We start from the raw sequence: 56,599 nt of genomic DNA on the forward strand, positions 1-56,599 counted from the left end.
CGTTCCCGGGTGCCGTCGGCGGGTCCGGGAGCCGAGCGAGACCCATGGCGCCTACATGTATTTTGCTCATCCGTAACGCGGCAACGGGACTGCGGTGGCGCCCTGTTGGTGTTTACGTGGTGTTGGACCGTTCCGTTCCGGGATCCGTTCACCACGGAGGTGTGCGCCATGCAGGACGCCGCACTGCGGCTGAAGAACCTCGCCGAGCAGCTGTTGGGAGGACCGCTTCCCCTGCGCATCCGCGCCTGGGACGGCTCCGAGGAGGGCCCGCCCGGAGCCCCCGTACTGGTGGTGCGTCACCGCCGCGCCCTGCGCCGCCTCCTGTGGAAGCCGGGCGAACTGGGGCTCGCCCGCGCCTGGGTGGCAGGGGACATCGATGTCGACGGGGACCTGTACCGGGCGCTCGACGCGCTGGCCGGGTTCATCTGGGAGCGGGCGCCGCGGCAGGAAGGGGAGGCGAAGAGCCTCGCCCAGTCGCTGCGCGACCCGGAGGTCCGGGCCGCGGCCCGCTCGCTGCTCGCCCTCTCCGCGCCGTTCCTGCCGCCCGCCCCGCCCCGCGAGGAGATGCGCCGGCGCGGCCGCCTCCACCTGCACACCAAGGGCAGCGACCGGCAGGCCATCAGCCACCACTACGACGTCGGCAACGACTTCTACGAGCTGGTGCTCGGCCCGTCGATGGTCTACTCGTGCGCCTACTGGGAGTCGCCGGACGCCACCCTTGAGGACGCGCAGCGCGACAAGCTCGGACTCATCGCCCGCAAGCTCGACCTGAAGCCCGGCATGCGGCTCCTGGACGTCGGCTGCGGCTGGGGCTCCATGGCCATCCACGCGGCCCGCGAGTACGGCGTGAGCGTCGTCGGTGTGACCCTCTCCCAGGAGCAGGCCGCCTACGCCCGCAAGCGGGTCGCCGACGAGGGGCTCACCGACCGGGTGGAGATCCGCGTCCAGGACTACCGCGACGTGCGGGACGGCCCGTACGACGCGATCTCCTCCATCGGCATGGCCGAACACGTCGGCGCCGAGCGGTACTTGGAGTACGCACAGGACCTGTACGCCCTCCTGAAACCCGGCGGGCGGCTCCTGAACCACCAGATCGCGCGGCGCCCGCAGGCCGACGAATCGGCGTACTCGGTGGACGAGTTCATCGACGCATACGTGTTCCCGGACGGCGAGCTCGCCCCGGTCGGCACCACCGTGTCCCTGCTCGAACGCGCCGGGTTCGAGGTGCGCGACCTGGAGGCCATCCGCGAGCACTACGCCCTCACGCTGCGCCGCTGGGTCGCGAACCTGGAGGCCCGCTGGAAGGAGGGCCAGCGCCTCACCTCGCCGGGCCGGGCGCGCGTCTGGCGCCTCTACATGGCGGCGTCGGCCCTCGCCTTCGAGCGCAACCGGATCGGGGTCAACCAGGTCCTCGCGGTGAAGACGGAGGAGAGCGGGGCGGCCCACCTGCCGCTGCGGGCGCGTAGCTGGCGCTGAGGCGCCACCTCGCGGTGCGTACGAAGAAGGGCCCCGTGCGAGAGCGCACGGGGCCCGACTCTCGTATGGCTACTCGGACTTGATCGCCTGCAGCGGGTTCAGCCGTGCCGCGGACCGGGCCGGCCAGACGGCCGCCAGGACGCCCACGAGCGCCGCGATCCCCAGGAAGACCGCGATGCGGCCGACGGGGACCTCCATCGCGTACGTCTTCACGGTGTTGCCGATCGTGCCGCCCGCGATCCAGCCGAGGAAGAGGCCGAGGCCGATGCCGAGCACCGCGCCGAACAGGGAGATGACGACCGACTCCAGGCGCACCATCTGCTTGACCTTCGCGCGGTCGAGGCCGATCGCGCGGAGCATCCCGATCTCGTGCTTCCGCTCGAAGACCGACATGGCCAGGGTGTTGATGACGCCGAGCACCGCGATCAGGATCGCCATGGCGAGCAGCCCGTACAGCATGTTCAGGAGCATGTTGATGGCGCCGCCGATCTCGTTGCTGATCGCCTGCTTGTCCTGGATCTTGATGGCGGGGTTGTCGCCGAGGGCCTTGACGACGGTGTTCTCGGCCGTGTCGGAAGCGCCGTCCTTCATCTTCAGCAGGACCTGCTGATCGGCGATCTTGTCGAGGTGCGGGTCGACGACGGAGGTCGGCGTGAACAGGCCGTCGATCATCTCGTTCTGCTCGTAGACGCCCGCGACCTTCAGGTTCACGGTCTTCTTGTCGTCGAACCTCACGGGGATCGTGTCGCCCGCCTTGAGGCCCTTCTCGTCGGCGGTCGCCTTGTCGACGAGCGCCGCGTTGCCCTTGAGGCCGGCGAGGGAGCCGCTGGTGAAGTCGAGGCTGACCAGCTTGCCGAAGTCCTTCGCGTCGACGCCGGAGATCTTGCTGTAGCTGCCGTCGGCCTCGCCGTAGGCGGCGCGCAGCGGGGAGCTCGCCTCGACGTCGGGCAGCGCGGCCAGCTTCTTGTGGACCGTGGGGGCCAGCGGCTGGTAGTTCGCCATGGAGACGGTGTAGTCGGCCTTCAGGGAGCCGGCGGCCATCTTGTTGATGGCGCTGCTCATGGAGGTCGCGACGACCGTCATCGCGGTGATGAGGGTCAGGCCGATCATCAGGGCCGAGGCCGTGGAGGCCGTACGGCGCGGGTTGCGCACCGAGTTGAGCCGGGACAGCTTGCCGGTGACGCCGAAGGGCTTCAGGAGCGGGGCCGACGCGGCGATGAAGGGCCGGGACAGCAGCGGGGTCAGGACGATGACGCCGACGAGCACGATGCCCGCGCCGCCCGACTTCACGTAGTTGTCGTCCATGAAGAGCATGAGCACGCCGAGGGCGACGATCAGCGAGCCGATGGTGTTGCGGACCACCAGGCCGCGGACGGTCGGCGTCGCGTGCACGCTGTTCATCGCGGCGACCGGCGGGATCTTCGCGGCGCGGCGGCCCGGCAGCCAGGCGGCCAGCATGGTCACGACCACGCCGATGAGCAGCGCGACGAGGATCGTCGTCGGGGCGATGACGAGCGGCCCGTCGGGCAGCGAGGCACCGGCGGAGTTCATCAGGGACTCCAGGCCCACGGCCACGCCGATGCCGAGCGCGAAGCCGGTGACGGCGGCGACCAGGCCGACGATGCCCGCCTCGATGAGCACGGAGCGCGTCACCTGGCGGCGCGAGGCACCGACGGCGCGCATCAGGGCGAGCTCCTTGGTGCGCTGGGCGACCAGCATGGTGAAGGTATTGGCGATGATGAAGATGCCGACGAAGAGCGCGATCCCGGCGAAGATCAGCAGGACCTGGCTCATCGAGCTGGTCTGCTGCTCGATCATGGAGTCCTGGTCGGCGGAGAGTTGTGAGCCGGTCTTGGCCTCGGTGTCCTTCGGCAGGATCTTCTCGACGGAGCCCTTGAGCGCGCTCTCGCCCGTCCCGGCGGCGGCCTTGACGTCGATCTCGTCGTACTCGCTCTTGCCGAGGGCCTTGCGGGCGGTGTCGTTGTCGAAGACGACGAGGGAGCCGCCCGCGAGGACGCTGCCGTCGTCGGTGTCGAAGATGCCGCTGACCTTGGCGGTCTTCACGGGCCCGTCGGTGGAGTAGCGGACGGTGTCGCCCACCTTGTAGCCGGTGCGCTCGGCGGTACGGGAGTCCAGGGCGATGCCCGCCGCGGACGTCGGGGCGGCGCCCTCGGTGAAGGTGTACCGGGGGTCCTTGCCGTCCTTGCCCGGGTAGTAGTTGGCGCCGGTGGTGCCCCAGTCGCCGCCGACGAGCTTGCCGTCCTTGTCGGCGAGCGCGGTGAAGCCGGAGACGCCGCCGATCGCGGAGTCCGCGCCGGGCAGGGCGGCGGCCTTCTTCAGGAGGCCGTCGGTGAGCCGGGGCGTCGTCTTGGCGTCCTGGCCGTCGTTGTCCGGGGCGGCGCCGCCGTCCGGCTGGATGGCGACGGAGACGTGGTCGAAGCTCTTCGCCGACTTGTTCTTGTAGGCGTTGCCGAAGGTGTCGGTGAAGACCAGGGTGCCGGAGACGAAGGCGACGCCGAGCATGACGGCGAGCACGGTCATCAACAGCCTGGCCTTGTGCGCGAGCACATTGCGCAGGGCGGTACGGAACATGGGTGTGAAGTCCTGTGAGGGGCGAGCCGGAGTGGGAGGGCGCTGAACGGGCTTAGCTGGTGCGGCCCTTGGCGTCGAAGTGCTTCATGCGGTCGAGCACGCTGTCGGCGGTCGGGTGCGGCATCTCGTCGACGACGCGGCCGTCCGCGAGGAAGATCACGCGGTCCGCGTACGCGGCGGCCACCGGGTCGTGGGTGACCATGACGACGGTCTGGCCCAGCTCCCGCACGGAGTTGCGCAGGAAGCCGAGGACCTCGGCGCCCGAGCGCGAGTCCAGGTTTCCGGTCGGCTCGTCACCGAAGATGATCTCGGGCTGCGAGGCGAGCGCGCGGGCCACGGCGACGCGCTGCTGCTGGCCGCCGGAGAGCTCGGTGGGCCGGTGGCTGAGCCGCCCGGAGAGGCCGACCATGGAGATCACCTGCTCCAGCCACTGCTTGTCGGGCTTGCGGCCCGCGATGTCCATCGGGAGCGTGATGTTCTCCAGCGCGGTCAGGGTCGGCAGCAGGTTGAACGCCTGGAAGATGAAGCCGATCTTGTCCCGGCGGAGCTTGGTGAGCTGCTTGTCCTTCAGGGACCCGAGCTCGGTCTCGCCGATGCGCACCGACCCGCTGCTGAAGCTGTCGAGCCCGGCCACGCAGTGCATCAGCGTCGACTTGCCGGACCCCGAGGGGCCCATGATCGCGGTGAACTCGCCCTTCCCGAAGTCGACGGAGACCCGGTCCAGGGCGACCACCTGGGTCTCGCCCTGTCCGTAGACCTTGGACAGATCCGTGGCGCGCGCGGCCACGGCGGTGGCGCGGTGGGCGAGGGGTGTGGTGGTCACGGGCGGGTGCTCCTGTCGTGCGGCTGCTGGGGAGGCGTCCCGGCTGGGGACGTGATCCCATCCTCGGTGCCGATTTCCCCGGTGTAGTCAGCCGCTGTTCCCGTTCCCGGGGCCCTCTGCAGTCGGACCCGGGGCGCCCGTGTCATACCTGGGGATGACGGCCTCCCCTGAGAAGGGGAACCGCTCCCGGAGTCGCTCACGGCGGCTAAATTCCGTCATTCCCGACTGGAGCCGCTGTCCGGGCCCGCGGCCGTGGAAGCGCCTCCGGCAAGTACCGATGGCTCATCACCTCGGCTGATGCACCCTCAGACGTCAATAAAATAAGACAACGTTGCGCTGTCGTTCCGCTGTTTGGGGGATAGGTCCCGATAGGGTCAAAGCCCTGATGCGGAGCCCCACGGCCTGCCCGGATGGTGGAATGCAGACACGGCGAGCTTAAACCTCGCTGCCCCTCGGGGGCGTGCCGGTTCGAGTCCGGCTCCGGGCACCTCCGTGACGCTGGTCGTCTCCCCCTGTATATGGCGGATATGCCTGAGGGAGCATCAGTTCACGCGTGGGGCAAGGGAGTTGAATCGGGCCGCCGTGTGCAGATCCGCCTCGATCGCCGCCGCCGTCTCGCGCAGGGCGGGCAGCAGGGCGTCGCGGGCGGCGTCCAGGGGTGTGACCCCGGGGTGCTGGGCGACGTTCAGGGCCGCGATCACCCGGCCGTCCGCGTCCCGCAGCGGCACCGCGACCGAGCGCAGCCCCTCCTCCAGCTCCTCGTCCGCCGTCGCGTACCCGTCCTCGGCCGCGCGGTCCAGCAGGGCGAGCAGGGCGGCGCCGTCCGTGACCGTGCGCCGGGTGAGGGGCCGGGGCGCGGCGGCGGCGAGGGCGCGCTCGCGGTCGGGGCGGGGGAGCCCGGACAGCAGGACGCGGCCCATCGCGGTGGCGTACGCCGGGAAGCGGGTGCCGAGCGTGATGTGGACGCTCATGATGCGCACCGTCGCCGCCCGCGCCACGTACAGGATGTCGGTGCCGTCGAGGACGGTCACCGACGCCGACTCGTGCACCCGGTCGGTGAGCCGGCGCAGATGCGGCTCGGCGAGCTCGGCGAGGCCCAGGCGGGAGAGGCGGGCGTAGCCGAGCTCGAGAACGCGGGGGAGGGGGCGGTAGTGGCGGCCGTCGTGGGCCGCGTAGCCCTCGGCCTGCAGGGTGTGCAGCAGCCGGCGGGCGGTGGCGCGGGGCAGGCCGGTGGCGTCGGCGAGCGCCGTCAGGGGCAGTCCGTCGCCGCCCGCCCGGCCGAGGGCGCGCAGGACGGTGAGGCCGCGGGCCAGGGACTGGAGGTAGGCCGCGCCCAGTTCGCTCCTGGGGTCCGCCGTCACAGGATGATGGTCCGTCAGCAGGGGTGAGGGCGGCGGGGGTTGAGTGGGGAGCAGCGGGGTGAGGGCCTCCGCCTCCGCGCGCAGGCGGGGCAGGACCGCCGCCGCCAGGCCCGCCGCCGTGTGCCTGCTCGTGTGGCTCACCGCGGACAGGGCGCAGCGGGTGCGGCCCGTCGCGTCCCGGACCGGGACGGCCACCGCGATCAGGCCCGGCTCGATCAGCTGGTCGTCGAGGGCGTGGCCCGCGGCGGTCGCGGCGGCGACGCGGGCGGCGAGGTCCGGGGGGTCGGCGGTGGGGTGCGGCGGGAGCGCGGGGAAGGCGCGGCCGCCGGGGTCGGTGGCGCGGCGCTCGCGCCAGGAGGCCCAGCGGTCCTCGTCCCAGTCGGCGGCGAACAGGGCGCCGGGCGCGCACCGTTCGGGGGGCAGCAGGTCGCCGATGCGGAAGGCGACGGAGAGGGCGCGGCGGCGGGCGGCCTGGGCGGTGAAGCGGACGCCGTCGCCGTCCGGCACGGCCAGGGACACCGACTCGTCCAGCTCGTCGGCGAGCGCGGCGGTGCGGGCGGCGATCGCGCCCTGTGGGTCGCCCGCGGCCAGGTAGGCGTTGCCGAGCTCCATGAGGCGGGGCGTGGGGTGCAGGTCCTGGCGGTGCTCGCGGACATAGCCGAGGTGGACCAGGGTCGCCACGACGCGGTCGACCGTGGAGCGGGCCAGGCCCGTCGCCCGGACCAGGTCGCTCGCCCGCGCCTGCCCGGCGTCCGTGAGGGCGCGCAGGACGGCGAGGCCGCGCTCCAGGGGGCGTACCGACTCTTCGGGCCTGGCGGGTGTGGCGGGCCTGGCGGGCATGGGGCTCCTTCGTGTCGTACGGAAGGTGCGGAAGCGCGGAAGTTCCTTGGTGTTCCTTGGTGCACGACCGTTGACAGCGCCCCGCCACGGTCCGAGACTCCCGTCCGCACAGTATGAACGAAAGTTCACCAGGCGAACAGGCCGGGTGGCCACGCGGGAGGGGAACGGCACATGCGCACCACCGTCGGGATCATCGGAGCCGGGCCCGCCGGGCTCCTCCTCGCCCGCCTCCTGCACGAAGCGGGCATCGACGCGGTCGTCCTGGAGAGCCGCGACCGCGCGTACGTGGAGCGGCGGCAGCGGGCCGGGATCCTGGAGCAGGGCACCGTCGACGTGCTGCGCGCGGCCGGGGCCGGGGCGCGCATGGACCGCGAGGGGCTGCCGCACGACGGGATCGAGCTGCGCTTCGACCGGCGCAGGCACCGCGTCGACTTCCCGGCGCTCACCGGCGGCAAGTCGGTGATGGTGTACGCGCAGACCGAGGTGTGCAAGGACCTCATCGCGCTCCAACTCGCCGACGGCGGCCCCCTGTTGTTCGAGGCGGAGGCGCTCGCGGTGGAAGGTCTGGAGGAGGGCGAGAGCGAGCGGCCGCGGATCCGCTACCGGCACGAGGGCCGCGAGGAGGTCCTCGACTGCGACTACGTGGTGGGCTGCGACGGCTTCTGGGGGGTGTCCAGGAAGGCGGTCCCGCAGGGCGTCTCGCGCACGTACGAGCGCACGTACCCCTTCGGCTGGCTCGGCATCCTCGCCGATGTGCCGCCCTCCCACGACGAGTTGGTCTACGCCCGCCACGACCGCGGCTTCGCGCTCCTGAGCATGCGGTCGCCGACCGTGACCCGCGCCTACCTCCAGGTCCCCGAGGGCACCGACGCGCACGACTGGAGCGACACCGAGGTCTGGGACGAGCTGGACCGGCGCCTGGAGACCGACGACGCCTGGAAGCTGGAGCGCGGGCCCGTCACCGCCAAGTCCGTGACCCCGATGCGCAGTTACGTGCACGAGCCGATGCGGCACGGGCGGCTCTTCCTCGCCGGGGACGCCGCGCACATCGTGCCGCCGACCGGGGCCAAGGGCCTCAACCTCGCGGTCGGGGACGTCGTCACGTTCGCCCGCGCGCTGATCCACCGGCGGGAGACGGGGGAGGCGGCGCGCCTGGACGCGTACTCCGCGACCTGTCTGCGCCGCGTCTGGCAGGCCGAGCGCTTCTCGTACGCCATGACGACCCTTCTGCACCGCGGCCCCGACGCCACCCCCTTCGACGACCGCATCCAGCTGGCCCGGCTCGACCGCATCACGACGTCCCGCGCGGCCGAGACGGACCTCGCCACCGCCTACACCGGTTTCCCCCTCGACTGAGAGCTGGCCATGCAGCAGCACACCTCGCAGCGCACCCCGCAGCACACCTTCAGATCCGTCGCCCCCGTCATCGCCCTGTGCTGGCTCGTCGTCTTCTTCGACGGGATGGACGTCAACATCTACGGGGCCGTCCTGCCCCACCTCATCGACGACCCGGACCTCGGCTTCAGCCCCGGCACCGCGGGCACCATCGGGAGCTGGACCACCTTCGGGATGCTGCTCGGCGCGCTCGCCGCCGGGACGCTCACCGACTGGGCCGGGCGCAAGCCGATGGTCACCGGGAGCGTGGTGCTGTTCTCGGCGGGCTCCGCGCTGTGCGCGCTGGCGCCGAGCGCCGAGGTGTTCGGGGGCGGGCGGTTCCTCGCCGGGCTCGGGCTCGGCGGGCTCATGCCGATCGGCCTTGCGATCGTCGCCGAGTTCGCGCCGCCGGGGCGGGCCGCCCTCGCCACCGGCCTGATGATGACCTCGTACCACGCGGGCGGCATGGCGGCCACGGGCATCGGCCTCGCCGTCGCGCCCGACCACGGCTGGCGGTGGGTGTTCTGGGCGGGCGTCATCCCGGCCGTGGTCGCCGTCCCCCTCGTCCTGAAGTGGCTGCCCGAGTCGCCCGCCGTGCTGCTCGCCAAGGGGCACGCGGACCGGGCCGGGGCCGTCGCCGCCCGCTACGGGCTGCCCGCGCCGACGCCCGCCGACGCCCCCGAGGCGGGCGCGCGCGGCCGGTTCGCCGCTGTCCTCTCCCTCTTCGCGCCGGGCTCGCGCCTCGCGACTCCGCTCCTGTGGATCGCCTCCTTCGCGGGCCTGCTCCTCGTCTACGGGGTCTCCACCTGGCTGCCCGAGCTGATGCGTGCCTCCGGGTACTCGCTCTCCTCCTCCGTCACCTTCCTGATGGTGATCAACGCGGGCGGCATCGTCGGCATGCTGGTCGCCGGGCGCGCGGCCGACCGCTTCGGGGCCGTGAAGGTCTCGGCGCTCTGGTTCCTGCTCACCGCCTGCGGGGCCTTCCTGCTCAGGGCGGAGCTGCCGCTGGGCGTCGCCTACGCGGTCGTCTTCGTGACCGGCGTCTGGCTCTTCTCGGCGCAGGTCATGGTCTACGCGACCGCTCCCTCCGTCTACACACCCGCACAGCGCGCCACCGGGCTCGGCTGGGTGACCGGGGTGGGGCGGACCGGGGCGGTCGTGGGCCCGTGGCTCGGCGGCGCCGTGATCGAGGACGGAAACGCCTCCCTGGGCTTCACCACGTTCGCGGTGGCCGCGATACTCGGCGCCGTGGCGATCTCGTTGGTGCCGCTGGTGCGCCGGGCAGTGGGACGCGGACACGGCATCACGGCCAGTGATGCCCGTAACGCGAGCGGGCTGCTCGAGCAGCAGGCAGTGGACTTCCGGCGCACCCGTCGGGCCGAGTAGGGGGCCGGTGTCTTTCCGGCTGGGGGTCCGGGGGTCGTCCCCCGGGAGAATGCAGTCTCGGCGCCGTGGCGATCTCGTTGGTGCCGCTGGTGCGCAGGAAGAGCCGTACGGACCGTACGGGCGGCCGGAACACCGGGGCCTCGGCGAGCGTTCCCCGTAGCAGATGGGGAAAGATCCTCCCTGAGCAGTAGGGCCAGATCTTTGCCAGCCCATTACCCTTGAGCCAAGGCCCACACACCGTTGGCCATGGAGGAGTGAAATGAGGAGCAGTAACCCGGTCTTCTCGCGACGGGGGTTCAGCCGCGACAACGGCTACGCCGGCTTCGGCGCGCAGCCGCAGGCCGGGGGACCCGCCGTAGGGACGCAGGGCAACCCGTACGCCCAGGGCAACCCGTATGCCCAGGGCACGCAGGCGAACCCGTACGCGAACAACCCGTACGCCCAGCAGGACCTCCAGCACGGCGCGCCGCAGGCGCCCGTCACCACCGCGGGCCGCATGACGATGGACGACGTCGTCATGCGCACGGCCACCACACTCGGCATCCTCGTCGTGACGGCGGCGCTCGCCTGGGCGCTCCTGCCGGTAGACGACGCCAACATCAGCAAGTCGTACGGCATCGCGATCGGCGCCGGCCTCGTCGCGATGGTGCTCGGCCTGGTCCAGGCGTTCAAGCGCAAGGCGTCCCCCGCGCTGATCGTTTCGTACGCGGCGCTCGAGGGCGTCTTCCTCGGCGTCGTCTCCAGCGTCGTCGACAACCGCATCGCGAGCGGCGCGGCCATGCAGGCCGTGCTCGGCACGATGGCGGTCTTCATCGCCGTCCTGGTGGCGTACAAGGCGGGCTGGATCCGCGTCAACCGCCGCTTCTACGGCTTCGTGATGGCGGCCGCGCTCGGCTTCCTGCTGCTCACGGCGGTGAACCTGCTGTTCATGGCCTTCGGCGGCGGTGACGGCCTCGGCTTCCGCAGCGGCGGCCTCGGCATCGTGTTCGGCATCGTCGGCGTGCTGCTCGGCGCCTGCTTCCTGGCGCTCGACTTCAAGCAGGTCGAGGACGGCATCGCGTACGGCGCCCCGAAGGAGGAAGCCTGGCTGGCGGCCTTCGGCCTGACGATGACGCTGGTCTGGATCTACATGGAGTTCCTGCGGCTCATCGCGATCCTGCAGGGCAACGACTGACGGCTCTGACGGCCCCGTTCGGGGCGTGAGACGCCCGAAGGGCCCGCGGACCTCCCGGTCCGCGGGCCCTTCGTCGTAGGTGCGTATCAGTGAGGGGACTTCAGGGGGAGTCAGAGCAGTCGCCGCGATGCTCGCCGCAGGTCGTACTCGTGAATGATCGCTTTTGCGTGGCCGTACGCGAGGTTGTGCTCGGCGCGGAGCCAGCTGACCTTCTCCTCGAACCGGAAGAGAGCGGGGCCTTCGTCAACTGCGCGCAGCCAGTCGGAGACTTCACGGCCGGTGCAGTGGGGGATGCGGGCGAGCAGGTTGCGGTGGGTCTCCTCAGAGAAGACTTGGGACATCGGCGCCTCCGGACGCGTCGCGATGTGTTCCGTCCTTCACGCCACCGTGCCTGAGCGTTGGGGCATTGGCAACAGTCCCGGCTTGGCGCATAGGGTCGCGGAGTGCTTGATACGACGCCTTTGACGAGTGCCGTGGACCATTTCGCCGACCGGCTCAGGGCGGCGCCGCAGAGCCGCCTGCAGCGCGGGGCCGCGGCCGAGGCGCTGGCTCTGGCCAGGGAGTTGGCGGTGCGGGCGCAGCGCATCGAGTCGCCGGACGCGGAGCCGCGCGAGATGCCGGACGCCGGGATGTTCGCCGCCGCCGACCAAATCGTCGTCGCGGGGCGGGATCTGGCCGTCGTACTGGACGATCCGGCCGATCTCGCGGACGCGGTCACGCTGGTCGAGGAGTCGGTGCGCAGGGCGGGGGTCTGAGGGAGCCCCGCTCTGGCGTACGCAGTCGTACGGGCCCGTCCGGCCTCAGACCGAGGCGATGACGCGGTCGGCCAGGATGTAGACGTTCTCGGAGCCGCACTCGAAGGTGAGGGCGTAGGCGCCGGAGACGCCGGAGCCGCCGAGCAGGAACGGGGTCCGGCCGTCGCGCAGGGCGGCGGCGAGCAGCTCCGCCGTCTCGCGGTGGCCCGGGGTCATGCAGAGCGTCGTGCCGTCGGCGAAGACGTACACGTCGAGGGTGCCGAGCGGGCCAGGGCGGACGTCGGCCAGCGCGGTGCGGGCGTCGGCGAGCTCCTCCAGACAGGCCACGGTGCGCTCGTGGTCGCCGGGGCCGTCCGAGACGGGCGACTGGACCGGGACGAAGTCCGGGTGCGAGGGGTGGCGGCGGCGGGCCGCGGCCAACTCCGGGGACTCTCCGGTGAATTCGTCGGTCGACTGCTCCGGGAAGGGCTCGACGACCGGCTCCAGGCTGTCCGACTCCAGGCCCGCGAGGTCCGCCTGGCGGGGCAGGAACAGCTCGTCGGTGATGCCGGGCAGGCCGCTCAGCAGGGAGGGGGCGTCCGAGACGTCACGCGCCTCCTGGGCGGCCCAGAACGCCCGGGCCTCGGCCAGCTCGCGCTCCCGCTCCTCGGCGAGGGCCTCGGCGACGGCCGCGCGTATCTCGTCGGTGTCCGGCGTGGTGCGGGCGGCGGGCACCGAGGGGTGCTGCTGCCCGGTGCCGACGGCCGAGCGGTACTCGGCCAGCTCGGCACGGAGAACTGTGATCTCCGCGAGCTGCTTCCGCAGGCCGCGCACGGTGAGCAGGGCGGCAGCGCCCACGGCCGTGGCAGCGGCCGTGGAGAGCAGCAGGGCAAGAGGCATGGCGCTCACTGACGTACTCCCGGTTTCAAGTCGACCCCCGACTTCCTACATCAGCTTGAAGCCTGCACGATCCACCTGTCAGTGCATTACGTCACGAATTGGACAGGTCTTTCGGCCCGGGGTTTAGCTACAGAACGCTCTGACCTGCACATATATGTCTCCCCCAGGAGATTGGTCACATCCTGGGGGAGATTGGATCACGAACAGGTGGAGGGCGACGGTCCGCTCACGACCGCCTGCTTCCCGTTGTCAGCTGAGGCGCTCGATGACCATGGCCATGCCCTGGCCGCCGCCGACGCACATGGTCTCCAGGCCGAACTGCTTGTCGTGGAACTGGAGGGAGTTGATGAGCGTGCCGGTGATGCGGGCGCCCGTCATGCCGAAGGGGTGGCCGACGGCGATCGCTCCGCCGTTGACGTTGAGCTTGTCGATGTCGACGCCGAGGTCCCGGTAGCTCGGGATCACCTGGGCGGCGAACGCCTCGTTGATCTCGACCAGGTCGATGTCGTCGATGGTGAGCCCGGCGCGCTTCAGGGCCTGCTTGCTGGCCTCGACCGGGCCGAGGCCCATGATCTCGGGGGAGAGGCCGGTGACGCCGGTGGAGACGATGCGGGCGAGCGGGGTGAGGCCGAGCTCGCGGGCCTTGGTGTCGCTCATGATCACGAGGGCGGCGGCGCCGTCGTTCAGCGGGCAGCAGTTGCCGGCGGTGACCAGGCCGTCGGGGCGGAAGACGGGCTTGAGGCCCTGGACGCCCTCCAGGGTCACGCCCGCGCGCGGCCCGTCGTCCTTGCTGACGACCGTGCCGTCGGGGGTGGTGACCGGGGTGATCTCGCGCTCCCAGAAGCCGTTCTTGATGGCTTCCTCGGCGAGGTTCTGCGAGCGGACGCCGAACTCGTCCATGTCCTGGCGGGTGACGCCCTTGACGCGGGCCAGGTTCTCGGCGGTCTGGCCCATCGCGATGTACGCGTCCGGGATCAGGCCGTCCTCGCGCGGGTCGTGCCAGCTGGAGCCCGTGGACTCGGCGACGGCCTTGGTGCGGGCCTCGGCGTCGGCGAAGAGCGGGTTGTGGGTGTCCGGGAGCCCGTCGCTCGATCCCTTGGCGAACCGGGACACCGTCTCCACGCCCGCGGAGATGAAGACGTCACCCTCGCCCGCCTTGATGGCGTGCAGGGCCATGCGGGAGGTCTGCAGGGAGCTGGAGCAGTAGCGGGTGACGGTGCAGCCCGGCAGGTGGTCCATGCCCATCTGTACGGCGACGATGCGGCCGAGGTTGTGCCCCTGCTCGCCGCCGGGCAGACCGCAGCCGAGCATCAGGTCGTCGATGTCGCGCGGGTCGAGCTCGGGCACCTTGGCGAGCGCGGCCTGGATGATCGTGGCGGTCAGGTCGTCGGGGCGGAGCTCCTTGAGGGACCCCTTTCCGGCGCGGCCGATCGGGGAGCGGGCGGCAGAAACGATCACGGCTTCGGGCATCACGGCTCCAGGAGGGGTTGCATGTTGCTTGCAGCAGGCAGGACCGTGAGGGAAGTTACCCGTACGTACCGCAAAGGTCACGGTCGTGGGCGTGTGACCCCGGACGCATTTCTAAGCGGGCGCTCAGGCCGCTTGGGCGCGGCGGGAGCTCTGGGGCGCCCTACGGGGGTGCCGCTCTTCTCCGGCGCTCCGCGCCGGGGATGGTCTCTGCCGCTCCGCGGCGGGGTGGGGCGGCAGGGAAGGGCCGGCGTGGGGCGGCGTAGAGGGGCCGGTGCGGATCGGTGGGGAAGGGTGCCCCCTCGGGGGAGTTACTCCGCTGCGAGGGGGACCGCCGGTTCCGGTGCTGTGATGCGACGGCGGCGGCGCCGCTTCAGCAGGGCCCAGGGGCCGCGCGGACCCGTGGGCATCGCCGCCGCGACCTCCGTGCCGCCCTCCGCCGCCGCCTGTGCCGCGGCCCGTGCCACCGGCAGGAAGCCCTCGTGGCGGGAGGCGTCGGGGCGCTCCTCCTCGGGCCAGAGGCCGAGGGCCGCGCAGAGGGTGGGCAGGACCGCCATCGCCGCCGTCGCATAGCCCTCCGCCGAGGGGTGGTAGTTGTCCGGTCCGAACAACTCCCTTGGGTTCGCGGCGAATTCGGGGCCCAGGAGGTCGCCGAGCGAGACCGTGCGGCCGCCCTGCTCCACCACGCCGATCGTCTGCGCGGCCGCGAGCTGCCGGGAGACGCGGCGGGCCAGCCAGCGCAGGGGCTGGTAGACGTTCTCCACCGTGCCCAGGTCGGGGCAGGTGCCGACGACCACCTCCGCCCCGGCGGTACGGAGCCTGCGGACCGCCGCCGACAGATGACGCACCGACCGCGTGGGCGGCATCCGGTGCGTCACGTCGTTCGCGCCGATCATCACGACGCAGACGTCCGGCACCCACCCCCCGTCCGCGAGGATCAGCGTCACCTGCCGGTCCAGGTCGTCCGACTGGGCCCCCGGCAGCGCCACGTTGCGCAGCTCCACGGGCCGCTCGGCCACCGCCGCGAGCCCCGAGGCGAGCAGCGCCGCCGGGGTCTGCCGGGCCCGGTGCACGCCCTGGCCCGCGGCCGTCGAGTCGCCGAGCATGGCGAACCGTACGGGTTCGATGGGCTCCAGGACGGGGCCGTAGTGGTCCGTGCGCGCGAACGCGCCGCCGTAGCGGCCGTCGGCGCGGGGCGGATCGGTCCGTTCGCCGTTGCCCACGCTCCGCTTCGCCAGCTGCACCTCGGCGAGCACCACGCCGACCGCCGCCGCCCCGACCAGCCCGATGCCGCCACCGCCATACGCCGCACCCGCGGCGATCCGCCGTGCCACCCTCGCCCTCGACATGCCCCGCAGCCACCTCCGCGAAAATCGTGCGCAGCCGTTCACCCAACCATTGCCCAGTCGAGGCGGTCGGCCAATCGCAATCGAAGGTGAACTGAAAGCGGTCCCTTTAGGCTGACCGCACCAATCCGTCGCACTACATCGCAGCCCGGAGACAACGGTGCAATTCCACGACTCGATGATCAGCCTCGTCGGCAACACCCCGCTGGTGAAGCTCAACAACGTGACCGCGACAGCGGGCATCCAGGCGACCGTCCTCGCCAAGGTCGAGTACTTCAACCCCGGCGGCTCCGTGAAGGACCGCATCGCGCTGCGCATGATCGAGGCGGCCGAGCAGAGCGGTGACCTCAAGCCAGGCGGCACCATCGTCGAGCCGACCTCCGGCAACACGGGTGTCGGTCTGGCCATCGTGGCCCAGCAGAAGGGCTACAAGTGCATCTTCGTCTGCCCCGACAAGGTGAGCACCGACAAGATCAACGTCCTGCGCGCATACGGCGCCGAGGTCGTCGTCTGCCCGACCGCCGTCGACCCCGACCACCCGGACTCGTACTACAACGTCTCCGACCGCCTCGTCCGCGAGACGCCGGACGCCTGGAAGCCGGACCAGTACTCCAACCCCAACAACCCCCTCTCCCACTACCACTCCACCGGCCCCGAGCTGTGGGAGCAGACGGAGGGGAAGATCACCCACTTCGTGGCGGGCATCGGGACGGGCGGCACCATCTCCGGGACCGGGCGCTACCTGAAGGAGATCTCCGACGGGAAGGTGACGATCGTCGGGGCCGACCCCGAGGGGTCTGTCTACAGCGGCGGCTCCGGGCGGCCGTACCTCGTCGAGGGCGTCGGTGAGGACTTCTGGCCGACCGCGTACGACCGGGGCGTGACCGACGAGATCGTCGCCGTCTCCGACAAGGACTCCTTCCAGATGACGCGGCGCCTCGCCAAGGAGGAGGGGCTGCTCGTCGGCGGCTCCTGCGGCATGGCCGTCGTCGCGGCGCTGCGGGTCGCGGAGCGGCTCGGGCCCGACGACGTCGTGGTCGTGCTGCTCCCGGACAGCGGGCGCGGCTACATGAGCAAGATCTTCAGCGACGAGTGGATGAACGACTACGGCTTCCTGGAGGAGGCCGGCGACCAGCCGCGCGTCGGCGATGTGATGGGCCGCAAGGAGGGCGGCGTGCTGCCCTCGCTGGTCCACATGCACCCGGAGGAGACCGTCGGCGAGGCCATCGACGTGCTCCGCGAGTACGGCGTCTCGCAGATGCCGATCGTGAAGCCGGGCGCCGGGCACCCGGACGTGATGGCGGCCGAGGTCATCGGCTCGGTCGTGGAACGGGAGCTGCTCGACGCGCTGTTCGCCCAGCGCGCCTCGCTCTCCGACCCGCTGGAGAAGCACATGTCGGCGCCGCTGCCGCAGGTCGGCTCGGGCGAGCCGGTGGCGGACCTGATGTCGGTGCTCGGCGCGGCGGACGCGGCCATCGTGCTGGTGGAGGGCAAGCCGACCGGGGTCGTCAGCCGTCAGGACCTGCTGACGTTCCTCGCGGCTCAGCAGGGCCAGTAGGCACGGCCGTTGACCCGGTGACGGGGAACTTCGCGGAAGTGGTACGCACGTGTCACGTCCGCGCAGCACCCGCTTAACACGGCATCGGCAGAGTTCTCGGTGTCGGCGTCAAGGACCTCCGGAGCGGCTCCCGGACCTCCACGGACGCCGGATGCGAGGCCCGGCCCTGACCCGGCCCGCGTCCCTCGCGGGGACCGCCGTCGTCCCGCCCCCTGGTCATCCCGGGGGTGCGGCGGTCCCCGCGCTCAGGCCCTGAGCCTCAGCCCTCGGTACCCGCGGCGCCCGCGGGCGTGGCCGCCCAACTCGCCGGCAGCCCGAGCCGCTCCGCCGTCGCGCTCCCCGGCTCCGGCGTGTAGACCACCAGCAGCTGCTCCGGTTCGCCGGGCATGCGGAGCGTCTCGTACGGGAGCGTGAGCTCGCCCGCGAGCGGGTGGCTGATCCGCTTCACGCCGTGTGTCTTCTCCTGGACCTGGTGGTCGGCCCAGAGCCGGCGGAAGTCCTCGCTGCGCACCGACAACTCGCCGACCAGCGCGCACAGTTGCTTGTCCGGCGCGCGGAGCGCCTCACGGAGCTGGCCGGGAAGATCGGGGCGGACGGGGGCACGGCGCTGGCCGTCGCCGCCGACGTGACCGACCAGGCGTCCGTGGACGCCGCGGCCGAGCAGGTGCACGCGGCCTTCGGCCCGGTCGACCTGGTGGTGAACTCGGCGGGCGTCATGCTGCCCAACCCGATCGCGGCGGGCCGCACCGACGAGTGGCAGCGCATGCTGGACACCAATGTGGCGGGCGCCCTGCGGATCATCCGGGCCTTCACGCCCGACCTCATCGCGTACGCGACGAGCCGCCCCCGCCATGTGAACCTGCGTCGGCTGATCGTCCTGCCGACCCGGCAGGCGTGAGCCCCGGGGGAGCCACGGGGTGGGTCAGTCGTCCCACTCCGACTTCTTCTCGCGGCGGCGGCCGCCGAACAGCGGCAGCGCGCCCGACGCGTGCACCGCGTTCACCCCCACGATGCCGACCCAGGTCACCAGGAGGCCCGGCAGATGGGCGTTGACCGCGGCGATCGCGGAGAGCGGGATGGCGAGGATCAGGGAGACCAGGCCGAAGCCGAAGCGCTCACCCCAGCCGTCGGTCGGCTGCGGTGAGCGGGCGCCGCGCGCGACGACCATCTGCTGCTCGGCGAGCTGGCGCCGCACGCGCCGGTCGACGGTGGTGTCGATGCGCTGCTCGACCTTTTCCAGGAACGAGTCGACCAGCGCCGACTCGTACTCGTCGCCGAGCTCTCTGCGGGCGTGCAGAGCGGCGTCGAGTTCCTTCTTGAGCTCGGCGGAGTCAGCGGAGTCATGGGCAGCTTCCATGGTTCCCACGGTACGGAGCCGGGGCGCCGTCGGCAGTGGGGCTAACCCCCCCTTTCGTGGCGGGGCCCACCCCCCGGGGTCACCCCTGAAGCGGGCCCTCACGGCAGCAGCCGCACCCGCCCGGAGTCGAGGTCGCAGCGGGCGGCGGCCACCGTGGCGGGCCGTAGCGCGGGGTCGCGGCGCAGGGTGTCCCGCACCCGGGTGGTGTGGGCCGTGAGGGTGTGCTCGGCCCAGTCGCCGGGCAGCCCGCGGCAGGAGCGGGCCGCCGGGGCGATCGCGTCGACGAGGTGGCGCAGATGGCCCGGCATCGCGGCGCCCGTGCGCAGCCGGGCGAGGGTCGCGGCGACGGCGCCGCAGCGCTCGTGGCCGAGGACGAGCACCAGCGGGATGTCCAGCTCGGCGGTCCCGTACTGGATGGAGCCGAGCACCGCCTCGTCCAGGCACGCCCCGGCCGTCCGGACGCAGAGCAGATCGCCGGGCCCCTGGTCGAAGACCAGCTCCGGCGCCGCGCGCGAGTCGATGCAGCCGACGACGACCGCGAGGGGGTGCTGGCCGTCGGCGAGCGCGTGGCGCACGGCGCGACCCTCGTGCGGATGGCGTGAACGCCCGGTCGCATAGCGGCGGTTGCCCGCGAGCAGGACGTCGAGGGCGGCGGAGGCGGGGGTGGAAGCCGTACGCGGGACAGCGGCGGACGGTGCGTACGGGGTGGTGGCAGAGGTCGTGTGCGGGGCGGTGGCAGAGGTCGTGCGTGGGGCGTCGGCGGAAGCCGTGGCCGGGGCGGCGGGAGAGGCCGTCCGGGCGCGGGCCGAAGTCGCGCGCTGCGCCGTGGCGGACGTCGTGCGCGGGGTGTCGGCAGAAGTCGTGTGCGAGGTGGCGGCAGTAGTCGGCGTCGGCCGGATGGCGAGTGCGGCGGTGGCCGCGGTCAGAAAGGCCCTGCGGTTCGGCACGCACTCACCGTACGGACGAGTCCGTCACTCTCGGTGGCTGTTGGGCGGCCCTTGGCCGATTCGTCGTCGGATCATCGCTCGCCCGAGACCGGTTCTTGATCGGCAGCCGGGGCGTGCGCCGTCTGTGCCGGTATGTGCGCCGTGTTCCGCCCGGCGAGCGCCCAGTAGAGGAGCGCCGGGACCGCGAGGCCGACGATCCAGGAGATGTCCGCGCCGCCGAGCGGGTCCACCAGCGGGCCGGTGTAGAAGTGCGTGGCGAGGAAGGGGAGTTGGGCGAGGAGGCCGACCGCGTAGACGACGAGGGCGTCCCACCGCCACGCTCCGTAGCGGCCGTGCGGGTCGGAGAGGGCCGGGATGTCGTAGCGCTCGCGGGAGATCAGGTAGTAGTCGACCAGGTTGATCGCCGACCACGGCGTGAAGAAGGTCAGCAGGAACAGCAGGAAGTCCTTGAACGAGCTCAGGAAGCTGTCCTTGCCGAGCAGCGCGACCGCCGTGCCCGCCACCATGATCACCGCGATGTACGCGGCCCGGCCGCGCGGCGAGAGCGCCCGCTGGCCCCGGAAGCCGCTGATGCTCGTCACCATCGACATGAAGCCGCCGTACGTGTTGAGCACGTTGATGGTGAGCTTGCCGAGCGCGATCACGAAGTAGAGGAAGGCGGCGACCAGCCCTGTGCTGCTGCCGCTGAGCCCGACCACGTACCCGACCTGGTTGGCGAGGAAGGCGTCCCCGGCGCTCGCCGCGACCAGCACGCCGAAGGTCATCGACCACTGCGAGCCGAGCGCCGAGCCCGACAGGGTCCACCAGAAGGTGGCCTTCGCCGAGGTGGAGCGCGGCAGATAGCGCGAGTAGTCCGCCACGTACGGGCCGAAGGCGAGCTGCCAGGACGCGGAGAGGGAGACGGCGAGCAGGAACACCGGCAGGTCGAAGTGGGCGTCGTGGAGGAGGGCCGAGAGGTCCACGCGGTCGAGGAGGCGGATGCCGAGGTAGACGAAGGCGAGCGCGCAGATCACGCTCGCGACCCGGCCCAGCGCATGGATGACGCGGTAGCCGACGGCCGCCATCACGGCCGTGACGACGGCGAAGATCACGATGCCGGTGGTGTGGTTCGTGTGCGTCAGCTCGGCGGTGGCCTGCCCGGCGAGCACGCTGCCGCTGGCGAAGAAGCCGACGTACATGAGGATGACGAGCAGCAGCGGCACGACGGCGCCGCGCACCCCGAACTGGGCCCGGGACTGGATCATTTGGGGCAGCCCGAGCTTCGGTCCCTGCGCCGAGTGCAGGGCCATCACGGCGCCGCCCAGGACGTTGCCGATGACCAGGCCGACGACCGACCACACCACGTCGCCGCCGAAGACGACGGCGAGGGCGCCCGTGACGACCGCGGTGATCTGGAGGTTGGCGCCGAGCCAGAGCGTGAACTGGCTGAACGCGGTGCCGTGCCGTTCGTCGTCCGGGACGACGTCGATGGAGCGGCGCTCCACCAGGTCTTCTGCCGCCATGCGCCCAGGCACCCCCTGCCGCTCACGGGCTCGGAGGGGAGTCCCCTTGCCCGGCTGTATATCGTCATGCAGAGTTCTTGGTGGCTGAATAGATTGTCAATGGGCGTGCGTAAATCGCCGGTAACAGATGCCCGGTGGGCACGATGCGTTGTCCGACAGAGGAGGGAATGTCCATCATGATCGTTGTCCTGGACGGCCGCGGCCTCCCCGTCGCCGACGTCGTGCGCCTCGCCGACTCGGCCGCCCGCCCGGTCCCCGGCACCGCCGCGATGAAGCGCGCCGAGACGTCCTGGAACGCCGCGCGCGAGATCGCCGCATGGGGCCGCGTCTACGGCCGCTCCACCGGGGTCGGCGCCAACCGCACCGAGGACGTGCCCACCGAGGCCGCCGCCGGCCACGGCCTGCGCCTGCTGCGCTCGCACGCCGGGGCGGTCGGCGCCGAGCTGCCCGCCCGCGAGGTCCGCGCGATGCTCGCGGTCCGCGCCAACCAGCTGCTCGCGGGCGGCGCGGGCCTGCGCCCCACCGTCGTCACGGCCCTCTGCGAGGCCCTGGAGACCGGCGCCCACCCGCGCGTCAACGAATTCGGCTCCGTCGGCACGGGGGACATCGCCGCCCTCGCCCAGCTGGGCCTGGCCCTCGCCGGCGAACACCCCTGGCAGGGCGCGGGCACCCCGCCGCGGCCCCAACCCCTCGACAACAACGACGCGTTGGCGCTCATCAGCTCCAACGCCCTCACCCTCGGCCAGTCCGCGCTCGCCCTGCACGAGCTGCGCGGCCTGATCGCCGCGACGCAGGTCGTCGCCGCGCTCTCGCTGCTCGCCGTCGACGGCTCGTACGAGGCGTACGCGCTGCCCGTGCACGAGGCCCGGCGGCACCCCGGCTCCTACGCGGTCGCCGAGCGCATGCGCCGCCTCCTCGGCGCCCCCGACCGGCCGACCCCGCCGCTGGGCCGGATCCAGGACCCGTACGGCTTCCGCTGCGTCCCGCAGATCCACGGGCCCGCACAGGACGCGGCGAGCGCCCTGGAGGACGTCCTCACCGTGGAGATCAACGCGGCCGCCGAGAACCCCCTGATCTCCCCGGACGACATGGCGGCCTACCACCACGGCGGCTTCTACCTCGCCCAACTCGCCCTGGCCCTGGACCACTTCCGGCTCGCGGTGACCCAGGCGGCCCGCCTGTCGACCTCCCGCCTCTCCACCCTGAACGAACCCGCCTACACCCGCCTGCGGCCCTTCCTCGCGGACGGCGAACCGGCGTCGTCCGGCGTGATGATCCTGGAGTACGCGGCCGGGGCGGCCCTCGGTGACCTGCGCGCCTTCTCGGCGCCCGCGTCCCTCGGCCACGCGGTGCTCTCGCGCGGCGTCGAGGAGCAGGCCAGCTTCGCCTCGCTCGCGGCCCGCCAGACGCTGCGGGCGTGCGGCGCGTACCGCCTGGTGGTGGGGTGCGAACTCGTAGCCGCCGTACGGGCGTTGCGGATGCGGGAGCTGCGTCCGGAGGCGGGCCTGCCGGTGGCGCGGGCCCTGGACATCGCCGAGTCGGCCCTGGGCGCGGAGATCGCGGACCGCCCGCTGACGGATGATGTGACGGCCGCCGCGGAGGTCCTCGACCGGTTCACGGAGCTGTGGGCCTCGGCGGCGGACGGGAACGCCTCAGGGGCGGACAGCACCATGGACTTCGGCTCGGATTCGGCAGTAAGGGGAACGGCATGAGCGACAGCCCTGCCGCGCGACTGCAAGTGCTCTTCGAGGGGCACCGCCTCACACCCACGCAGCGGCGCATCGCCCACTGCATGGTGCGGCGCGCCGCCGACGTCCCCTTCCTCTCCAGCGTCGAGCTGGCCGAGCTCGCCGGGGTGAGCCAGCCGTCGGTGACCCGCTTCGCGGTCGCCCTCGGCTTCGACGGCTACCCCGCGCTCCGCCGCCACCTGCGGGACGTGGCGCCCGCCGGGCCCGCGGCGGCGGCCACGGCCAACGAGTACCAGCAGGCCGTCGAGGCGGAGATCGAGAACCTCCGCCACCTCGCCGAACTCCTCGCGGACACCGGCCCGGTGGAGCGCGCCGGGCAGCTGATCGCGGCGTCCCGGCCGCTCCCCGTCCTCGGCCTGCGCGCGGCGGCCTCCCAGGCGTACGGCTTCTCCTACTTCGCCGCCAAGGTCCACCCCGACGTGCGGCTGCTCAACGAGAGCGGCTCGATGCTGACCGACCGCATCGACGGCGCGGTGCGGGCGGGGGCCACGGCCCTGCTGTGCTTCGCGCTGCCGCGCCACCCGAAGGAGGTCGTGGACGCGCTCGGGTACGCGCGGGAGGCGGGGCTCACGGTGGTGACCGTGGCGGACTCGGCGTTCGCCCCGGTGGCGAAGGTGTCGGACCTGCTGCTCCCCGCCGCCGTGGGGACCGGGCTCGCCTTCGACACGGCGTGCGCCCCGATGCTGCTGGGGCGGGTGCTGCTGGAGGCGATGTGCGACGGACTGCCGGACGCGCAGGCGCGGTTGGAGGAGTTCGATGCGGGGGCGGCTGCGCGGGGCTTGTTCGTGGAGTGACTTTCCCCGAGCCCGCCGCTTCCCGAGACCGCTCCCGCGGCCCTGGGGCTCCCTTCCTGGGGCTTTGCCCCTAGACCCCCTTTTCGGTTGGACGGCCTCGTCCTCAATCGCCGGACGGGCTTGAACGGCCCCGTAGCACCAGCCTGTTGACCGCCCACAGTCCCACCCCGATCGCGATCAGCACCCCCGCCCGGACGTAGACCTCGGCCGGGCGGTCCGCCAGCGGGCTCGCCAGGATCAGGGCCGTGATCGCGCCGAGCACCGGAAGCGCCGTCGGGGCGCGGAAGTGCCGGTGCTCCACCGGGTCGCGGCGCAGCACCAGGACCGCGACGTTGACCACCGCGAACACGCACAGGAGCAGGAACGCCGTGGTGTCGCCGAGGCCCTCGATCTCGCCCGTCGACACCAGGCCGATCGCCAGCAGCGAGACGAACACGATGCCCACGACCGGGGTGCGGCGGCCGGACAGGACGCGGCCCATCGCGCGCGGCAGGATGCGTTCGCCCGCCATGCCGTAGCAGAGCCGCGAGGCCATCATGATGTTGATCAGCGCCGAGTTGGTGACCGCGAACAGGGCGATCACGGCGAAGAGTTTGTGCGGGAAGTCGACGCCACCCGCCTTCACGACCTCCAGGAGCGGGCCGCTCGAACCCTCCAGGGTCCTGGAGTCGACCAGCAGGGACGAGACCAGGGCCACCAGGACGTAGATCGTGCCGGTGACGGCGACCCCGATGAAGATGGCACGCGGGAACGTGCGCACCGGGTCCTTGGTCTCCTCGGCCATGTTCACCGAGTCCTCGAACCCGACGAAGGCGAAGAAGCCGAGCGCCGTCGCCCCCAACACCCCGGTCATCAGGGCGTATCCGGTGCCGCCCCCTGACTCGAACTCGGTGAGCCGCGACGGCTCGCCGTCGCCCGTCAGGACCGCGTACGCGCCGATCGAGAGGATGATCAGGAGGCCGGTCAGCTCGACGAGGGTGAGCACCACGTTCGTCTTCACGGACTCCGAGACGCCGCGCATGTTCAGCGCCGCGAGCAGCACGATGAAGGTGATCGCGATCAGGGTCGGCGGCAGCGCGTCGTCCGTCAGCTCACCGAGGTAGTCGCCGCTGAAGGCGCGGGCCGCCGCGCTCGCGGACGAGAGCCCCGAGCACATCACCATGAAGGCGATGATGAAGGTCAGGAACGGCGTCTTGAACGCCTTCTGCGTGTAGAGCGCGGCCCCGGCGGCCTTCGGGTACTTGCCGACCAGTTCGACGTACGACGCGGCCGTCAGGATCGCCACGACGAACCCGATCGCGAACGGCACCCACAGCGCGCCGCCGACCTTCCCCGCGACCTTGCCGGTGGTGGCGTAGATGCCGGTGCCGAGGATGTCGCCGACCACGAAGAGGATCAGCAGCTTGGGGCCGATGGCGCGGTGCAGCGCGGGTTCTGCCACGGGCGGTGGTGCGGTGGTGGGCGTGTCCGACGCGGTCACAGGAGCCTCCCCCGACTAGGTGCCTGGAGGGGGAGGATTGCCCGTGATCCAGGTCACCATGCGGGAGTTGAGGAACTTCAGAGCCTGAGAGGGCGGCGCAGCCGGGGGGGGGCTCAGAGGCGGCGCAGGGCGTTCTTGTCCGTGCCGCCGCCCGACTCCGCCACGATCTCGTCGAGCGTCTGCGCCGCCCGTACGACCGCGAACTTCGCCGCGCCCCCCGGCTCCGCCGTGAACCCGTAGATACCCGGCCGGGCAAGGCTGTTGTACGAGTAGTGGTGCGCGAAGTAGTACGCGCCGGTGTCCAGCGCGGCGACGTAGTCGCCCTGTTCGAGGACCGGCAGCGGGCGGTTCTCCGCCAGCAGGTCGCCCGCGAAGCACGCGGGCCCCGCCACGTCCTGCCCCACCGCCGCCCCGCTCTTGGGGCGCCCCGACGCGTCGTACGCGGCGACGCGCAGCGGCCACGCCTCGGGCGCGTACACGGTGCGCGCCGCCACCTGCACGCCCGCGTGCGTCACCGCGATGCGGCGGCCGCCCGCCTCCTTCGCGTACTCGACGCGCGCAAGGACCGTGCCGTGCTTGGCGAGGAGCGAGCGCCCGAACTCGGTGACCAGGCCGTACCGCCCGTCGAGCAGCCCCGGCACCCGGGACTTGAGGCGGCGCGCGTACTGCGCGAACGTCGGACTCTCCTCGTCCGAACCGAAGTTGACGGGCAGACCGCCGCCGATGTCGACGGTGTCGACCTGGCGCCGTCCGGCCCGCTCGTTGATCTCCTCGGCCAGTTCGTAGGTGGCGGCGACGCCCCGCACCATCTTCTCCAGGGGCATGCCCTGCGACCCCGAGTGCGCGTGCAGCCGGGTCAGCCACGGCCGGTCCAGGTAGGCCCGCACGACCCACTCGCGCGCCCCCTCGTCCCGCAGCGGCACCCCGAACTTCGAGGTCTCCGTCGCGGTGGACAGGGCGCCGATCGAGCCGCCCCCGATCTGCGGGTTCACGCGCAGGCCGAGCGGGGAGCGGCTGGGCGCCGACTGGACCAGGGCGTCGATGCGGGCCAGCTCCTGCGGGTTGTCCGCGTTCACGGCGATGCCGAGGGCGAGGGCCTCGCGCAGCTCGGCGGGGGTCTTGGCGGGGGAGTCCAGGACGGTGCGGGCCGGGGGCACGCCGGCCGCCCGCGCCAGGGCCAGCTCGCCGGGGCTCGCCACCTCGGCGCCGATCCCGGCGTCGCGCAGCAGCCGCAGGACGGGGACCAGCGGGGTGGCCTTCACGGCGAAGGCGTGCAGCACCGGCGTCCCGGGCGCGACGACCTCGTCGAAGGCGGCGCGCAGGGCGGCGGCGCCGGACCGGATCCCGGTGACGTCGAGCAGCCCCACGAGGGGGACGGCGGGCCCGACGAGCCCCTGCTCCACGGCGGCGCGGACGGCCTGGTCGCGCCGGGCGGCGAGGTCCGGAAGGGGGGCGTCCGTGGTGGAGGTGTGCCGAGCGAGCTGCTGTGTCATGTCGTCGAGGCCCATGTGGTCCAGACAACCATTCGAAGGCCGAGCCCGCCGTCCGTATCCATTGACTAGCCCTATTCACTCCACCAGGATGTGAATAACAAGGTCACAGTCGTGGTGACAGTCGCAGCGAGGAGGCACCCCATGTCAGGACCCCGCCCCGTACGAGCCCCGCGCGGTACGGAACTGAGCGCCCTGGGATGGCAGCAGGAGGCCGCCCTCCGGATGCTCCAGAACAACCTCGACCCCGAGGTCGCCGAGCACCCCGACAAGCTCGTCGTCTACGGCGGCACCGGCAAGGCGGCCCGCGACTGGCGCTCCTTCGACGCGATGGTGCGCACCCTCAGGACCCTCAAGCAGGACGAGACGATGCTGGTCCAGTCGGGCCGCCCCGTCGGTGTCATGCAGACCCACGAGTGGGCCCCGCGCGTCCTCATCGCCAACTCCAACCTCGTGGGCGACTGGGCCAATTGGGAGGAGTTCCGCCGCCTGGAACAGCTCGGCCTCACCATGTACGGGCAGATGACGGCGGGCTCCTGGATCTACATCGGCACGCAGGGCATCCTCCAGGGCACGTACGAGACGTTCGCGGCCGTGGCGGCGAAGAAGTTCAACGGCACGCTGGCGGGCACGATCACCCTCACGGCCGGGCTCGGCGGCATGGGCGGCGCCCAGCCCCTCGCGGTCACCATGAACGACGGCGTGGCGCTCTGCATCGACTGCGACCCGCGCGCGATCGAGCGCCGCATCGAGCACAAGTACCTGGACGTGAAGGCCGATTCGCTGGAGCACGCGCTGCAGCTCGCGGTCGAGGCGCGGGACGCCCGCCGTCCGCTCTCCATCGGCCTCCTCGGCAACGCGGCGGAGCTGCTGCCGCGCATGCTCGCCGAGTCGGCCCCCATCGACATCGTCACGGACCAGACCTCGGCCCACGACCCGCTCTCCTACCTCCCGCTGGGCGTCGCCTTCGAGGACATGGCGGACGCGGCGGCCAAGGACCCGGCGGGCTTCACGACCCGCGCGCGCGAGTCGATGGCCCGGCACGTCGAGGCGATGGTCGGCTTCATGGACGCGGGCGCCGAGGTCTTCGACTACGGCAACTCGATCCGTGGCGAGGCCCAACTGGCGGGCTACGAGCGGGCGTTCGCCTTCCCCGGCTTCGTCCCCGCCTACATCCGCCCGCTCTTCTGCGAGGGCAAGGGCCCGTTCCGCTGGGCGGCGCTGTCGGGCGAGGCGTCCGACATCCACAAGACCGACAAGGCGATCCTCGACCTCTTCCCGGAGAACGAGTCCCTGCACCGCTGGATCAAGATGGCCGGCGAGCGCGTCCACTTCCAGGGCCTCCCGGCGCGCATCTGCTGGCTCGGCTACGGCGAGCGGGACCGCGCGGGCGAACGCTTCAACGACATGGTGGCGAGCGGCGAGCTGCAGGCTCCCCTCGCGATCGGCCGCGACCACCTCGACTGCGGCTCGGTGGCCTCCCCCTACCGCGAGACGGAGGCCATGCTGGACGGCTCCGACGCGATCGCCGACTGGCCCCTCCTGAACGCGATGGTGAACGTCGCCTCGGGCGCCTCCTGGGTCTCCCTCCACCACGGCGGCGGCGTCGGCATGGGCCGCTCCATCCACGCGGGCCAGGTCTCGGTGGCGGACGGGACGAAGCTGGCGGGCGAGAAGATCCGCCGGGTACTGACGAACGACCCCGGGATGGGCGTGATCCGGCACGTGGACGCGGGGTACGAAGGCGCGGAGGCGGTCGCGGACGAGAAGGGTGTGCGGGTGCCGATGCGCGAGGGTGACGACGCGTGAGTTCTTCGTCAGCCGGTTCAGCAGGTTCAGCCCGTCCGGCGTTTGAGGACGAGGCGCGGAGCGCCGACGGCGGGGCCGGGGGCGGAGCCCCGGATGGCGGGGTCCAGGGGGCGCAGCCCCCGCAAGGCCCGCCCACCTCGGGGTCCGGGGGCATGCCCCCGGTTTCGGGAAGGGGCGGGACCGGGGCACATCCCCCCTCCTTCCAGCAGATGTGGCGCGACCTCCGTCCCCTGGGCCGCAACCCCGAGTCCAAGGGCTACCGCCGCTACGCCTGGACGGCCGCCGACGCCGAGTGCAGGCAGTGGTTCAAGGACCAGGCCGAGTCCCGCGGCCTCACCCACGAGCTGGACCGCAACGGCAACCAGTGGGCCTGGCTCGGCGACCCCACCGCAGGGGACGCCGTGGTCACCGGCTCCCACCTCGACTCCGTCCCCGACGGCGGCGCCTTCGACGGCCCCCTCGGCGTCGTCTCCGCCTTCGCCGCCCTCGACGAACTCCGCGCCCGCGGAGCCGAGTTCACCCGCCCCCTCGCCCTCACCAACTTCGGAGACGAGGAGGGCGCCCGCTTCGGCCTCGCCTGCGTGGGCTCCCGCCTCACCGCGGGGCAGCTCACCCGCGAAGCGGCGTACAGGCTCACGGACGCCGACGGGACGACCCTCCCCGAGGCGATGGAGCGCGCCGGGTACGACCCGGCGGCCATCGGCCCCGACCCCGAACGCCTCGCCCGCATCGGCGCGTTCGTCGAGCTGCACGTGGAACAGGGCAGAGCCCTGGACCTCTCCGGTGACCCCGTCGGCATCGCCTCCGCCATCTGGCCGCACGGCCGCTGGCGGTACGACTTCCGGGGCGAGGCCAACCACGCGGGCACCACCCGCCTGGTCGACCGCCGGGACCCGATGCTGAGCTACGCGGAGACGGTCCTCGCCGCCCGCCGCGAGGCCGAACTCGCGGGCGCGGTGGCCACGTTCGGGAAGATCGCCGTCGAGCCGAACGGCGTCAACGCCATCCCGTCGCTGGTCCGCGGCTGGCTGGACGCGCGCGCCGCCGACCAGTCGGCGCTCGACACGGTGACGGCCGGGATCGAGAAGGCCGCCCGTGAGTACGCGGACCGGCACGGCATCGACCTCGATGTCGTACGGGAGTCCTTCACGCCGGTCGTCGAGTTCGAGCACGCGCTGCGCGACGAACTGGGCGCGATCCTGGGTACCGATCGTCAGCTGTCGGTCCCGGTCCTCGGCACGGGCGCCGGACACGACGCGGGTATTTTGTCCGCCTCCGTTCCCACCGCCATGCTGTTCGTACGGAACCCCACGGGCGTCTCGCACTCCCCGGCGGAGTTCGCCGCCGAGGACGACTGCGTGGCCGGGGTGGCCGCACTCGCCGACGTACTGGAAGGGCTGGCCTGCAGGTGACGACGGAGCAGACGTACTGGCTGGAGCACGCCTGGCTGGACACGAATGTCGAGCCGGGCGTGGCGGTCGAGGTGACCGGCGACCGGATCACGGCGGTCCGCACGGGGGTGGAGGCCCCGCCACCGAACGCCACGGTCCTGCGCGGCCTGACCCTCCCCGGCCTCGCCAACGCCCACAGCCACGCCTTCCACCGCGCGCTGCGCGGCACGGTCCAGGTGGGCTCGGGCACGTTCTGGACGTGGCGCGAGGTCATGTACTCGGTGGCGGACCGCCTCACCCCCGACACGTACCACGCGCTGGCCCGCGCGGTGTACGCGGAGATGGCGCTGGCGGGGATCACGACGGTCGGCGAGTTCCACTACCTGCACCACCAGCCAGGGGGGACCCCTTACGGTGACCCCAACGCGATGGGGGAGGCCCTGATCCGGGCGGCGGCGGACGCGGGCATCCGCATCACCCTCCTGGACACGGCGTACGTGGCCTCCGGCCTCAAGTCCGCGACGCGCGGCGCGGACCCCGACCGCCACCAGCTGCGCTTCTCGGACGGCACGACACAGGCGTGGGCCGAGCGCGCCGAAGGGCTGAAGGACCGCCCGCACGCCCGCATCGGCGCGGCCGTCCACTCCGTACGGGCGGTCCCCGCCGCCCAGTTGGGCACGGTGGTGGAGTGGGCGGAGACCCGCCGCGCCCCCCTGCACGTCCACCTCTCCGAGCAGACGGCGGAGAACGACGCGTGCCAGGCGGTCCACGGCCGCACCCCCACACAGCTCCTCGCCGACCACGGCGTCCTGGGCCCCCGTACGACGGGCGTCCACAACACCCACGTATCGGCCGGGGACATCACCCTCCTCGGCCGCTCCGAGACGGGCACGTGCATGTGCCCGACGACGGAACGCGACCTGGCGGACGGCATCGGCCCCGCGGTGGCCCTCCAGCGCGCGGGCAGCCCCCTCTCCCTGGGCAGCGACAGCCACGCGGTGATCGACATCCTGGAGGAGGCGCGCGCGATGGAGCTGAACGAGCGCCTCCGCTCGCACACGCGCGGCCACTGGACGGCGGCGGCGCTGCTGCGGGCGGCCACGGCGGACGGGCACGCGGCGCTCGGCTGGCAGGACGCGGGCGTCATCGAGGCGGGCGCGCTCGCGGACCTGACGACGGTGGCGCTCGACTCGGTACGGACGGCGGGCCCGGTCCCGCGCCTCGCCGCCGAGGCGGCGGTGTTCGCGGCGACGTCGGCGGACGTCCGGCACACGGTGGTCGGGGGCCGCCATGTCGTACGCGACGGTGAGCACACTCTCGTACCGGACGTACCCGGTGAACTGGCCCGCACGATCGCAGAGTTGAAGGAACAGGGATAACGAGGCATGGCACCGGCAACGGAAACCGCAGCTGGCACTGAGACGGCCACGACCGCGATCACCAACATCGGCTCGCTGGTGACGAACGACCCGTCGCTCGGCGAGGGCCCGCTGGGCCTGATGCGGGACGCCGCGTTGGTCCTGGAGGGCGAGCGCGTGGCCTGGGTGGGCCCGACGGCGAAGACCCCGCCGACGGACGCGGTGCACGACGCGCAGGGCCGCGCCGCCGTCCCCGGCTTCGTCGACTCCCACTCCCACCTGGTGTTCGCGGGCGACCGCACCCAGGAGTTCAACGCCCGTATGTCGGGCCGCAGTTATACGGCGGGCGGCATCCGCACGACGGTGGCGGCGACGCGCGCGGCGAGCGACTCCGAGCTGGAGTCGAACCTCACCCGCTACCTGGCGGAGGCCCTCCGCCAGGGCACGACCACGTTCGAGACGAAGTCGGGCTACGGCCTCACGACGGCGGACGAGTCGCGTGCGCTGCGCATCGCGGCGGCGCACACGGACGAGGTGACGTTCCTCGGCGCGCACATCGTCTCCCCCGACTACGCGGAAGACCCCGCCGCCTACGTGGAGTTGGTGACGGGCGAGATGCTGGACGCCTGCGCGCCCCACGCCCGCTGGATCGACGTCTTCTGCGAGAAGGGCGCCTTCGACGGCGACCAGGCCCGCGCGATCCTCACGGCGGGCAGGGCGAAGGGCCTGCACCCCCGCATCCACGCCAACCAACTGTCGTACGGCCCTGGGGTCCAGCTCGCAGTGGAACTGGACGCGGCGTCGGCGGACCACTGCACACACCTGACGGACGCGGACGTGGACGCCCTGTCCCAGGGCAACACGGTGGCAACGCTTCTCCCCGGCGCGGAGTTCTCCACGCGCGCGCAGTGGCCGGATGCCCGCCGCCTCCTCGACGCGGGTGCGACGGTGGCTCTCTCCACCGACTGCAACCCGGGCTCCTCCTTCACGTCCTCGGTCCCCTTCTGCATCGCTCTCGCCGTACGGGACATGGGCATGACCCCGGACGAGGCACTCTGGTCCGCCACGGCGGGCGGCGCGGCGGCCCTGCGCCGCACGGACGTCGGCCACCTCGGGCTGGGCGCCCGCGCAGACCTGGCCCTCCTCGACGCCCCGAGCCACGTCCACTTGGCCTACCGGCCGGGGGTGCCGCTGGTGGGAGAGGTCTGGCGGCGAGGGCTGCGCCAGCCCTGAGAGAGCCAGGCCCACCTGGCACTACTGCCCGCGTCGGGCCTGCCGTCGTCCACGGCGTCCCGCTGCCCGCATGAGGGCCTCTCTCAAGCGCTCCGGGGCGTGCGGCATGCTGGCCCCATGACGGGCACCATGACCGGGACCATGAAGACCATCGGCCTCATCGGCGGCATGAGCTGGGAGTCCAGCGCCGAGTACTACCGGCTCCTCAACGAACTCGTACGCGAGCGCCTCGGCGGGCTGCACTCCGCCCGCATCGTGCTGCACTCCGTCGACTTCGCGGAGATCGAGCGGCTCCAGGTTGCGGGGGAGTGGGACGAGGCCGGGCGCGTACTGGCCGTCGCCGCCAAGGGACTTGAGGCGGCCGGGGCCGACTTCCTCCTCATCTGTACGAACACCATGCACAAGGTCGCCGACCAGGTGAGCGCGGCCGTGTCCGTACCGCTGCTGCACCTCGGGGACGCCACCGCCGAAGCCGTACGCGCCGCGGGGCTGCAGACGGTGGGGCTGCTCGGGACCGCCTTCACCATGGAGCAGGACTTCTACCGGGACCGGCTCGCCGCGCACGGGCTCGAGGTGCTCGTCCCGGACGAGGCCGGGCGCGCCGTCGTGCATCGCGTCATTTACGAGGAGCTGTGCCTGGGCGTCGTACGGGAGGAGTCGCGGGCGGCGTATCAGGAGGTCATCGACGGACTCGTACGGCGGGGTGCCCAAGGCGTCATCCTCGGCTGCACCGAGATCGAGCTGCTGATCCAGGCCGAGCACAGCCCCGTTCCCGTCTTCCCGACCACCCGGCTGCACGCCGAAGCCGCCGTCGAAGCCGCCGTCGAGGGCGCCCGCTAGCGAGAACACATGTGCACACACTTGTGGGGCCCGCCTGACTGCAACAGGCGCGCCCCACAAGGACGTTCAGCGATCGGCTGCTCAAGGTCGACGCGCAGCGCAGCACAGTGCGCTACTCCTCGACCGTCAGACCCTTCCGCAGCCGTGACAGCGTCCGCGACAGCAGCCGCGACACATGCATCTGCGAGATGCCCAGCTCATCGCCTATCTCCGACTGCGTCATATTGGCGACGAAGCGCAGCGCGAGGATCTTCCGGTCGCGCGGGGGCAGATCGGCGATCAGGGGCTTCAGGGACTCGACGTACTCGATGCCCTCCAGGCCGTGGTCCTCGTAGCCGATGCGGTCGGCGAGGGCGCCTTCGGAGTCGTCCTCCTCGGGCTGCGCGTCCAGGGAGCTGGCGGTGTAGGCGTTGGACGCCGCCATGCCCTCGACGACCTCTTCGTTGGAGATGCCCAGGCGCTCGGCGAGCTCGCCCACCGTGGGGGCGCGATCGAATTGCTGGGCGAGTTCGTCGCCCGCCTTGGCGAGGTCCAGACGGAGTTCCTGCAGGCGGCGCGGGACACGCACCGACCAGCTGGTGTCGCGGAAGAAGCGCTTGATCTCGCCGACGATCGTCGGCATCGCGAAGGTCGGGAACTCGACGCCTCGGCTCAGCTCGAAGCGGTCGATCGCCTTGATCAGGCCGATGGTCCCGACCTGGATGATGTCCTCCATCGGCTCGCTGCGGGAGCGGAAGCGGGAGGCGGCGAACTTGACCAGCGCGAGGTTGAGTTCGACGAGGGTGTTGCGGACGTACGCGTATTCGTGCGTGCCTTCCTCGAGCGACTCCATGCGCTCGAAGAGGGTCTTGGACAGGGCCCGCGCGTCCAGCGGTGCCACTTCGTCGTAAGGGGGGATCTCCGGGAGGTCCGTGAGGTCCGCCATGTCGGCGGGTCCGGTGAGCCTCTCGCCGTTCAGGGGCAGGGCTTCGGGGGCAGGAGCCGGGATCTGGGTCGCGAAGCGGTTCGGCGGGGGTGTCGACGTCGCTTGGTCAGTATGCGATTCGTCGAGCCGGGGTGACATGGTGTCCTCCATCGTTCTCGGCATATGGCTGCCGATGCCAATACGTGCACTGCGGTGTGCGGCGCCTCCAAAGCCGTCCGTGTCGAGTGGTGTCTCTTCTACCCCTACCCGGTTCTGCGCCTCAGTCGCAAGTGCGTTCTGCGGGGAAATGTCCGAATTCGGGGGGATGTTCGGGTACCCGGGGGCGTAGGGAGGGCGTAATGTTCAGGGGCGTCATCAACAGCCACGACGGTCGGAAGAGAGTGACGGCATGGACCGCGGGACGGTCGGCAGCGCACACAGGGGCCGGCTTCTGGTCGAGGTGCGGCAAGAGGGTCGCAGTGCGGTCGTGACACCGGTGGGTGAGCTCGATCACCACACCGCCGATCTGCTGCGCGAGCCACTGGAGAACTGCATCGCCGAAGGGCTCGTGCGGCTCGTCGTGGACTGCTCTCGCCTGGAATTCTGCGACTCCACCGGCCTGAACGTGCTGCTCGGTGCCCGGCTCAAGGCCGAGGCCGAGGGCGGCCGGGTTCATCTCGCCGGGATGCAGCCCGTGGTGGCGCGGGTCTTCGAGATCACCGGCGCGGAGGCCGTCTTCGCCGTGCACGACACGCTGGCGGCCGCCCTGTCGGACCGGCCCGACTAGAGGCCGCGGACCGGACGGGGGAGACGGTGCGGACGGGGCGCACAGAAGCGTACGGGCGGGGTTGGGCGGCGCCGGGCGCAGAAGTTACGTGTCAGTTGTCACTGCGTGATCAGGGCGTTACCAGCGTCACATGCCGCGTGCCGAATCAGTGGGTGTTCTCACGGTCCCTTCGGGCAGGAGAGTCCCTGGATCCGTCCTTGATGGTCCTCAAGTCAACAGTCAGAGCGGCGAGCAGCCAGCAGTCGATCAGCCAGCGGTCGATCGGCCGGCAGTCGATCAGCCAGCAGTTCAGAACGCGGTGAGGTGAAGCGCTGATGAGCACCACCCGGCCTTACTCGCCGGGCGACCGTGGCCCGGAGCCCGAGGCCGCCGTCGCGGACGCTCCCACGAGCGGCCAGGACGCTCCCGCGGGCGGCCAGGGGCGCCCGGTCCGCAGGCTGAACCTGAACGGTGCCAGCGGGATCGTTCCGCTCGCGCGCGACTTCACGCGGGACGCGCTGCACGCCTGGGGCTGGCTGCCCGCCGCGGGCGCCGACCAGCGGGCCGCCGCGGAGGACGTCCTCCTTGTCGTCTCCGAGCTCGTCACCAACGCCTGTCTGCACGCGGAGGGGCCCGACGAGCTCTGGCTCTCCTGCGACAAGAAGGTGCTGCGCATAGAGGTCTCCGACCGGGGTGCGGGCCAGCCGGCGCCGCGCACCCCGCACCGCGCGGGGCGTCCGGGCGGGCACGGGATGTTCATCGTGCAGCGGCTCTGCCTGGACTGGGGCGTGGTCAGGACCCCCGGCGCCGGCGGCAAGACGGTCTGGGCCGAGCTGGGCGCGCCCGCCTAGAGCCCCCACTCGGGTCCCGCCCAGTCCCCACTCGGGTCCCGCCCAGTCCCCCCTTGTGTTACCCCCGGTTTACGCCGGGCTTCACACCATGCGTCACACGCGCGCCGGATCGGCACAGATCCGGCGCGTCCTTTGTCTTCCCTCGGCAAGGCCCCGGGCGTACCTTGAGCGCCCAATCTGATGTGCCGTCAGTAACCTCCGCACCCGTCGGCACGCCACGACCGGCATGAGGGGAACACGAGGTGTCGTACACAAAACGCAGCGCCGCACTCGCGCTTGCCACGGCCCTGGCGGGCGGTTCGGCGGTGCTGATGGCCGCACCCGCCGCACACGCCACGGTCCAGGACGTCAACTACCAGTGCAAGACACCCATCGGGAACAAGGGCGCCGTCTCGCCGATCGACATCAAGAGCGTCAAGAGCGGCAGCGGCTACAAGCTCACCATGTCCTTCCAGAAGGGCGTCTCCTCCAGCCCGGTGGAGCTCGGCAAGGGCGCGATGAAGCCCAGCGCCCTGATCAAGCTGGGCGGTGCCGAGAGCGGCACGGTCCCGGTGTCCGGCGCCCCCAACGCGGAGGCGATTCCGGCCAACACCCCCATCAAGATCAGTGACTTGTCGGGTACCTACACCCCGAAGAAGAGCGGCAAGGTCACCTTCACCGCGGGCGTCCTCACCATCAAGGCGCTCGGCACCACCACGACCTGCACCCCGAAGGGCAGCCCCAAGCCCTCCCTCGAACTGGACGTCAAGGGCTCCGGTGGCTCGGGCGGCTCCGGTGGCTCGGGCGGTTCCGACAACTCCGGCTCCGGCGGTGCCACGGGCGGCGGTGGTTCGGCCTCGGGCGGCTCGCAGAGCTCCCCGTCCGGCGGCGAGCTGCCGCAGACCGGACCGGCCGACTCGGCGATCGCGCTCGGCACCCTCGGCGGCACGGTGCTGCTCGCGGGCGCGGCGGGCGCTCTCTGGCTGACCCGCAGGCACCAGGCGGCCCGCACCCGGTAGGCGCGGGGGATCCGGTGGGCGCCGCGGCCGCGCAGTGGCGGGGCGGCGCGAACACCGGCCTGCGCACGCCGGGTTGAGGTCCACCGGACCGGTCGTCGGGCTGGTTGCTGATCCGCTCGCCGGACCGGTCACCGATCCGCCCGCTGGACCGGTTGTCGATCCGGTCGCCGGATCCGCCCGCCGGACCGGTTGCCGATCCGGTCACCGATCCGTCCGTCCGTTCCTCCGTCCGCCGACTCCGCCCTCGTACGAAGATCAGGAGCCGCCGATGCACTCCGTGCTGTCCGCCGTGCGTGCCGTGTGTGGAGCGCGCGCGGCCGCCGCCGCATGCCTGGCCGCCGCCGTGGTGCTGCTCGCCGGGCCCGCCCCCGCGGCCCGCGCGGACACCGCCGACTGGTCCCTGACCCCCTCGGCGGGGGGCGGGACCCGGCCCGCGAAGGACGGGCGGCCCTACTTCTACGCGGAGGGCTCACCCGGCACCGTCCTGGAGGACGAGGTCGCGGTCACCAATCCCTCGGCGAAGCCCCGCACGATCCGGCTGCGGGGCGCCGACCCCGACGACACCGGGACGGGAGCGCGCCCGGCCAAGGGCAGGTCCACGGACACCGGCTCCTGGATCACCTTCGCCAAGCGGGAGGTGAAGGTGCCGCCACGCACCCGGGCCGAGGTGCCGTTCACGGTGACCGTCCCGGCGGGTGCGGTCCCGGGCGACCACCCCGGCGTGATCGTCGCGAGCGACGGCGGCCGGGACGCGGCGGTCCGCCTGCACCTGCGGGTGAGCGGGCCGACGCTGTCCGCCGTGACCGTCGAGCGCGTTGCCGTCGACGGGGCCGGCGACGGGAAGCGGATCTCGTACGACCTGGTGAACCGTGGCAACACGGTGCTCCGCCCCCGGCTCGCGGTGCACGCCGAGGGCGTCTTCGGCACCGTCCTGGACCGTGCCCCGCGCACGCTCCCGGTCGAACTCCTCCCCGGCCGCCGGGTCACCCTGACCGAGCCGTGGCGGGACGCCCCCGCCCTCGACTCGGTCGACGTGAAGCTCTCCGTCACCGCGGCGGGCGGCGCCCACGACACGGCGACGGCGTCGGCACGGTTCGTGCCCTGGGGCGCGGTGGCGGGCGGCGGCGCGCTCCTGCTGGGCGCGGCGGGCGGCGCGCTCCACGTCATACGCAGACGCAGGCGCGGACGGCCACCGGTGGAGCAAGAACCCGAAGAGATACGTGAGTTGGCGGCAGTGGGTACGGCCACGGGGACGGGAGAGCAACTGTGAACGGCGAAGGTACCTCGAGGTCGATTCGGCTCGCGGTGACAGCCGCGGTCCTGGCGGTCATAGGGTTCACCGCCCTCCCGCAGGGCACCGCCGTCGCTGCGGACAGCGCGGACAAACCCACCGTCAGACTCTCCAAGTCCCAAGCGGGCAAGGGTGGTTCCATCACCGTCACCGGCACGGGGTGGCGCAAGAAGGCGCTGCTCATGATGCTGATCTGCGGGCAGTCCGCCCCCGGCAAGGGCGTCCTCGGCGGCACCAACTCCTGTGCCAACTCCGACGGCCTGGCCGTCACCACCGACGACAAGGGCGCCTTCAGCAAGAAGCTCGCCGTCGCCGAGCCGCCCGTGCCCTGCCCCTGCGTCGTCCACGTCGCGACGGTGACCGGTGAGAAGGCCATGGCCGACGCCGAGTTCAAGGTCGCGGGCCACCCCGTGAAGCCGCTTCCGGCGCAGCAGACCGGCGGCAAGCTCTCCGTCCTGACCGACACCCGCCTCGACGGCTCCAGCTCCCTGCTGACCTGGTTCGGCGCCCCGCCGTCCCGCAAGTTCGTCTTCACCGTGGGCAACGTGGGCTCGGCCCCCGTCAAGGACCCGGTCTTCCAAGTCGGCACCTCCCACGGGGTGTTCGCCCCGCAGTGGGAGGAGCAGCAGTGGCGGGGCACGATCGCGCCGGGCAAGAAGGCGCAGATCGAGCTCCCGGTGGAGCTCGCCGCGGGCGCGCACGGCGACTACCTCGTCTCGCTGAAGTTCGGGGACAAGGTCCTCGCCGAGAAGCCGTGGGGGGTGGGCCGCCCCTGGGGCGTCACGCTCTTCTGGATCCTGCTCTGCGTCGTCGTGCCGGCGGCCGTGTTCCGCATCGGCATGGCGGTCGTGGACCGCTTCCGCCCGGCCCGCCGCTCCGGCTCCGGCTCCGCGGGCCGCCATCGCGGCGGCCGCCTGTCCGAAGTCACCGCCCGGCTGCCGAAGTTGCGGCTGCCGCAGGGCGCGCTCGCCGCCGACGGCGCGGCCCGCTCCCAGTCCCGTACACCCTCCCGTACGAAACCCAGGCCGTCCGCGCACTCGGGGGCGGACGCGAGCACCACCTCGACTGCGGCACTGCCGTGGTTCACCCCCGACACCGACCCCGGCGCACCCCCGGCCGGACAGCTCTCCGCACCGTCCGAGAACAGCACTCCCAGGACCAACACGCCCAATGAGAAGGGGACCACGTGATCAGGAAACGGAGAGCCGGTGCGGCGGGAGTCGCGCTCATGCTCGGCGGGGCGGGCCTCGTGCTGACCAGCACGGTGCCCGCGCAGGCAGCCGCCGCCGAGGTCGCGTACAAGACGAAGTGTGTGCCGCCGCCCATCTCGGGTCTGCCGGACATCCACGGCACCACCAAGGTGGAGATCACCGCGCCCGCCGACGCGAAGGTCGGCGACGAGGTCGAGGTGGTGTGGAAGACCGTCGAGGGCGCCTCCAAGAACCCCGACATCCTCGACCTGGACAAGGACACGGTCCTGCCGACCGGCACCCTGAAGGTGGGCGGCGCGCAGACCGGGGACCTGAAGATGGAGGGCACCCGCACCAACCCGCCCATCCCCAAGGGCTCCCCGATGGTCCTTTCCGACATGAAGGCCAAGCTGAAGCTGACGAAGGCCGGGGAGGTCACGCTCACCCCGGACGCGTACAACATCAACGTCAACAAGCCGGTCAACACGGACACCAAGTGCACGCCCGAGGAGCAGGTGAAGCCGGGCGCGACCATCAAGGTCGCGGACGGCGGCGGGAGTTCGGGCGGTACGTCGGGAGGCACCTCCAGCGGCACGACGGGCGGATCGACCGGCGGGGACACCGGCACCGGCGGGTCCACGGGCGGGTCCACCGGCGGATCCACGGGCGGCTCGGTCGGCGGCAGCTCCTCCGGTGGCAGCACCGGCGGTGACGACGGCGGCAAGACCGACTTCCCGGGCAAGGAAATCCAGACGCCCTACAAGTGCAAGACCCCGATCGGCGACAAGGAAGCGACCTCGCCGGTCCAGATCAACGCCAAGAAGAACGGCGGGAGTTACGCCCTCACGGTCCAGTTCAAGAAGTCCGTGATGGACAGCCCGGCCGACATCCCGGCGGACTCCGTGAAGCCGTCGATGGAGGTCAAGCTGGGCGGCGCCGACAAGGGCACGGTGCCGGTCGAGGGCCCGACCAACAAGGAGCCCATCAAGTCGGGCGCGCCGATCAACATCCCTGACCTGACAGGGACGTACAAGCCCGGCGCCGACGGCAAGTCGACGCTCTCGCCCGGCGTCCTCACGGTGAAGGCGCTCGGCACGACGACGACGTGCACGCCCGCGAAGAGCGAGGTCTCCCTCGAACTCGACACGTCCGCCCAGCCGGGCGGTGCGTCGGGCGGCTCCGGCTCTGCGGGCGGGTCCGGCTCCGCCGGGGGCTCGGGCTCCGGTGGCTCGGCCGCGAGCGGTGGCGGTTCCTCGTCGTCCGGCGGCGGCCTCGCCGAGACCGGCGCCGAGAACAACGGCGCGCTGCGGGCCCTCGGGCTCGTCGCGGGCACGGTGATCCTGCTGGGTGGCGCGGTGTTCACGTTCCTGCCGAAGCGGAGGCGTGGACTGCGCTAGGCGCTAGGCGTTGAGCGCTGCTGGCTGAGCGCACCGCGGGCGCGTGGGGAGCTGCGGACCGGCTGTGGCTGGTCGCGCAGTTCCCCACGCCCCTGAATGGGGCGCCCGTGGCTGCGGGCGCCCTACGCGTGCGGCCCGCCCTACGCGTGCGCCCGCAGCCACCGCAGTACCGACTTCGCCACCCCGGACTCCTCCAGCAGCCCCATCCCGTGCGCCGAAGACCCCCGCACCGTCCGTACGGTGATGTCCCGCTGCCCCGACCCCCGCTCCACATCCGCGAGTTCGGCCGAGTGCCGCACCGGCACGAAGTCGCCGTCCGTGTGGGTGAGGAACATCGGGGCGTCGTCCGCCCCCGACGCGTGGGACGCGGCCGCCAGGTCGTCCCAGCGCTCCCGGCAGCGGCGCCCGTCCCGGTCCGGCGCGCACCCGGCGAGGCGCACCGCCGCCCGGCGCAGGGCCCGCCGCTCGGCCGAGGCGCCCGGCCGCGCCCCGTCCACCCACGCCCGGTGGGGCGAGGCCACGGGGGAGAGGGCGGCCACCCCGCGCACCCGGCTCCGGCCCGCCCCGTACGTCGCCGCGCTCACCGCCAGGTGGCCGCCCGCCGACGAGCCGAGCACCAGTGGCCGCGCCCCGCCGTGGTGCCGCCGCACCCAGCGCAGGGCGGCCAGGACGTCGTCGCGCTGTGCGGGCCACACGGCGTCGGACGTGAGCCGGTAGTCGGTGTCGTACACGGTGAACCCACGGGCCGCGAACCAGCGCGCCCAGCGGCTCCAGTCGGTGTCCCGGGACCAGTACCCGCCGTGCAGGACGACGAGGACGGGGCGGTGCGCGGACCGGTCGCCGTACGCGGTGAGCGTCTGGCGGGCGTGGGACCCGTACGAGAAGGTCCGGCCGGAGACGGGCGGCGGCACCGTGGCTCGGGCGGCCGTACCGGCCGACAGGAGCGCCCCGCACAGGGCGAGGACGGGCAGCGTACGGCGGAGCAGGAACGCACGGCGGAGCAGGAACGCACGGCGGAGCAGGAACATACGACGGAGCAGGAACGCACGACGGAGCGGGAACGCACGACGCGGCAGGGCTTGGCGCATGCGCCGATGCTGCCCCGGCCCGCGCCCCCGCCCCCGCAGAAACGCCAAGGGCCGCCGCACCGGATGGTGCGGCGGCCCTCGGTCGGAGCGAAGGGGAGGCGTCAGTTGACGCTGCCCATCAGCTGCTTGACCTTCTTGCGGTTCAGGAAGATCCCGAAGCCCGCGACGACCGCGAGGATCGCCTCCACCATGACCGCCCCTGAGGTGTTCAGGTTGACGTTCAGCTGCGGCGAGGTCAGCAGACCCGCGACCGAGTCGCCCGCGGTGACCGCGAGGAACCAGACACCCATCATCTGGGAGCTGTACTTGGCCGGAGCCATCTTCGTGGTGACCGACAGGCCGACCGGGGAGAGGCAGAGCTCACCGACGGTCTGGATGAAGTAGATCGACACCAGCCACATCGGGGAGACCTTGCCGCCGTTGTTGGCGGTGTCGATCATCGGGATGAGGAAGACGGCGAACGAGATGCCGATCAGCGCGAGGCTGGAGGAGAACTTGACCGCGGTGCTCGGCTCCTTGCCCCGCTTGTTCAGCCACAGCCAGAGCGAGGCGACCACGGGGGCCATCGCCATGACGAAGATCGGGTTCAGCGACTGGTACCAGGACGTCGGGAAGTCGAACCCGAGGAGGTTGTTGGTCGTCGACTCCTTGCCGAAGACCGACAGCGTCGAGCCGTTCTGGTCGTAGATCATCCAGAAGATCGCGGCGACCACGAAGAACCAGACGTAGCCGGAGAGCTTCGTCTGCTCGAGCTGGGTCAGCTCCTTGTCGCGCTTCATGCGGGCCAGGACGGCGATCGGGATGATCAGGCCGGCGATGATGATGGGCATCAGCGCCCAGTCGGCGAAGTTCCCGGTCACGGCGAGCAGCGTGTAGAAGACGCCCGCGACGATCAGCCAGATCAGGCCGTTGCGGATGGCGCGCTGCTTCTGCTCCGGCGTGGCCGGCTGCGAGACGACGCTGCTCTCCGGGCTCAGGTGGCGGGTGCCGAGCATGAACTGGGCCAGGCCCAGGGCCATGCCGACCGCGGCCAGCGTGAAGCCGAGGTGCCAGTTGACGTTCTCGCCGACGGTGCCGATGCTCAGCGGCGCGAAGAAGGCACCGAGGTTGATGCCGATGTAGAAGAGCGTGAAGCCACCGTCACGGCGCGGGTCCTCGGGACCCTTGTAGAGGTGGCCGACCATCGTGGAGATGTTGGCCTTCAGCAGACCGGAGCCGAGCGCCACGAGCACGAGGCCCGCGAAGAACGTCGCCGAGCTCGGCAGGGCGAGCGTGATGTGGCCGAGGATGACGACACCGGCGCCGATGGCGACCGTCTTGCGCGGCCCCCAGAAGCGGTCGGCCATCCAGCCGCCGGGCATGGCGAGCAGATAGACCATCGCCATGTAGACGGAGTAGATCGCCGTCGCCGTGGTGGCACTCATGTTCATGCCGCCGGGCGCGATCAGATACAGCGGGAGAAGCGCCTTCATGCCGTAGAAGCTGTAGCGCTCCCACATCTCGGTCATGAAGAGCGTGGCCAGTCCGCGGGGGTGGCCGAAGAAGGTCTTCTCGGAGCCAGGGGTACTGGGCGAGTCCTTCGTCAGGCTGGACGCCATGGGTCGATCCTCGTGGTTCGGGACGCGCTGGCAGGAGCGTGTGCGCGCCCGGTGGGGGGCGGTCGGCACCGGGGCCGTCCGTCCCGCCCCCACGCCCGAGGGGGATGTGCCCTCCGGTAAAGGGGAGGGCGTTGGGCGGCGACTCCGAGATCCACACCCCGGGCGCATCCTCGCGCGCGGGGCCCGACCACAGGTCATTCCTTTCAAGGCTGGTGGTGGCCAGCCCGCACATAAAAGAGACCTAAGGCGCGCACAGCGGGCCAAAGGTCCTTGGTAGTGCATCAGGCGTTGGGTCACCATACGCCACGTCAACACGGCATATGGAAGGACTTGAGAGATGGATCACAGGCCCTGCTGGAACCAACGGCCCTGATTCGAAGGTGTTTCTCAGGATCGCATCCCACGGGCGCAGGTGACACCTCCCGCCTCCACAACCCCGCAGATCACGCCACACCCTTGTTCCGTCGCGGACTACCATCACCCCATGACCCGTGTACTGCTCGCCGAGGACGACGCGTCCATCTCGGAGCCGCTGGCCCGCGCCCTGCGCAGGGAGGGTTACGAGGTCGAAGTGCGCGAGGACGGCCCGACCGCCCTCGACGCGGGCCTCCAGGGGAGTATCGATCTCGTCGTACTCGACCTGGGGCTGCCCGGCATGGACGGCCTGGAGGTGGCCCGGCGGATGCGCGCCGAGGGCCACACGGTGCCGATCCTGATCCTGACCGCGCGCGCCGACGAGGTGGACACCGTCGTCGGGCTCGACGCCGGCGCCGACGACTACGTGACCAAGCCGTTCCGCCTCGCCGAACTCCTCGCCCGCGTCCGGGCCCTGCTGCGCCGCGGCGCCGCCGAGCCCAAGGAGGCGCCCGCGACGCACGGCGTGCGGATCGACGTGGAGTCGCACCGGGCGTGGATGGGCGACGAGGAACTCCAGCTCACCGCCAAGGAGTTCGACCTGCTCCGGGTCCTGGTGCGGGACGCGGGCCGGGTCGTCACCCGCGACCAGCTGATGCGCGAGGTCTGGGACACCACGTGGTGGTCGTCGACCAAGACCCTCGACATGCACATCTCCTGGCTCCGCAAGAAGCTCGGCGACGACGCGGCGAATCCCCGGTACATCGCGACGGTGCGGGGCGTGGGGTTCCGGTTCGAGAAGAGTTGAGGCCCTGAGGGGGCGCCCGTCCGGGACACTGGGTGAATGCGCCGCCGCCTCATCAACTCCACCCTCGCCGTCGTCCTCGTGGTGATCGCCGTCTTCGGGGTGTCACTCGTGATCGTCGAGACCCGGACGATCAGCAACAGTGCCCAGGAGCGCGTGGACTCCGAGGTCGTCCGCCTGGTCAGCATCGTGGACTCCCGGCTGATCAGTGACGAGCGGATCAACGCGGACGTCCTGCAGGACCAGGTCGCCGGCGACCGGTACGCCCGCATCGAGATCCCGGGCCGCCGCACGATCGAGATCGGCACCCGCCCCACCGGCGACGTGATCAGCGGGACCCGCTACGGCGACAAGGGCGAGAAGGTCACCGTCGAGGAGCCGCGCACCGCGGTGACCCGCGAGGTCGGCCGCACCCTGCTGATCATCGGCGCCGTGGCGCTGCTCGCCGTCATCGCCGCCGTCCTGCTCGCGGTGCGCCAGGCCAACCGGCTCGCCTCCCCGCTCACCGACCTCGCGGAGACCGCGGAGCGCCTCGGCTCCGGCGACCCGAGGCCCCGCCACAAGCGGTACGGGGTCCCGGAGCTGGACCGCGTCGCGGACGTCCTGGACGCCTCGGCCGAGCGCATCGCGCGCATGCTCACCGCCGAGCGGCGCCTGGCCGCCGACGCCTCGCACCAGCTGCGCACCCCTCTCACGGCGCTCTCGATGCGCCTGGAGGAGATCACCATGACCGAGGACCTGGCGGAGGTGAAGGAGGAGGCGACGATCGCCCTCGCCCAGGTCGAGCGGCTCACGGACGTGGTGGAGCGGCTGCTCACCAATTCCCGCGACCCGCGTACCGGCTCGGCCGTCGCCTTCGACCTGGACGAGGTGATCAAGCAGCAGCTGGAGGAGTGGCGCCCGGCCTACCGCAGCGCGGGCCGCGCCATCGTCAGCTCCGGCAAGCGCCACCTCCGGGCCGTGGGCACGCCTGGAGCGGTCGCCCAGGTCCTGGCCGCGCTGATCGAGAACTCCCTGATGCACGGCGGCGGCACCGTCGCCCTGCGCACCCGCGTCACCGGCAACCAGGCGGTCGTGGAGGTCACGGACGGCGGCCCGGGCGTGCCCCCGGAGCTCGGCTCGCGGATCTTCGAGCGCACCATCAGCGGCCGGAACTCGACGGGCATCGGCCTCGCGGTCGCCCGCGACCTGGCGGAGGCGGACGGCGGCCGCCTGGAGATGCTGCAGACGAAGCCGCCGGTCTTCGCCCTCTTCCTGTCGCGGACGCCGCTGCAGCGGCCGGTGGCGGGGGCGGGCGAGAAGACGGTCAGGTAGTACCTGGCGTACGGGTCAGCGGGCGCGCTGCCCGGCGGTCCGCTCCTCGGCGGCGGCGCTGTCCGCGCTCTCTTCGAGGAACGATTCCGCATGGGCGACGGCCTCGCGCGCGGGCAGCGTCTTGAACACCCAGGACCGGTAGGACCAGAAGCGGAACAGCGTCGCGATGCCCATGCCGACGAACTTGAAGACGTTCGACTGGATCCGGCTGTCCCAGCCGAACCAGTAGGTCGCCGCGTACAGCACGCCGTTCTCGATCACCAGGCCGACGGCGCTGAACAGCAGGAAGAGCGTGAGCTCCTTGGTGCGGCCGCTCTTGTCGCGGTCCCGGTACGTGAAGTAGCGGAAGCCCACGTAGTTGAAGACGATCGCGACGACCGTGGCGATCACGCTGGCCCGCACCACGTGCAGGTCCGTGAGGTGCCGCACGAGGTTGAAGACCGCGAAGTTCACGAGCGTGCCGAGCGCGCCCACAGCGCCGAACTTGGCCACTTCGCGTCCGAGCCGGTCCAGTCGCACGCGCAGTGCGCCATGTTCCGTCATGGTGGTCGCCCCAGCCCCCGTCGCATCGGTCGTCTTGGTCACGCGTTCGTCACGCGTTGGTCATCGCGTCAACCCAGCCATGCTAACCAGCGCCTCCCGACAGCGCGCGGGGACGCCTGTCTCTGTGGCACCGCTGTGACAGGTGACGCATCCGGGGCCCCGCAGGTTGAGTGGATTCCACCGCGTTCCCGCCGTGTTCCCGCCGCGTCCTCGCCCCGTTCCCGGCGGTTCTCGGCCGTCCTCGGATGGCCGATACCCTGTGGGTGTGACGTTCCCGGTAGTCGGCATGGTCGGCGGCGGTCAGCTCGCCCGCATGACCCACGAGGCGGGCATCCCCCTCGGCCTCAGATTCAAGCTCCTCAGTGACACCCCGCAGGATTCCGCGGCGCAGGTCGTCGGCGACGTCGTCATCGGCGACTATCGCGACCTCGACACGCTGCGTGACTTCGCGCGGGGCTGCGACGTGATCACCTTCGATCACGAACATGTACCCACCGAGCACCTACGGGCCCTGGAAGCGGACGGCGTCGTCGTCCGGCCGGGGCCCGACGCCTTGGTACACGCCCACGACAAGGGGGTGATGCGCGCGAAGCTCTCCGCGATCGGCGCCCCCTGCCCCCGCCACCGCATCGTGGCCGACCCGGCGGATGTGGCGGCGTTCGCGGCGGAAGGGGAGGGCTTCCCGGTCATCCTCAAGACCGTCGTCGGCGGCTACGACGGCAAGGGCGTGTGGTTCGTGCGCTCCGCGGCGGACGCGGCGGACGCCTTCAAGGCAGGGGTCGCGGTCCTCGCGGAGGAGAAGGTCGACTTCGCCCGCGAGCTCGCCGCCGACGTCGTGCGCTCCCCGCACGGCCAGGCCGTGGCGTACCCCGTGGTCGAGTCCGTCCAGGTCGACGGGGTGTGCGACACGGTGATCGCTCCCGCGCCCGGCCTCGACGCCGAACTCGCGGGCCAGGCGCAGGAGTTGGCGCTCCGCATCGCCGACGAGCTGGGCGTGGTGGGCCACTTGGCCGTCGAGCTCTTCGAGACGACCGATGGCCGCATCCTCGTCAACGAGCTGGCGATGCGCCCGCACAACTCCGGCCACTGGACCCAGGACGGCGCGATCACCTCGCAGTTCGCCAACCACGTCCGCGCGGTCCTCGACCTGCCCCTGGGCGACCCGCGCCCGAGGTCGAAGTGGACCGTGATGTGCAACGTCCTCGGCGGCGACTACCCCGACATGTACGCCGCGTATCTGCACTGCATGGCCCGGGACCCGCAGCTCAAGATCCACATGTACGGAAAGGACGTGAAGCCCGGTCGCAAGGTCGGCCACGTCAACACCTACGGCGACGACCTCGACGACGTGCTGGAGCGCGCCCGTCACGCAGCCGGCTACCTCAGAGGAACGATCACAGAGTGACTGCCCCTGCTACTGCCCCTGTCATCGGCATCGTCATGGGCTCCGACTCGGACTGGCCCGTCATGGAGGCCGCCGCCAAGGTCCTCGACGAGTTCGAGGTCCCGTACGAGGTCGATGTCGTCTCCGCGCACCGCATGCCGCACGAGATGATCGCGTACGGCGAGCACGCGGCCGACCGCGGCCTGAAGGCGATCATCGCGGGCGCCGGGGGAGCGGCCCACCTCCCGGGCATGCTCGCCTCCGTCACCCCGCTGCCGGTGATCGGCGTGCCCGTCCCCCTCAAGTACCTGGACGGCATGGACTCGCTCCTGTCCATCGTGCAGATGCCCGCGGGCGTCCCGGTGGCGACGGTCTCGGTGGGCGGCGCCCGCAACGCGGGCCTGCTCGCGGCCCGGATGCTCGCCGCGCACGAGCCCGAACTGCTCGGCCGCATGCGGGAGTTCCAGCAGGAGCTGAACGACCAGGCGACCGAGAAGGGCAAGCGACTTCGTGCCAAGGTCGACGGGGCGGGTTCCGGCTTCGGCTTCGGCTCGGGAAAGTGATCGCATGACGACTTCCGGGAAAGTGATCGCATGACGGACCCGCTGAGCACGCTCGACGAAGCCCGCGCCCTGCTCGCCGACTTCCCCGTGGTGGACGGCCACAACGACCTCCCCTGGGCGCTGCGCGAGAAGGCCGGATACGACATCGACCGCCTCGACATCGCGGCGGACCAGACGGGCAGCCTGCACACCGACATCGCCCGTCTGCGCGCGGGCGGCGTCGGCGCGCAGTTCTGGTCGGTCTACGTCCGCACGGACATGACGGGCGACGAGGCGGTGAGCGCCACCCTCGAACAGATCGACTGCGTCCGGCAGTTGCTGACCCGCTACCCGGCGGACCTGGCCCGCGCCCTGACCGCCGCGGACATGGAGAAGGCCCGCTCCGAGGGCCGCATCGCGTCGCTGATGGGCGCCGAGGGCGGCCACTCCATCAACAACTCCCTCGCGACGCTGCGGGCGCTGCACACCCTGGGCGTCCGCTATATGACCCTCACCCACAACGACAACATCGCGTGGGCGGACTCGGCGACGGACGAGCCGGGCGTGGGCGGCCTGTCCCCGTTCGGCCACGAGGTCGTCCGGGAGATGAACCGCACCGGCATGCTGGTGGACCTCTCGCACGTGGCGGCGACGACGATGCGGGCGGCCCTGGACACCTCCGCGGCGCCGGTGATCTTCTCCCACTCGTCCTCGCGCGCGGTGTGCGACCACCCGCGCAACATCCCGGACGACGTCCTGGAGCGGCTGCCCGGCAACGGCGGCGTGGCGATGGCCACCTTCGTGCCGAAGTTCGTGCTCCAGGCGGCCGTCGACTGGACCCTCGCCGCCGACGAGAACATGCGCGCGCACGGCTTCCACCACCTGGACACGACCCCCGAGGCCATGAAGATCCACGCGGCCTTCGAGGAGTCGACGCCCCGCCCGGTCGCCACGGCCGCGACGGTCGCCGACCACCTGGACCACATGCGCGAGGTGGCGGGCATCGACCACATCGGCATCGGCGGCGACTACGACGGCACGGCGTTCACGCCCTCGGGCCTGGACGACGTGGCGGGCTACCCGAACCTGATCGCGGAGCTCCTGGACCGCGGCTGGTCGAAGCCGGACCTCGCCAAGCTGACGTGGCAGAACGCGGTGCGGGTGCTCGGCGCGGCGGAGGACGTGGCGCGCGACCTCCAGCCACAGCGGGGCCCGTCGATCGCGACGCTGGCGCAGCTGGACGGCTGAGGTTCCCGTACCTCTCTTCGGGGGGCACTTCGTCGCATTTTCCGAATGCGACGGTGTGCCCCTCTTTCGTTGCCCCGATATGCCGTGCGTAATGGGCGAGTTGTCGTGATCTGTCCCTCACCCGCAAGGAGCCCCGTGGGCATCACCACGTTCAAGCGCGCGGCCGTCACCGGCCTGTCCCTGCTCGCCCTGACCCTCCCGGCCGCCGTCGCCCAGGCCGCGACCACCGCCCCCGCCGCGTCCTGCGAGCGGTACCAGGCGACGGTGGACCGCCATCAGGAGGCCCTGGACAAGATGGAGAAGCGCATCGAGCTGCTGCGCGACGACTACCAGGACGCCGACAACGAAGCCGAGTACGCCTACGTCAACTACTACGAGTGGCGCGACGCCGCGCTGCTCGACGAGCTGAGCGACGACGAGAAGGCGGACGCCCAGAAGCGCTCCGAGGAGTTCCGCGCCCAGTACAAGGAGGCGGAGGCGCGGTCGATGGAGATCCGCAAGGAGCTCGACGCGGCCGAGAACGACCCGGAGCTGAAGAAGACGGCCTCGCTCCTGAAGCGCGCCAAGACGCGCCTCGCGACCTGCCAGGCGAACAACGGCTGACACCCGCGTTCATACGCCGATGGGGCGCCGCTCACCACGAGCGGCGCCCCATCCACGTATCAGAGGGTTACGGCTACGGCAGGTTGCGCGCCATCACGATCCGCTGCACCTGGTTCGTGCCCTCGTAGATCTGCGTGATCTTCGCGTCGCGCATCATCCGCTCGACCGGGTAGTCACGGGTGTAGCCGTAGCCGCCGAGCAGCTGGACGGCGTCCGTGGTGACCTCCATGGCGACGTCCGAGGCGAAGCACTTGGCGGCGGCGCCCTGGAAGGTGAGGTCCTTGTCGCCGCGCTCCGACTTGGCGGCGGCCGCGTACGTGAGCTGGCGGGCGGCCTCGATCTTCATCGCCATGTCGGCGAGCATGAACTGGATGCCCTGGAAGTCGGCGATGGCCTTGCCGAACTGCTTGCGCTCCTGGACGTAGCCCTTGGCGTAGTCGAGGGCGCCCTGCGCGACACCGAGCGCCTGCGCTGCGATGGTGATGCGGGTGTGGTCGAGGGTCTGCATCGCGGTCGCGAAGCCGGTGCCCTCCTCGCCGATCATGCGGTCGGCGGGAATCCGGACGTTGTCCAGATACACCTCACGGGTCGGCGAGCCCTTGATGCCGAGCTTCTTCTCCGGCGCCCCGAAGGAGACGCCCTCGTCCGACTTCTCCACCACGAAGGCGGAGATGCCCTTGGACCGCTTCTCCGGGTCGGTGACGGCCATGACGGTGTAGTACTCGCTCACGCCGGCATTCGTGATCCACCGCTTCACGCCGTTGAGGATCCAGTGGTCCCCGTCGCGTACGGCCTTCGTCTTCATGCCGGCCGCGTCCGAGCCCGCGTCCGGCTCGCTCAGGCAGTACGAGAACATCGCGTCGCCCTTGGCCAGCGGGCCCAGGTACTTCTTCTTCAGCTCCTCGGAGCCGGAGAGGATGACGGGCAGCGAGCCGAGCTTGTTCACGGCGGGGATCAGCGACGAGGACACGCACGCCCGCGCGACCTCCTCGATCACGATGACCGTGGCGAGCGCGTCGGCGCCGGCGCCGCCGTACGACTCCGGGACGTGCACGGCGTGCAGGTCGGAGGCGACGAGGGCGTCGAGGGCCTCCTGCGGGAAGCGGGCCTCCTCGTCGACCGCGGCGGCGAACGGGGCGATCTTCGCCTCCGCCAGCGAGCGGATCGTGTCCCGGAGCATGTCGTGCTCCTCGGACGGGCGGTACAGGTCGAAATCAGCCGATCCGGCCAAGGTCTCTCACGCTCCAAGGACGCTAATTACCGTTAAGTAACCCAAATTTTAGTGGCGCGGCCCACGCGAGGGATACGTGAGCTTGCTGACAGCGGGAAATCCGTCCGGTGAGGGGCCCGGCGGTGCCCGACTATGCTCGCTCGGGCACCAACCGCACCACCGCACCTGACGACGTATGGAGCACCCATGGCCCCGAAGATCACCGTGATCGGCACCGGCTACCTCGGCGCCACCCATGCCGCGGCCATGGCCGAGCTCGGCTTCGAGGTCCTCGGCCTCGACGTGGTGCCCGAGAAGATCGAGATGCTGCAGCGCGGCGAGGTGCCGATGTACGAGCCGGGGCTGGAGGAGCTCCTGCGCAAGCACGTCGCCGGGATCGAGGGCGCCAGCGGCCGGCTCCGCTTCACGATGGACTGGGCGGAGGTCGGGGCGTTCGGCGACGTCCACTTCGTCTGTGTGAACACCCCGCAGAAGCACGGCGAGTACGCCTGCGACATGAGCTACGTCGACGCCGCCTTCGCCTCGCTCGCGCCGCACCTGGCGGCGGACGCCCTGGTCGTGGGCAAGTCCACGGTCCCGGTCGGCTCGGCGGAGCGGCTCGCGGAGCTGCTGCCCGAGGGCGCGGAGCTCGCCTGGAACCCGGAGTTCCTGCGCGAGGGCCTCGCCGTCCAGGACACGCTGCACCCCGACCGGATCGTGGTGGGCGTCACCAGCGAGCGCGCCGAGAAGCTGCTCCGCGAGGTGTACGCGACGCCGATCGCCGAAGGCTCGCCCTTCATCTCCACGGACTTCCCGACCGCCGAGCTGGTGAAGACCTCCGCGAACTCCTTCCTCGCCACGAAGATCTCCTTCATCAACGCGATGGCCGAGGTCTGCGAGGCCGCGGGCGGCGACGTCGTGAAGCTCGCGGAGGCGCTCGGCCACGACGACCGCATCGGGAAGAAGTTCCTGCGCGCCGGGATCGGCTTCGGCGGCGGCTGCCTGCCCAAGGACATCCGCGCGTTCATGGCGCGGGCCGGCGAGCTGGGCGCCGACCAGGCCCTCACCTTCCTCCGCGAGATCGACTCCATCAACATGCGCCGCCGCGGCCAGATGGTCGAGATGGCCCGCGAGGCCCTCGGCGGCGGCTCCTTCCTCGGCAAGCGCGTCGCGGTCCTCGGCGCCACGTTCAAGCCGGACTCGGACGACGTGCGCGACTCGCCCGCCCTGAACGTCGCGGGCCAGATCCACCTCCAGGGCGGCCAGGTCACGGTCTACGACCCCAAGGGCATGGCCAACGCCCGCCGCCTCTTCCCGACCCTCGGCTACGCGGACTCGGCCCTGGACGCGGTCCGCGGCGCCGACGTGGTCCTGCACCTCACGGAGTGGCACGAATTCCGCGAGCTCGACCCGGCGGGCCTGGCGACGGTGGTGGGCCGCCCCCTCATCCTGGACGGCCGCAACGCGCTGGACCCGACGGTGTGGCGCGAGGCGGGCTGGACGTACCGGGCGATGGGCAGGCCGGCGGCGTAAGGCACCTCGCGAACCGGCAGGGTCACCCACACCCCGTCCGGCACCCCGCGAGCCGGCCGGGCAACCAACAGCCCGTCCGGCGTTTGAGGACGAGGCCGTCCAGGCCGACAGCGGGGGTCCGGGGGCGGCAGCCCCCGAAGCAGCGCGGGGTCCAAGGGGGCGCAGCCCCCTAGAGGGCCCACCCACCCACAAGGGCAAGCGAAACCAAGAGGCTCACTTACCCTTCCGCGCCCGATACGCCCGCATCTTCGCGCGCGCCCCGCACACCCCCATGTCGCACCACCGGCTCCGCCCCGCCGGACTGCGGTCGTAGTACGCCCAGTGGCAGTCCGCCGCCTCGCACGCCTTGAGCCGCTGCCAGGTGCCCGCGGCGACCCCCTCGGCGATGGCCGAGGCGACCCGGGCGGCCAGGGACGACGGCTCGGCGGCCGTCAGCGCGGCGGAGCCGTCCTCGGGGCTGACGGTCACCAACAGCGGCGCCCCCGCGAGGAGTTGGCTCAGCGGCGGAACCCCCGAGCGGTGCGGCCCGTGCCCCGCATGGGCCAGGCACGCCACCCGCAGCGCCTCCCGCAGCTCCCGCGCCGCCGCCACGTCCCGCGCGGCGACCCCGAACCGCTCGCGCCCCTCCGCCGCGTCGAGCGCGTCGGCGCCCGACTCCAGGTCCAGCGTGTTCACCAGGGCCTGGACCAGGCCGAGTCCGCCGGGCGCGGGCGCTCTGTCATTCATGGTTGCGACGTTACCCCTCGTGCGGGACCATGGGGTAACGGTTACCGGTTGAGCAGACTTCCCGGTAACTCTGTCAGCGCATCCTCGCCCCCACGACCCCACAACTCCACGACCTCTCGACCCCACGGACCTCGAAGGAGAGACATGGCTCTCGCGAAGCTCGGCGTCATCGTCCTGGACTGTCCCGACCCGCACGCCCTCGCGGACTTCTACGCCGCGGTCATCGGCGGCACCCCGAAGGGCGGGGACGAGGGCTGGGTCGACCTCGAAGGCCACGGCGGCACCGCCCTCGCCTTCCAGGAGGCCCCCGGCCACACGCCGCCCGCCTGGCCCGACGCCGCCCACTCGCAGCAGTTCCACCTGGACCTGACAGTGGAGAGGGAGGCCCTCGACGAGGTGGAGGCCAAGGTCCTCGCCCTCGGCGCCACCGCGCTCGACGCGGCCGACCGCACCCGTAGCTGGCGGGTCTACGCGGACCCGGCCGGACACCCGTTCTGCCTCTGCGCCTGCTGAGGCAAGGCTGAGGAAAGGAAGCGAAGAAGTGGCTCCCGTCGCACGTCTGCGGAACATCGTTCTCGACTGCCCCGACCCCCGCCGACTGGCCGAGTTCTACGCCGAGATCATCGGCGGCACCCTTCAGGAGGACGACGAGGACTGGGTCGACCTCGTGGCCCCCGGCCGCGTCAAGGTGTCCTTCCAGCGGGTGAGCGACCTGCGCCCGCCCGAGTGGCCGCGCTCCGACAGCAACGCCCAGCAGCTCCACCTGGACCTGGACGCGGGCCGCACCGACGAAGAGGTCGACGCCGCCCAGGAGAAGGTGCTCGCCCTCGGTGCCCGGCCCCTGGACCTCGACGACGACGGCGGCAAGAGGGACTTCCGGGTCTTCGCGGACCCGGCGGGCCACCCCTTCTGCCTCTGCAAGATCCCCTGACCGAAGCGACGGGCGTCATCGCTGATGCCCGGCGCTACCTCCGGTCCAGCCGGTCGATCGTCGCCGTCGACGCCTCCCTCCGCTCCCGCGCCGCCCGCCCCGTGAAGTCCGCGCCGCGCAGCGCCCGTTGGGTGTTGCCCCAGGTGAGCAGGGCGAGGTCCGCGGTGGGCCAACCGCGCTCGATGAGTTCGGCGACGAGACGGGGGAAGCGGGACGCGTCGGCGAGCTCGTCGGCGTGCGCGGCCCCCGTGTCGTAGACGCCGGAGAGCCCCACGGACTCCGGGCCCGCGACCCGGCGTACATGATCGAGGTGGTCCGCGACCTGTGCGAGCGACGTCCCCGTCTGCTCGGCCGCGAGCGGCACCAGGCACAGGCCCTTCGCGGCGCCGAGCGCGGCGAGCAGCTCGTCGGAGGCGTTGTCCGGGTGGTCCCGCAGCGCGCGGGCGCCCGAACGGGCCAGCAGCGAGGGCGCCTTGGAGACCGCGAGGACCCGGCGGGCCGTCGCGTCGGAGGCGCCGGAGAGATCGGCGAGCACGCCGAGCCGGTTCATCTCGCGCACCACTTCCTCGCCGAAGGCGCTGAGCCCGTCGGGCCCCGCCCAGGACGTGCCCGCGAGCGTGACGGAGCTCAGGCCGAGGGCGTGCAGCGCGCGCAGCGTGGCGAGCGAGTCGCCGAGCGCGGCGGCACCCGCGGGCCCGGTCAGGACGGCGATGCGGCCACAGGCCCGGGCGTCGGCGGTCTCGGACGCGTTGCGCGCGAGGCGCAGCCCCTCCGGGATCCCGGCGACGACGTGCTTGACCAGGTCGAGCTGCTCCAGGGTCGCGCTCACCGCCCGGTCCCCGGTCAGCTCGGCCGGCACGTGCACGGACCAGAACTGCGCCCCGACGCCGCCCGCGCGCAGCCGCGGCACATCGGTGTCCACGCCGTTGTCGCCCAGCTCCAGGTCGTAATAGGGCAGCTCGCGCAGCCGCCGCGGCAGCCCGCTGTATCCGTCGGCGACGGGGTGCGCGAGCAGCAGCGCGCGGGCGCGCTGCTGCGGCGAGGCACCCGGCTCGGGTTCGGGTCCGGGCTCGGATTCGAGCTCCGGCTCAGGCACGGGTTCGGGCTCCGGCCCGGCCGCGTCCGCGGCGTCGGGCTCGGGAACCGGATCGGGGCGGAGCGCGGGCTCCACCCCGGTGGCCCCGGTGGGCTGTTCGTCGGCGCCGGGCCGGTCGAGCTCCCCGGCCTCGGCGGTGCTGTTCAGTTCGTCCTGCAGGTCTGCCATGGCAGGCTCCGGGCGTCGGCGGTGGCGGCAGTTCGCACCACGGTGACACGTCCCTGCCGGGGCTTCGCGGCGGGCGGAGCGTTCGGGGGTACGGGCCGTCGTACGGGGCCCTTCACGGGCGTACGCGAGCGGTCATCCGTGACGGCCGTACGTGAGCGGTCATCCGTGACGGCGTACGTGAGTGGGGCCCCGCCGATCGCCCGGCGGGGCCCCACTCACGTAAGACGGTGACGGCTCACTTGCCGGAGACGGTCACCTTCTCGTCGTTGTTCAGTTCCTTCACGAGCGTCTTGACCTTGGCCTTGTCCCAGACGAGGTTGCCGCCGACGGAGCCGGAGATCGGCATGTTCATGGACGTGCCGTCACCGCCCGAGACGCCCTTCATGGCCCAGAACATCGAGGTCACGTCCCACAGGCTCATGTCCTTGTCGACGATCAGCGAGTCCAGGCCCGCGCCCATCGTCGGGTAGAGCTTGAAGGGGTTCAGGACGGTCCCCGGGGTCGCCACCTGGTGGGCGAGGGCCGAAAGGAACTTCTGCTGGTTCTTGGTGCGGTCCAGGTCGCTGCCGGGCAGGGCGTAGCGGGTGCGGACGAAGGCGAGGGCCTGCTCGCCGTTGAGGGTCTGCTTGCCCGCGTCGAAGTCGGCGCCCGACTTCGGGTCCTTCATGCCGCCCTTGGGGATGTCCATCTCGACGCCGCCGACCGCGTCCACGATCTTGGCGAAGCCGCCGAAGCCGATCTCCGCGTAGTGGTCGATGCGCAGGCCCGTGTTGGCCTCGACGGTGCGGACCAGCAGCTCGGGGCCGTCCTCGGCGTACGTGGCGTTGAGCTTGGTCTGGCGGCCCTGGGCGGGGTAGAGCTTGCCGGACTCGGCGCCCTTGAAGGAGGGCACCGTGACGTTCGAGTCGCGGGGCAGCGAGACCATCGTGTTCCCGCCGTCGTCCGCGACGTGCAGGATCATCATCGAGTCCGTGCGCTTGCCCTCGGCGGAGCCCGTGTGGAGCTTCTTCTTGTCCTCGGAGGTCATGCCCTCGCGGCTGTCGGAGCCCACGATCAGGTAGTTCGTGCCGGCCCCGCCC

48 protein-coding genes, 1 tRNA gene and 2 pseudogenes (1 of these 51 running past the window's edge) are annotated in these 56,599 nt (G+C 71.8%); 30 read left to right on the forward strand and 21 right to left on the reverse strand.

Annotated features, from left to right (window positions below; genetic code table 11):
- The first annotated feature begins 168 nt into the window (after positions 1-168).
- Positions 169-1,476 carry a class I SAM-dependent methyltransferase gene (locus ACFWYM_RS22985; RefSeq protein ID WP_384840167.1) on the forward strand — a complete coding sequence of 436 codons (1,308 nt, stop codon included), beginning with the start codon at positions 169-171 and terminating at the stop codon, positions 1,474-1,476.
- A gap of 69 nt (positions 1,477-1,545) precedes the next feature.
- On the opposite strand, the gene ACFWYM_RS22990 is transcribed toward ACFWYM_RS22985, so the two are convergent.
- Positions 1,546-4,068, reverse strand: coding sequence for an ABC transporter permease (locus ACFWYM_RS22990; protein ID WP_384840170.1), 2,523 nt, complete (start codon positions 4,066-4,068; stop codon positions 1,546-1,548).
- 52 nt (positions 4,069-4,120) lie between these two features.
- Positions 4,121-4,891, reverse strand: coding sequence for an ABC transporter ATP-binding protein (locus tag ACFWYM_RS22995; RefSeq protein WP_384840173.1), 771 nt, complete (start codon positions 4,889-4,891; stop codon positions 4,121-4,123).
- 404 nt (positions 4,892-5,295) lie between these two features.
- Between ACFWYM_RS22995 and ACFWYM_RS23000 the strand changes: the two genes are divergently transcribed.
- Positions 5,296-5,378, forward strand: a tRNA-Leu gene (locus ACFWYM_RS23000).
- Between the two features lie 55 nt (positions 5,379-5,433).
- Here the strand turns inward: ACFWYM_RS23000 and ACFWYM_RS23005 are convergent.
- A complete protein-coding gene (locus tag ACFWYM_RS23005; protein ID WP_384840176.1) occupies positions 5,434-7,092 on the reverse strand; it encodes an IclR family transcriptional regulator C-terminal domain-containing protein in 1,659 nt (552 codons plus the stop codon).
- Between the two features lie 171 nt (positions 7,093-7,263).
- On the opposite strand from ACFWYM_RS23005, the gene ACFWYM_RS23010 reads away from it, so the two are divergent.
- From ACFWYM_RS23010 to ACFWYM_RS23020, 3 genes are all read left to right on the forward strand, one after another.
- Complete coding sequence (locus ACFWYM_RS23010) at positions 7,264-8,448, forward strand: 4-hydroxybenzoate 3-monooxygenase (protein WP_384840179.1); 1,185 nt, start codon at positions 7,264-7,266, stop codon at positions 8,446-8,448.
- Positions 8,449-8,457: 9 nt separating this feature from the next.
- The gene (locus ACFWYM_RS23015; RefSeq protein ID WP_384840182.1) at positions 8,458-9,852 is read left to right on the forward strand and encodes an MFS transporter; all 1,395 of its coding nucleotides are present in this window, start codon (positions 8,458-8,460) and stop codon (positions 9,850-9,852) included.
- A gap of 259 nt (positions 9,853-10,111) precedes the next feature.
- Entirely contained in the window at positions 10,112-11,026 is a 915-nt protein-coding gene (locus ACFWYM_RS23020; protein ID WP_384840185.1) for a Bax inhibitor-1/YccA family protein, read from the forward strand.
- A gap of 110 nt (positions 11,027-11,136) precedes the next feature.
- On the opposite strand, the gene ACFWYM_RS23025 is transcribed toward ACFWYM_RS23020, so the two are convergent.
- The gene (locus ACFWYM_RS23025; RefSeq protein ID WP_384840187.1) at positions 11,137-11,367 is read right to left on the reverse strand and encodes a DUF4287 domain-containing protein; all 231 of its coding nucleotides are present in this window, start codon (positions 11,365-11,367) and stop codon (positions 11,137-11,139) included.
- A gap of 102 nt (positions 11,368-11,469) precedes the next feature.
- On the opposite strand from ACFWYM_RS23025, the gene ACFWYM_RS23030 reads away from it, so the two are divergent.
- Complete coding sequence (locus tag ACFWYM_RS23030) at positions 11,470-11,781, forward strand: hypothetical protein (RefSeq protein WP_384840189.1); 312 nt, start codon at positions 11,470-11,472, stop codon at positions 11,779-11,781.
- Positions 11,782-11,826: 45 nt separating this feature from the next.
- Here the strand turns inward: ACFWYM_RS23030 and ACFWYM_RS23035 are convergent, their stop codons facing one another.
- The 3 genes from ACFWYM_RS23035 to ACFWYM_RS23045 form a co-directional block, all read right to left on the reverse strand.
- Positions 11,827-12,660 (reverse strand): hypothetical protein, encoded by an 834-nt coding sequence (locus tag ACFWYM_RS23035; RefSeq protein WP_384840369.1) that lies wholly within the window; start codon positions 12,658-12,660, stop codon positions 11,827-11,829.
- A gap of 249 nt (positions 12,661-12,909) precedes the next feature.
- Complete coding sequence (locus ACFWYM_RS23040; RefSeq protein ID WP_384840192.1) at positions 12,910-14,130, reverse strand: acetyl-CoA C-acetyltransferase; 1,221 nt, start codon at positions 14,128-14,130, stop codon at positions 12,910-12,912.
- 308 nt (positions 14,131-14,438) lie between these two features.
- Positions 14,439-15,476 (reverse strand): SGNH/GDSL hydrolase family protein, encoded by a 1,038-nt coding sequence (locus ACFWYM_RS23045; protein WP_384840195.1) that lies wholly within the window; start codon positions 15,474-15,476, stop codon positions 14,439-14,441.
- A 157-nt stretch (positions 15,477-15,633) separates the two neighbouring features.
- Here ACFWYM_RS23045 and ACFWYM_RS23050 point away from each other — a divergent pair, with 157 nt between their 5' ends.
- Entirely contained in the window at positions 15,634-17,031 is a 1,398-nt protein-coding gene (locus ACFWYM_RS23050) for a cystathionine beta-synthase (RefSeq protein ID WP_384840198.1), read from the forward strand.
- Positions 17,032-17,290: 259 nt separating this feature from the next.
- Here ACFWYM_RS23050 and ACFWYM_RS23055 read toward each other — a convergent pair.
- Positions 17,291-17,578: pseudogene (locus ACFWYM_RS23055) on the reverse strand (transcriptional regulator); the annotation flags it as partial.
- Between ACFWYM_RS23055 and ACFWYM_RS23060 the strand changes: the two are divergent.
- A pseudogene (locus ACFWYM_RS23060) lies at positions 17,501-17,866 on the forward strand (SDR family oxidoreductase); the annotation flags it as partial. The pseudogenes ACFWYM_RS23055 and ACFWYM_RS23060 overlap by 78 nt on opposite strands.
- Positions 17,867-17,953: 87 nt before the next feature.
- Here ACFWYM_RS23060 and ACFWYM_RS23065 read toward each other — a convergent pair.
- From ACFWYM_RS23065 to ACFWYM_RS23075, 3 genes are all read right to left on the reverse strand, one after another.
- Positions 17,954-18,388, reverse strand: a complete 435-nt coding sequence (locus tag ACFWYM_RS23065; RefSeq protein ID WP_384840201.1) for a hypothetical protein — start codon at positions 18,386-18,388, stop codon at positions 17,954-17,956.
- 98 nt (positions 18,389-18,486) lie between these two features.
- Entirely contained in the window at positions 18,487-19,335 is an 849-nt protein-coding gene (locus ACFWYM_RS23070) for a carbonic anhydrase (RefSeq protein ID WP_384840204.1), read from the reverse strand.
- A 71-nt stretch (positions 19,336-19,406) separates the two neighbouring features.
- Positions 19,407-20,837, reverse strand: a complete 1,431-nt coding sequence (locus ACFWYM_RS23075) for a purine-cytosine permease family protein (protein WP_384840207.1) — start codon at positions 20,835-20,837, stop codon at positions 19,407-19,409.
- 167 nt (positions 20,838-21,004) lie between these two features.
- Between ACFWYM_RS23075 and ACFWYM_RS23080 the strand changes: the two genes are divergently transcribed.
- Both ACFWYM_RS23080 and ACFWYM_RS23085 read left to right on the forward strand, forming a co-directional pair.
- Positions 21,005-22,549, forward strand: coding sequence for an aromatic amino acid ammonia-lyase (locus ACFWYM_RS23080; protein ID WP_384840210.1), 1,545 nt, complete (start codon positions 21,005-21,007; stop codon positions 22,547-22,549).
- Positions 22,546-23,379, forward strand: coding sequence for a MurR/RpiR family transcriptional regulator (locus tag ACFWYM_RS23085; RefSeq protein WP_384840213.1), 834 nt, complete (start codon positions 22,546-22,548; stop codon positions 23,377-23,379). Before ACFWYM_RS23080 ends, ACFWYM_RS23085 begins: the two co-directional genes overlap by 4 nt.
- Before the next feature lie 103 nt (positions 23,380-23,482).
- Here ACFWYM_RS23085 and ACFWYM_RS23090 read toward each other — a convergent pair whose 3' ends face one another.
- Both ACFWYM_RS23090 and ACFWYM_RS23095 read right to left on the reverse strand, forming a co-directional pair.
- Positions 23,483-24,859 (reverse strand): APC family permease, encoded by a 1,377-nt coding sequence (locus tag ACFWYM_RS23090; protein WP_384840216.1) that lies wholly within the window; start codon positions 24,857-24,859, stop codon positions 23,483-23,485.
- A 113-nt stretch (positions 24,860-24,972) separates the two neighbouring features.
- On the reverse strand, positions 24,973-26,352 hold the full coding sequence (locus ACFWYM_RS23095) for a diaminopimelate decarboxylase (RefSeq protein ID WP_384840372.1): 1,380 nt from the start codon (positions 26,350-26,352) through the stop codon (positions 24,973-24,975).
- A gap of 141 nt (positions 26,353-26,493) precedes the next feature.
- Between ACFWYM_RS23095 and hutU the strand changes: the two genes are divergently transcribed.
- The 5 genes from hutU to ACFWYM_RS23120 all read left to right on the forward strand — a co-directional run bounded on the left by hutU (position 26,494) and on the right by ACFWYM_RS23120 (position 32,980).
- Positions 26,494-28,158: a urocanate hydratase gene (gene hutU, locus ACFWYM_RS23100; protein WP_384840219.1), complete on the forward strand. Its 1,665-nt coding sequence runs from the start codon at positions 26,494-26,496 to the stop codon at positions 28,156-28,158.
- A 152-nt stretch (positions 28,159-28,310) separates the two neighbouring features.
- Positions 28,311-29,570, forward strand: coding sequence for an allantoate amidohydrolase (locus tag ACFWYM_RS23105; protein ID WP_384840222.1), 1,260 nt, complete (start codon positions 28,311-28,313; stop codon positions 29,568-29,570).
- Entirely contained in the window at positions 29,567-30,928 is a 1,362-nt protein-coding gene (locus ACFWYM_RS23110) for a formimidoylglutamate deiminase (protein WP_384840225.1), read from the forward strand. The genes ACFWYM_RS23105 and ACFWYM_RS23110 overlap by 4 nt, the downstream gene beginning before the upstream one ends.
- A gap of 6 nt (positions 30,929-30,934) precedes the next feature.
- Positions 30,935-32,140, forward strand: a complete 1,206-nt coding sequence (gene hutI / locus ACFWYM_RS23115; protein ID WP_384840228.1) for an imidazolonepropionase — start codon at positions 30,935-30,937, stop codon at positions 32,138-32,140.
- 141 nt (positions 32,141-32,281) lie between these two features.
- Positions 32,282-32,980: an aspartate/glutamate racemase family protein gene (locus ACFWYM_RS23120; RefSeq protein WP_384840375.1), complete on the forward strand. Its 699-nt coding sequence runs from the start codon at positions 32,282-32,284 to the stop codon at positions 32,978-32,980.
- Positions 32,981-33,092: 112 nt separating this feature from the next.
- Here ACFWYM_RS23120 and ACFWYM_RS23125 read toward each other — a convergent pair whose 3' ends face one another.
- Positions 33,093-34,055 (reverse strand): RNA polymerase sigma factor SigF, encoded by a 963-nt coding sequence (locus tag ACFWYM_RS23125; protein ID WP_384840230.1) that lies wholly within the window; start codon positions 34,053-34,055, stop codon positions 33,093-33,095.
- A gap of 238 nt (positions 34,056-34,293) precedes the next feature.
- Between ACFWYM_RS23125 and ACFWYM_RS23130 the strand changes: the two genes are divergently transcribed.
- From ACFWYM_RS23130 to ACFWYM_RS23155, 6 genes are all read left to right on the forward strand, one after another.
- Positions 34,294-34,671 (forward strand): STAS domain-containing protein, encoded by a 378-nt coding sequence (locus ACFWYM_RS23130; RefSeq protein WP_384840233.1) that lies wholly within the window; start codon positions 34,294-34,296, stop codon positions 34,669-34,671.
- Positions 34,672-34,985: 314 nt separating this feature from the next.
- Positions 34,986-35,501, forward strand: coding sequence for an ATP-binding protein (locus ACFWYM_RS23135; RefSeq protein ID WP_384840236.1), 516 nt, complete (start codon positions 34,986-34,988; stop codon positions 35,499-35,501).
- A gap of 242 nt (positions 35,502-35,743) precedes the next feature.
- Complete coding sequence (locus ACFWYM_RS23140) at positions 35,744-36,499, forward strand: LPXTG cell wall anchor domain-containing protein (protein ID WP_384840239.1); 756 nt, start codon at positions 35,744-35,746, stop codon at positions 36,497-36,499.
- A 268-nt stretch (positions 36,500-36,767) separates the two neighbouring features.
- Positions 36,768-37,769 carry a hypothetical protein gene (locus ACFWYM_RS23145; RefSeq protein WP_384840242.1) on the forward strand — a complete coding sequence of 334 codons (1,002 nt, stop codon included), beginning with the start codon at positions 36,768-36,770 and terminating at the stop codon, positions 37,767-37,769.
- A 35-nt stretch (positions 37,770-37,804) separates the two neighbouring features.
- On the forward strand, positions 37,805-38,980 hold the full coding sequence (locus tag ACFWYM_RS23150) for a hypothetical protein (protein ID WP_384840245.1): 1,176 nt from the start codon (positions 37,805-37,807) through the stop codon (positions 38,978-38,980).
- Between the two features lie 38 nt (positions 38,981-39,018).
- Entirely contained in the window at positions 39,019-40,377 is a 1,359-nt protein-coding gene (locus ACFWYM_RS23155) for a hypothetical protein (protein WP_384840378.1), read from the forward strand.
- A 140-nt stretch (positions 40,378-40,517) separates the two neighbouring features.
- Here the strand turns inward: ACFWYM_RS23155 and ACFWYM_RS23160 are convergent, their stop codons facing one another.
- Both ACFWYM_RS23160 and ACFWYM_RS23165 read right to left on the reverse strand, forming a co-directional pair.
- Positions 40,518-41,465: an alpha/beta hydrolase gene (locus ACFWYM_RS23160; RefSeq protein ID WP_384840248.1), complete on the reverse strand. Its 948-nt coding sequence runs from the start codon at positions 41,463-41,465 to the stop codon at positions 40,518-40,520.
- 101 nt (positions 41,466-41,566) lie between these two features.
- Positions 41,567-43,063 carry a peptide MFS transporter gene (locus tag ACFWYM_RS23165; protein WP_384840251.1) on the reverse strand — a complete coding sequence of 499 codons (1,497 nt, stop codon included), beginning with the start codon at positions 43,061-43,063 and terminating at the stop codon, positions 41,567-41,569.
- Positions 43,064-43,547: 484 nt separating this feature from the next.
- Here ACFWYM_RS23165 and ACFWYM_RS23170 point away from each other — a divergent pair, with 484 nt between their 5' ends.
- Positions 43,548-44,225 (forward strand): response regulator transcription factor, encoded by a 678-nt coding sequence (locus tag ACFWYM_RS23170; RefSeq protein ID WP_384840253.1) that lies wholly within the window; start codon positions 43,548-43,550, stop codon positions 44,223-44,225.
- Positions 44,226-44,261: 36 nt separating this feature from the next.
- On the forward strand, positions 44,262-45,536 hold the full coding sequence (locus ACFWYM_RS23175) for an ATP-binding protein (protein ID WP_384840256.1): 1,275 nt from the start codon (positions 44,262-44,264) through the stop codon (positions 45,534-45,536).
- A gap of 15 nt (positions 45,537-45,551) precedes the next feature.
- Here the strand turns inward: ACFWYM_RS23175 and ACFWYM_RS23180 are convergent, their stop codons facing one another.
- A complete protein-coding gene (locus tag ACFWYM_RS23180) occupies positions 45,552-46,079 on the reverse strand; it encodes a GtrA family protein (protein ID WP_384840259.1) in 528 nt (175 codons plus the stop codon).
- Between the two features lie 286 nt (positions 46,080-46,365).
- On the opposite strand from ACFWYM_RS23180, the gene ACFWYM_RS23185 reads away from it, so the two are divergent.
- From ACFWYM_RS23185 to ACFWYM_RS23200, 4 genes are all read left to right on the forward strand, one after another.
- Positions 46,366-47,484, forward strand: a complete 1,119-nt coding sequence (locus tag ACFWYM_RS23185) for a 5-(carboxyamino)imidazole ribonucleotide synthase (protein ID WP_384840381.1) — start codon at positions 46,366-46,368, stop codon at positions 47,482-47,484.
- Positions 47,485-47,519: 35 nt separating this feature from the next.
- Complete coding sequence (gene purE / locus ACFWYM_RS23190; protein WP_384840384.1) at positions 47,520-48,026, forward strand: 5-(carboxyamino)imidazole ribonucleotide mutase; 507 nt, start codon at positions 47,520-47,522, stop codon at positions 48,024-48,026.
- Between the two features lie 30 nt (positions 48,027-48,056).
- A complete protein-coding gene (locus ACFWYM_RS23195; RefSeq protein ID WP_384840262.1) occupies positions 48,057-49,253 on the forward strand; it encodes a dipeptidase in 1,197 nt (398 codons plus the stop codon).
- Between the two features lie 135 nt (positions 49,254-49,388).
- On the forward strand, positions 49,389-49,856 hold the full coding sequence (locus ACFWYM_RS23200) for a hypothetical protein (RefSeq protein ID WP_384840264.1): 468 nt from the start codon (positions 49,389-49,391) through the stop codon (positions 49,854-49,856).
- A gap of 73 nt (positions 49,857-49,929) precedes the next feature.
- Here ACFWYM_RS23200 and ACFWYM_RS23205 read toward each other — a convergent pair whose 3' ends face one another.
- Positions 49,930-51,087, reverse strand: coding sequence for an acyl-CoA dehydrogenase (locus ACFWYM_RS23205; RefSeq protein WP_384840267.1), 1,158 nt, complete (start codon positions 51,085-51,087; stop codon positions 49,930-49,932).
- Between the two features lie 186 nt (positions 51,088-51,273).
- Here ACFWYM_RS23205 and ACFWYM_RS23210 point away from each other — a divergent pair, with 186 nt between their 5' ends.
- Positions 51,274-52,599, forward strand: coding sequence for a UDP-glucose dehydrogenase family protein (locus ACFWYM_RS23210; protein WP_384840270.1), 1,326 nt, complete (start codon positions 51,274-51,276; stop codon positions 52,597-52,599).
- Positions 52,600-52,812: 213 nt separating this feature from the next.
- Here ACFWYM_RS23210 and ACFWYM_RS23215 read toward each other — a convergent pair whose 3' ends face one another.
- The gene (locus ACFWYM_RS23215; RefSeq protein ID WP_384840273.1) at positions 52,813-53,325 is read right to left on the reverse strand and encodes a CGNR zinc finger domain-containing protein; all 513 of its coding nucleotides are present in this window, start codon (positions 53,323-53,325) and stop codon (positions 52,813-52,815) included.
- A 144-nt stretch (positions 53,326-53,469) separates the two neighbouring features.
- Here ACFWYM_RS23215 and ACFWYM_RS23220 point away from each other — a divergent pair, with 144 nt between their 5' ends.
- Together ACFWYM_RS23220 and ACFWYM_RS23225 are read left to right on the forward strand one after the other, a co-directional pair.
- The gene (locus tag ACFWYM_RS23220; RefSeq protein ID WP_384840276.1) at positions 53,470-53,838 is read left to right on the forward strand and encodes a VOC family protein; all 369 of its coding nucleotides are present in this window, start codon (positions 53,470-53,472) and stop codon (positions 53,836-53,838) included.
- Between the two features lie 28 nt (positions 53,839-53,866).
- Positions 53,867-54,256: a VOC family protein gene (locus ACFWYM_RS23225; protein ID WP_384840278.1), complete on the forward strand. Its 390-nt coding sequence runs from the start codon at positions 53,867-53,869 to the stop codon at positions 54,254-54,256.
- Between the two features lie 34 nt (positions 54,257-54,290).
- Here ACFWYM_RS23225 and ACFWYM_RS23230 read toward each other — a convergent pair whose 3' ends face one another.
- The gene (locus ACFWYM_RS23230) at positions 54,291-55,520 is read right to left on the reverse strand and encodes a dipeptidase (RefSeq protein ID WP_384840281.1); all 1,230 of its coding nucleotides are present in this window, start codon (positions 55,518-55,520) and stop codon (positions 54,291-54,293) included.
- Between the two features lie 235 nt (positions 55,521-55,755).
- Positions 55,756-56,599, reverse strand: partial view of an LCP family protein gene (locus ACFWYM_RS23235; RefSeq protein ID WP_384840284.1) — the 3' portion only. The gene runs 494 nt beyond the window's last position; 844 of the gene's 1,338 nt are visible here — the last part of the coding sequence; its start codon lies beyond the right edge, outside the window; it ends in the stop codon at positions 55,756-55,758.

The sequence above is a fragment of the Streptomyces sp. NPDC059009 genome, assembly GCF_042740175.1.
Lineage (GTDB): Bacteria > Actinomycetota > Actinomycetes > Streptomycetales > Streptomycetaceae > Streptomyces.

Coding starts and splice junctions, on each gene's coding strand:
- ACFWYM_RS22990 (WP_384840170.1), bottom strand. CDS start 4,068: ATGTTCCGTACCGCCCTGCGCAATGTGCTCGCGCACAAGGCCAGGCTG.
- ACFWYM_RS23005 (WP_384840176.1), bottom strand. CDS start 7,092: ATGCCCGCCAGGCCCGCCACACCCGCCAGGCCCGAAGAGTCGGTACGC.
- ACFWYM_RS23010 (WP_384840179.1), top strand. CDS start 7,264: ATGCGCACCACCGTCGGGATCATCGGAGCCGGGCCCGCCGGGCTCCTC.
- ACFWYM_RS23025 (WP_384840187.1), bottom strand. CDS start 11,367: ATGTCCCAAGTCTTCTCTGAGGAGACCCACCGCAACCTGCTCGCCCGC.
- ACFWYM_RS23215 (WP_384840273.1), bottom strand. CDS start 53,325: ATGAATGACAGAGCGCCCGCGCCCGGCGGACTCGGCCTGGTCCAGGCC.
- ACFWYM_RS23230 (WP_384840281.1), bottom strand. CDS start 55,520: ATGGCAGACCTGCAGGACGAACTGAACAGCACCGCCGAGGCCGGGGAG.
- ACFWYM_RS23135 (WP_384840236.1), top strand. CDS start 34,986: ATGAGCACCACCCGGCCTTACTCGCCGGGCGACCGTGGCCCGGAGCCC.
- ACFWYM_RS23210 (WP_384840270.1), top strand. CDS start 51,274: ATGGCCCCGAAGATCACCGTGATCGGCACCGGCTACCTCGGCGCCACC.
- hutU (WP_384840219.1), top strand. CDS start 26,494: ATGTCAGGACCCCGCCCCGTACGAGCCCCGCGCGGTACGGAACTGAGC.
- ACFWYM_RS22985 (WP_384840167.1), top strand. CDS start 169: ATGCAGGACGCCGCACTGCGGCTGAAGAACCTCGCCGAGCAGCTGTTG.
- ACFWYM_RS23045 (WP_384840195.1), bottom strand. CDS start 15,476: ATGTCGAGGGCGAGGGTGGCACGGCGGATCGCCGCGGGTGCGGCGTAT.
- ACFWYM_RS23160 (WP_384840248.1), bottom strand. CDS start 41,465: ATGCGCCAAGCCCTGCCGCGTCGTGCGTTCCCGCTCCGTCGTGCGTTC.
- ACFWYM_RS23105 (WP_384840222.1), top strand. CDS start 28,311: ATGCCCCCGGTTTCGGGAAGGGGCGGGACCGGGGCACATCCCCCCTCC.
- ACFWYM_RS23095 (WP_384840372.1), bottom strand. CDS start 26,352: ATGACACAGCAGCTCGCTCGGCACACCTCCACCACGGACGCCCCCCTT.
- ACFWYM_RS23220 (WP_384840276.1), top strand. CDS start 53,470: ATGGCTCTCGCGAAGCTCGGCGTCATCGTCCTGGACTGTCCCGACCCG.
- ACFWYM_RS23075 (WP_384840207.1), bottom strand. CDS start 20,837: ATGGCGGCAGAAGACCTGGTGGAGCGCCGCTCCATCGACGTCGTCCCG.
- ACFWYM_RS23130 (WP_384840233.1), top strand. CDS start 34,294: ATGGACCGCGGGACGGTCGGCAGCGCACACAGGGGCCGGCTTCTGGTC.
- ACFWYM_RS23165 (WP_384840251.1), bottom strand. CDS start 43,063: ATGGCGTCCAGCCTGACGAAGGACTCGCCCAGTACCCCTGGCTCCGAG.
- ACFWYM_RS23170 (WP_384840253.1), top strand. CDS start 43,548: ATGACCCGTGTACTGCTCGCCGAGGACGACGCGTCCATCTCGGAGCCG.
- ACFWYM_RS23180 (WP_384840259.1), bottom strand. CDS start 46,079: ATGACGGAACATGGCGCACTGCGCGTGCGACTGGACCGGCTCGGACGC.
- ACFWYM_RS23125 (WP_384840230.1), bottom strand. CDS start 34,055: ATGGAGGACACCATGTCACCCCGGCTCGACGAATCGCATACTGACCAA.
- ACFWYM_RS23185 (WP_384840381.1), top strand. CDS start 46,366: ATGGTCGGCGGCGGTCAGCTCGCCCGCATGACCCACGAGGCGGGCATC.
- ACFWYM_RS23145 (WP_384840242.1), top strand. CDS start 36,768: ATGCACTCCGTGCTGTCCGCCGTGCGTGCCGTGTGTGGAGCGCGCGCG.
- ACFWYM_RS23175 (WP_384840256.1), top strand. CDS start 44,262: ATGCGCCGCCGCCTCATCAACTCCACCCTCGCCGTCGTCCTCGTGGTG.
- ACFWYM_RS23040 (WP_384840192.1), bottom strand. CDS start 14,130: ATGCCCGAAGCCGTGATCGTTTCTGCCGCCCGCTCCCCGATCGGCCGC.
- ACFWYM_RS23155 (WP_384840378.1), top strand. CDS start 39,019: ATGCTCGGCGGGGCGGGCCTCGTGCTGACCAGCACGGTGCCCGCGCAG.
- ACFWYM_RS23035 (WP_384840369.1), bottom strand. CDS start 12,660: ATGCCTCTTGCCCTGCTGCTCTCCACGGCCGCTGCCACGGCCGTGGGC.
- ACFWYM_RS23080 (WP_384840210.1), top strand. CDS start 21,005: ATGTCCATCATGATCGTTGTCCTGGACGGCCGCGGCCTCCCCGTCGCC.
- hutI (WP_384840228.1), top strand. CDS start 30,935: ATGGCACCGGCAACGGAAACCGCAGCTGGCACTGAGACGGCCACGACC.
- ACFWYM_RS23020 (WP_384840185.1), top strand. CDS start 10,112: ATGAGGAGCAGTAACCCGGTCTTCTCGCGACGGGGGTTCAGCCGCGAC.
- ACFWYM_RS23085 (WP_384840213.1), top strand. CDS start 22,546: ATGAGCGACAGCCCTGCCGCGCGACTGCAAGTGCTCTTCGAGGGGCAC.
- ACFWYM_RS23195 (WP_384840262.1), top strand. CDS start 48,057: ATGACGGACCCGCTGAGCACGCTCGACGAAGCCCGCGCCCTGCTCGCC.
- purE (WP_384840384.1), top strand. CDS start 47,520: ATGGGCTCCGACTCGGACTGGCCCGTCATGGAGGCCGCCGCCAAGGTC.
- ACFWYM_RS23120 (WP_384840375.1), top strand. CDS start 32,282: ATGAAGACCATCGGCCTCATCGGCGGCATGAGCTGGGAGTCCAGCGCC.
- ACFWYM_RS23065 (WP_384840201.1), bottom strand. CDS start 18,388: ATGGAAGCTGCCCATGACTCCGCTGACTCCGCCGAGCTCAAGAAGGAA.
- ACFWYM_RS23015 (WP_384840182.1), top strand. CDS start 8,458: ATGCAGCAGCACACCTCGCAGCGCACCCCGCAGCACACCTTCAGATCC.